The organism is Cedecea neteri NBRC 105707 = ATCC 33855, from assembly GCF_001571265.1.
Taxonomy (GTDB): domain Bacteria; phylum Pseudomonadota; class Gammaproteobacteria; order Enterobacterales; family Enterobacteriaceae; genus Cedecea; species Cedecea neteri.
This window is the reverse complement of the sequence record NZ_BCTL01000047.1, coordinates 1-48,958: the sequence shown is the minus strand read 5'-3', so window position 1 is coordinate 48,958 and position 48,958 is coordinate 1. Positions and strand designations below refer to the sequence as shown.

The following is a 48,958-nucleotide window of genomic DNA, read 5'->3' as shown; positions in this document are numbered from 1 at the left end:
AAAAAACTTTCTGACCGCTCACTTTCCAGGCTAAAAGTATAAAACTCGGCCAGTAATGGCTATTTTACAAACAAAAACGAGCCCGGATGGGCTCGTTTTTTACGTTAAGTGGCTTACTGTACTGCCACAATGCGATCGTCTTTTACTTCCAGCTTGATTGTTTTTCCAGGAATCAGCTCACCAGAAAGGATTTGCTGAGCCAATGGGTTCTCAATTTGCTGCTGGATAGCTCGTTTCAGCGGACGTGCTCCGTAAACAGGGTCATAGCCATTCTCACTTATCAATTTCAGCGCTTCATCCGAGATGCTTACGCCATAACCACGCTCTTCCAGCCGTTTGTACAGACGCTGCAACTGAATCTGCGCAATAGAAGCAATGTGGCGCTCACCGAGAGGATGGAAAACAACAACCTCATCGATACGGTTAATGAATTCCGGACGGAAGCTTTGGCTAACCACGCCCAGCACCAGATCCTTCATGTGACCGTAATCCAGTTCGCCGAAACGCTCCTGAATTAAGTCTGAGCCAAGATTCGAGGTCATAATGACAACCGTATTACGGAAATCAACGGTTCTGCCCTGACCATCGGTCAGGCGACCATCGTCCAGCACCTGCAGCAGGATGTTAAACACATCCGGATGTGCCTTCTCGACCTCATCCAGCAGAATGACTGAGTAAGGACGACGACGAACAGCCTCTGTCAGATAACCGCCTTCTTCATAACCCACATAGCCCGGAGGCGCCCCCACCAGCCGCGATACGGAGTGTTTCTCCATAAACTCGGACATATCGATACGCACCATCGCATCGTCGCTGTCGAACATAAAGTTCGCTAACGCTTTGCACAGCTCGGTCTTACCTACCCCGGTTGGCCCCAGGAACAGGAACGAACCGATTGGGCGATTCGGGTCAGATAGCCCTGCGCGGCTACGGCGAATAGCGTTTGATACCGCTTCGACGGCTTCATCCTGGCCAATCACGCGCTGATGAAGATCTTTTTCCATACGTAATAGCTTGTCGCGCTCGCCTTCTAGCATTCGGGCAACCGGGATCCCGGTCCAGCGGGCCAGAACTTCGGCGATTTCTGCATCCGTCACTTTATTACGCAGCAGGCGCATGGTTTTCCCTTCGCTTTGGGTTGCCGCAGCCAGCTGTTTCTCCAGCTCAGGGATTTTACCGTACTGCAGCTCGGACATACGCCCAAGATCGCCCACGCGGCGAGCCTGCTCGATTGCAATCTTCGCCTGCTCAAGTTCAGCCTTAATGGTCTGCGTACCTGACAACGAGGCTTTCTCCGCCTTCCACTCTTCTTCGAGCTCAGAGTACTGACGTTCTTTATCTTCCAGTTCTTCATTCAGCATGCTGAGTCGTTTCTGACTGGCTTCATCAGACTCTTTCTTCAACGCCTGCTGCTCCAGCTTGAGCTGGATAATGCGGCGATCGAGACGGTCCAGCTCTTCCGGCTTGGAGTCTATCTGCATACGAATGCTGGATGCGGCCTCATCAATGAGGTCGATGGCTTTATCCGGCAACTGACGATCGGCAATATAGCGATGAGACAGCGTGGCCGCCGCCACAATTGCCGGATCTGTGATTTGCACATGGTGGTGCAGCTCATAGCGTTCTTTTAGCCCGCGCAGAATCGCAATGGTGTCTTCTACAGTAGGCTCCGCCACGAACACTTTTTGGAAACGTCGTTCGAGCGCAGCATCCTTCTCTATATATTGGCGATATTCATCGAGCGTGGTCGCGCCAACGCAGTGGAGTTCACCACGAGCAAGCGCCGGCTTGAGCATGTTCCCGGCATCCATTGCGCCGTCGGCTTTACCTGCGCCAACCATAGTATGCAGCTCATCAATAAACAGAATGACGTTGCCTTCCTGCTTAGAGAGGTCGTTCAGCACGCCTTTCAGACGTTCTTCGAACTCACCGCGGTATTTGGCCCCTGCCACCAGCGCGCCCATATCCAGCGCGAGAACCCGACGACCTTTCAAGCCTTCTGGTACTTCACCATTAATGATGCGCTGTGCAAGCCCTTCGACGATGGCCGTTTTACCCACACCCGGTTCACCAATCAGTACCGGGTTGTTTTTGGTGCGACGCTGCAGTACCTGGATGGTACGACGAATTTCTTCATCACGGCCGATCACCGGATCCAGTTTGCCTTGTTCGGCCCGCTCGGTTAAATCAACAGTGTATTTCTTTAATGCCTGACGTTGGTCTTCGGCACCCTGATCGTTCACGCTCTCCCCTCCACGCATTTGCTCAATCGCGGCGGTTACGTTCGCTGGCGTTGCGCCCGCTGCTTTCAGCAAATCGGTCAGAGTGCCGCGTGAGTCAAGTACCGCCAGAACAAACAGCTCTGACGAAATAAAGTTATCGTTTCGTTTTTGTGCAAGCTTATCGCACAGGTTCAATACGCGTACCAGGTCCTGAGAAGGCTGGACGTCGCCGCCGGTGCCCTCTACCTGCGGCAAACGGCTTAGCGCCTGCTCGATGTCGGTACGTAATTTGCCCGCATTCACCCCCGCAGAGGTCAGTAACGGACGCACAGATCCCCCTTCCTGATTGAGCAAAGCGCTCATCAGATGCAGAGGTTCGATGAATTGATTGTCGTGCCCAAGCGCAAGAGATTGGGCATCGGCGAGAGCAAGCTGGAATTTATTGGTAAGACGATCCAGACGCATAACTCCTCCCATAAACAGGTCAAATTTGCTACTGGAGATTAAATGAGGTCATCCCTCAATTATTCAAGGTTAATGACCTGAAATATATGAAGCGTGAGCTACCCGCACTGGATCGTCTTGATTCGATAGGTTATATCAGCCAGATGAAACTTGCCATACGACCTGTGGTTCTGTCTCGGCGGTATGAGAAGAAATCGCCGCTTTCGGTCCAGGTACAGCGGTCGCCACCGTACACCTGCGTAACCCCCGCGTTCGCCAGCCGCTGCCTTGCAAGCTGGTAGATATCAGCATAGTACTTTTCACCCGCAGCGCGGAAAGCGCTTGCCGCTTTTTCGTCCTTTGCCATAAAGGCTTCACGGACTTCCGGCCCCACCTCGAATGCTAGAGGGCCAATTGCCGGCCCAAGCCAGGCGCGAATGTTCTGCGGAGCGTCCTGGAAGCAGGCAACGGTTTCTTCTAATACGCCTTCGCATAAGCCTCGCCAGCCGGCATGTGCTGCCGCGACTTCAGTCCCGGCTTCATTACAAAACAGCACCGGCAGGCAATCCGCCGTCATCACCGCACAAACCGTTCCCGGCGTATTGCTATAAGAAGCATCAGCTCGCTTTGAGGCATAAGGCTCACCCGTCAGCTTCAGCACCGTTTTGCCGTGAACCTGCTCGAGCCAGACCGGCTTCGAAGGCAGGTCTGCGGCGGCATAAAATAGCCGACGGTTTTCTTCAACATGCGCCAGATCGTCGCCGCAATGGGCACCCAGATTCATCGAGTCATACGGCGCGAGGCTAACGCCACCAACGCGGGTTGAGCTACAGGCAGCAACGCCTTCCGGAAGCGGCCAGTGCGGGACGATCGTTTTGGTCATAGCCAGTCCAGTTGGTCTTTATGGGTTTCGGTATCGGCGCGCAGGGCTTCTATCAGTTCAACCATATCCTGTGGGATCGGCGCACTCCATTCCATCAGAATACCGCTAATAGGATGGTAAAGGCGCAGCATGGTCGCGTGTAGAGCCTGGCGATCAAACTTGCGCAGTACGCTGACGAACTCTTCCGATGCGCCTTTCGGCGGACGAGGACGGCCCCCGTACAGCTGATCGCCCACCAGCGGATGACTGATATGTGCCATATGAACGCGAATTTGGTGAGTACGGCCGGTTTCCAGGCGCAGACGCAGGCGCGTATGCACGCGGAAGTGTTCCATAATGCGGTAATGAGTCACCGCAGGTTTTCCCATTGGGTGCACGGACATGTGGGTACGTTTGGTTGGATGGCGGCTGATAGGCTCTTCCACCGTACCGCCGCCGGTCATATGACCAATCGCAACGGCTTCGTACTCACGGGTAATTTCACGCAGCTGAAGTGCTTCAACCAGGCGAGTCTGTGCTGGAACGGTTTTCGCCACGACCATCAGGCCGGTGGTGTCTTTATCCAGACGGTGGACGATACCCGCACGCGGTACATCCGCAATCGCCGGATAGTAATGCAGCAGCGCATTCAGCACCGTGCCGTCCGGGTTGCCTGCACCAGGATGTACGACCAGGTCACGCGGCTTGTTGATCACCAGAATATCTTCATCTTCATAAACGATATTCAACGGGATATCCTGAGGCTCCCAGCGCGCTTCTTCTTCAATTTCCGCATTGATAGTAACGAGTTCGCCACCCAATACTTTCTCTTTCGGCTTGTCCCAGACAGCGCCGTTGACCGTGACTTTCTGGTCAAGAATCCATTCTTTTATGCGCGAACGCGAATAATCCGGGAACAATTCGGCCAATGCCTGATCTAAGCGTTGACCCAGTTGTGAATCGGACACCGTTTCGGTGAGTTGTACTAGTTGTGCCATAGACAGCTTCTTTCGTTAACGTTGGGTTTTACGGCAATGCCGTTTAATATAATGTGCTATTGTAGCTGGTCTTTATCGGGAGCCGGAACATGAACTCTCCCGGAAATAACATTACTTAGGAAAGTCAAACGTCATGACGCGCATGAAATATCTGGTGGCAGCGGCCACGTTGAGCCTGGCTTTGGCTGGTTGCTCCAGTTCCAAGGATGAGGTTCCTGATAATCCGCCTTCTGAGATCTATGCGACTGCCCAGCAAAAGCTGCAGGACGGTAACTTTAAAGCGGCGATAACGCAACTGGAAGCGCTGGATAACCGCTATCCATTCGGCCCGTACTCTCAGCAAGTGCAGCTCGACCTGATCTACGCCTACTACAAAAATGCGGACTTACCGCTGGCTCAGGCGGCGATCGATCGCTTTATGCGCCTCAATCCGACTCATCCAAACATCGACTACGTACTTTACATGCGTGGCCTGACAGACATGGCGTTGGATGACAGTGCGCTGCAAGGCTTCTTCGGTGTTGATCGTTCTGACCGCGATCCGCAACACGCTCGCGACGCATTCAACGACTTCTCGAAGCTGGTTCGCGGCTATCCAAACAGCCAATACGTCACCGATGCGACCAAACGTCTCGTGTTCCTCAAAGATCGCTTGGCGAAGTATGAGCTTTCCGTGGCGCAATATTACACGAAACGCGGCGCCTGGGTTGCAGTAGTTAATCGCGTTGAAGGTATGCTGCGTGATTATCCGGACACTCAAGCCACTCGTGACGGCCTGAAGCTGATGGAAAATGCCTACCGCGAGATGCAGATGCCGGGTCAGGCTGACAAAGTAGCGAAGATTATTGCCGCAAACAGCAGCAATACCTGATTGACTATATTGTAAGAAAAACGGCAGCCTTGGCTGCCGTTTTTTTATCTGCCGACGCAAAAACTGAAACGGTTTAGCGTCAGGTCATCCCATCAAATATGGACGCGATTTCCGATAACCACAAGCCTTAAAAACACATATCCTGTTCTGCCTCACAAAAAGCCTTCCTTGACAAAAAGCGACAAAATAATGTGATTTACATCACACATTTTGACATTAGGAACGGTATGCTGAAGTTACCAAGACGGCAAAGACAAGAGGTAACTTTATGACAATGAACATTACCAGCAAGCAAATGGAAATCACCCCAGCTATTCGCCAGCATGTCGCCGACCGTCTCAGTAAGCTGGACAAGTGGCAAACTCATCTAATTAATCCACATATTATCTTGTCCAAAGAGCCTCAGGGTTTTGTGGCCGATGCCACGATTAACACACCGAATGGGCACCTCGTAGCCAGTGCCAGGCATGAAGATATGTATACGGCTATCAACGATTTAATCAACAAACTGGAGCGGCAGTTAAATAAAGTGCAACACAAAGGTGAAGCACGTCGCGCAGCAGGTTCAGTGAAAGACGTGTCCTTCGCAGAAGCAGAAGCTGACGAAGAGTAATACATTACTCTCCTTCCACTCACCGCAACGCGCCTCCGGGCGCGTTTTTTATTGACAGAACGAAAACAGAGCAGGTACTTTACCTCTCAGATTCCTCAGGAAACCTGACATGAAACTTTTCCCGTTTTTCTTCGCATTCTTTTTTACCTTCCCCTGACTGGGAGGCAATTCGTCGTGTGATAAAGAATGCGAAGACGAACAAACAAGCCTCCCAAGCGGGAGGCTTTTTTTATGGACATCGAAAAGGTAGCGTTATGACCGAAATTAATCCGTTGCTGGCCCTGCGCGATAAAATCAGCGCGCTGGATGAAAAGCTGTTAGCCCTGCTGGCAGAGCGCCGCCTGTTGGCGGTTGAGGTTGGCAAAGCAAAGCTCGCTTCTCACCGCCCGGTACGCGATATCGATCGTGAAAGAGATTTACTGGAACGCCTGATTACCCTCGGTAAAGACCACCATCTCGATGCCCATTACATCACGCGCCTGTTCCAGCTAATTATTGAAGACTCTGTTCTTACCCAGCAAACCTTGCTGCAGCAGCACCTGAATAAAACTAACCCTCACTCTGCCCGTGTCGCTTTCCTTGGGCCTAAAGGCTCTTACTCTCACCTGGCCGCTCGCCAGTACGCCGCTCGCCACTTTGAACAGTTCATCGAAAGCGGCTGCGCCAAATTCCATGACATCTTCAGCCAGGTGGAAACCGGCCAGGCCGATTACGCCGTCGTGCCGATTGAAAACACAAGCTCGGGGGCTATCAACGACGTCTACGACCTGCTGCAGCACACCAGCCTGTCGATCGTGGCCGAAATGACGGTGCCGATTGACCACTGCGTGCTGGTTTCCGGCTCTACCGACCTAGAGCAAATCCAAACGGTTTATAGCCATCCTCAACCTTTCCAGCAGTGCAGCCAGTTCATCAATCGCTATCCTCACTGGAAAATTGAATACACGGAAAGCACCTCTGCAGCGATGGAAAAAGTCGCTCAGGCTAACTCGCCTCACGTCGCCGCGCTGGGCAGTGAAGCCGGTGGTGCTCTTTACGGCCTGCAGGTACTTGAACGCAACCTTGCAAATCAGACCCAGAACATCACTCGCTTTATCGTGCTGGCACGTAAGGCCGTTGAAGTATCCGATCAGGTACCCGCGAAAACCACATTGCTGATGGCAACTGGCCAGCAGGCCGGTGCCCTGGTAGAAGCGCTGTTGGTATTGCGCAATCACAATCTGATCATGACCAAGCTGGAATCACGCCCGATCAACGGCAACCCGTGGGAAGAGATGTTCTATCTGGATATTCAGGCAAACCTGAAAGATGAGAGTATGCGTAAGGCGCTGCGCGAGCTGGGCGAAATTACCCGCTCCCTGAAAGTGCTCGGCAGCTACCCAAGCGAAAACGTGGTGCCGGTCGACCCGGCCTGATAACAATACCAGCCCGGCTTCAGCCGGGCGGCTTAAATCATACTTCCCGAAACTTCAGCTTTTCCATTCCGGCTACCCCAACGCGGAGGGTGAAAAGTGCCCCAGAAAGCGGTAACCGAGCCACTTCTTCTTCATCCATGTTTTCTCTGGTCGTGGTGATAAATAGCGTTTTCATATCATCGCCGCCAAAGCAAACCATCGTTGGGCAGCGCACTGGCAAGCGGTGCTCTTCCACTATCTCCCCTTGTGGAGAAATACGCGCTATGCGGTAGCCATCAAACAGCGCCGTCCAGTAATACCCTTCGCAGTCCATCGCCGCGCCATCCGGAATACCCTCACCTGGAGCAAACCGCTTGAAAACTTCACGCACACCGGGTTCACCTTGTGCGTCCAACGGAGTCCGGTAAATCACGGCGTTTGGCGTATCCGAGGTATACATCCATTTTCCATCCGCGCTAAATGCCAGCCCATTAGCACCGTGGATATCATGCTGAATCACATGCGGCGTCAGATCGTTATCCACCCGGCAAAGTAATGCGCCATTATAGTCACCGGGGCCCCAAAACGTACCGGCGTAAAAGCGCCCCAGCCTGTCGGTGCCGCCGTCGTTGAAACGGGCCAAATCCGGGTTACTTGGGTTATCACAGACTTTGCCCACGATAAGCCCCGTTTTATTGGTTAGCCAGATACCGCTGCGCATCGCCACGATAAACCCGCCGGACTCACGCAGGGCAAAGCAGCCCACCTCTTCAGAAAACTGAATAACGTCATGTTTGCCGGTGGCAAGATGGTAGCGGTGGATTTCGTTCTCAAGAATGTCCGTCCAATAGAGACTGCCTTCTTCTGCGCTCCACGTAGGGCATTCGGGTAAGTGACCGGTATAGTCGAACAGCAGCTGCAGCTCAGCCATTTCAGGTATCCTTTTGGCAAACAAAAAAGCCAGCGGGTAGACTCCCACTGGCTTTTGATTATAAGACCTTTTGGTACTTACTGGCGGTTATCATTTGCCTGCCGTAACAGGACGCGGCTCTCATTCTGGAAACGTTGAGCGTAATCTCCGAACCAGTGCTCCACTTTCCGGAAGCTGTCGATAAACGCCTGCTTGTCGCCGTGTTCCAGCAGGCCAATCGCCTCGCCGAAGCGTTTGTAATAACGCTTAATCAGCGCCAGATTACTTTCCGACGACATAATAATGTCGGCATAAAGCTGTGGATCCTGGGCGAACAGTCGGCCCACCATCGCCAGCTCGAGACGGTAAATCGGTGATGACAGCGCCAGCAACTGCTCAAGCTGTACGTTTTCTTCCGCCAGATGCAGGCCATACGCGAAGGTCGCGAAGTGGCGCAGTGCCTGAATAAACGCCATATTCTGGTCGTGCTCAACGGCGCTGGAGCGGTGCAAACGCGCGCCCCAGACCTGAATCTGCTCGAGCAGCCATTGATACGCTTCAGGCTGACGGCCGTCGCAGTAAACCACGACCTGTTTTGCCAGGCTACCGCTGTCCGGACCAAACATAGGGTGCAGGCCGAGTACCGGGCCAGAGTGCACGGCAAGCATCGCCTGCAGCGGGCCATTCTTCACCGAAGCTAAATCCACCAGGATGCAGTCCGCCGGCAGCGGAGGCAACTTAGCGATAACCTGCTCGGTGATATGAATCGGTACGCTCACAATCACCATACCCGCATCGGCCAGCAGTTCCGGCGCTTTATCCCAGTCCTCTTTTTCAAGAATACGAACCTGGTAGCCGGAAAGCGTCAGCATTTTTTCAAACAGACTCCCCATCTGGCCGCCGCCGCCCACAATCACCACCGGACGCAGTGAAGGATGCAGGGTTTTAAAGCCCTTATCGTTCTCGCTGGAGTACGACTCGCGCATTACGCGGCGCAGCACGTCTTCAATTAGATCCGGTGGAACCCCTAAGGCTTCGGCCTCTTTACGGCGAGACGCCAGCATAGAGGTTTCTCGCTCCGGCACATAAATGGGCAAGCCAAAGCGGCTTTTTACTTCACCCACTTCCTCCACCAGTTCCAGCCGCTTGGCCAGCAAATCCAGTAGCGCTTTATCCACTTCATCGATTTGATCGCGCAGCGCGGTCAATTCAGCCACCATAGTAAACCTCTTATGCCTGACGAGCTGCCAGCACACCGCTCAGATCTTTGTGGATCTCACGCAGCAGGCTGTCCGTAGTTTCCCAGTCGATGCATGCATCGGTCACGGACACGCCGTATTTCATTTCGCTGCGCGGCTGCTCTGATGATTGATTACCTTCATGGATATTACTTTCAATCATCAGGCCAATAATAGAGCGGTTACCATCTTTAATCTGGGCAATGGCAGACTCGGCCACACCCGGCTGGCGACGGAAGTCTTTATTTGAGTTGCCGTGGCTGCAATCTATCATCAAGGACGGGCGCAGGCCTGCTTTCTGCATTTCAGCTTCACACTGGGCAACATCCGCCGGGCTGTAATTAGGCGCTTTGCCACCGCGCAATATCACATGCCCATCCGGGTTACCCTGAGTCTGCAGCAGGCAAACCTGCCCTGCCTGGTTAATGCCTACGAAACGGTGCGGCATCGCGGCAGCACGCATGGCGTTAATCGCCGTCCCCAGGCTGCCATCGGTACCATTTTTAAAACCAACCGGCATAGAAAGGCCAGAAGCCATTTCGCGGTGTGTCTGGGATTCAGTGGTACGAGCACCAATTGCAGACCAGCTAAACAGGTCGCCCAGGTATTGCGGGCTATTTGGATCCAGCGCCTCGGTTGCCAGCGGCAGCCCCAGGCTTACCAGCTCAACCAGCAGGCGACGCGCAATTTTCAGCCCTGCTTCCACATCAAACGAGCCATCCATATGCGGATCGTTGATAAGCCCTTTCCAACCCACAGTCGTACGAGGCTTTTCAAAATAGACGCGCATCACGAGGTACAGACTATCGCTAACTTGTTCAGACAGAGCTTTAAAACGACGAGCGTATTCAATCGCAGCTTCCGGATCGTGGATCGAGCAAGGTCCACAAACAACCAGCAGGCGCGGATCGCGGCCAGCAATAATATTGGAGATCGTTTGGCGGGACTGCTCAATTTGCGCTTCCTGAGCCGCAGTGAGTGGAAATTCCGCTTTCAGCTGATCCGGAGTGATGAGTATTTGTTCGTCTGAGATATGAACGTTGTTAAGCGCGTCTTTTTGCATAATGGCAGTCCTGTGTTTAGCTCGTTTGCGATAGTCGTTTCCTCGTAGAGGAGGGCTTACTGTAACCGCCAACAGTAAAGATTGCAATCCATTACACGTAAATTAATCGTTACACATGCAATTATATACCGCATCAAACCCCTAAATAAGTAAACTTAAATTTACACCAGGCATAAAAATGCGTATTTTTCGGTCAAAAATGCATTACTCAACAAAAGCCCGCGTAAAAATTCATTCCGCCTTCTATGCTGATATTATCCCTTGTGTACGCGTTTTTAGTAGGGAACCGATAACGATTTACGCCATCATTCCAGGGCTATTCTCGTTATTATTTTGGATAATCAGGAATATCATCACACCTGTGAATGAATGACGGAAATACGTGGGAGTGATATGCTCGAAGGCAACATCATAAATAATAAAGGCTGGTTTTACTGGCCAGGATGCTTTTGGGCTGGTGGCGCGTGAAAACCACGTCTCAACTCCGCGGGCTGACGTTATTTTTAACGTTTATCGTCCTCCTGCTAACGATATTCAAAATGCAGGCTGCGCAGGCCACAAGTCCCGTGCTGCCCGACAAAGTCCGCACGACAGTGGCCGGAATTGTTAGCTACACGCGCTGGCCTCAGCTCCAGGGTCTTCCAAAGCTATGCATATTTTCAACGGCAGCCTACGCCGCTACGCTAAGTACGAAAAATAGTGATATCTCATATCAACCCCTGCTCGTTCAGTCATCGGAAGAGGCATTACGAGCGAACTGCGACGGGATATATTTTGGTAACGAATCACCACAACAGCAGTTGCAATTAATAGAACGTTATCAATCCCGGCCTTTATTGTTAATTGCCGAGCAGAACCCACAATGCATAATTGGCAGTGCTTTCTGCCTGAATATTCATAATGACGCAGTTTCTTTTTCGGTAAACCTCGACGCGCTCGCACGCAGCGGCGTCAGGGTTAGCCCGGATGTATTACTGCTGGCCCGGCCAGGGAATAATAGTCATGAATAAGGATTTGACTACGCCGTCACGTCCAACGTTTAAAGGAACGTTGCGTAGAATCAGCATAATCAGCGTGGTTATTGCCATGCTGGCTGTCTGGCTGCTGCTTTCCGTCGCCTCAATGCTGACGCTAAAACAGTACGCTCAAAAAAATCTCGAATTGCTGGCGGTGACAGTGAGTCACAGCCTCGAAGCTGCCGTTGTTTTCCGTGATGGTACGGCGGCCAATGAAACCCTGGCCGTGCTGGGCAAGCAAGGGCAATTTACCGCCGCAAAGGTGGTCGATGTTAATGGCCAGGAGATAACGCATTGGCAGGCTGATAAACCGTCTCAGCATGACATGGTGGGAGGGCTGGTGACCCGATGGCTATACCCTCACCCAATCAGGCAACCCATCTGGCATAACGGCAAAATCATTGGTGAAATGCGCCTGATAGGCACGGATGCGACCGTGACCTTGTTTGTCTGGCTCTCATTAGGCGTGCTGACGGCCTGTATTTTACTCGCGTCAGTTATCGCATTAGGCATTTCACGCCATTTACATCGCGATATTGATGCCGCGTTGCAGAACATTACCGACGTTGTCCACGATGTCCGCAGCAACCGTAACTTTTCTCGCCGCGTATCTCCGGAAAAAATTGAGGAGTTCCACCTCTTTGCCCAGGACTTCAACAGCCTGCTGGATGAAATGGAAGAATGGCAAAAACAGCTTCAGCTGAAAAATGCTTCGCTGCAAAAAACGGCCCTTCAGGATTCACTCACTGGCCTGGCAAACCGGGCGGCTTTCCGAACCGCGCTGGATAAACTGATTGATGATACCGCCTCACTCCACGACAGCGCGCTGTTGTTCATGGACGGCGACAACTTCAAATTTATTAACGATACCTGGGGACACGCGGCCGGGGATGCTGTGCTTATCGAAATCGCAAAACGGTTGCTGGTGTTTGCCAATACGCGTCACCTGGCGTTCCGCCTCGGCGGTGACGAATTTGCCATGCTGCTTCATTCGGTGAATAACGAAGAACAGGCCTCATTCGTGCTGACGCAGTTAAAAGAGATAGTCGAGCAGCCGATCCTTTTACCCGGCGAGCACTGGGTCACCATGACCCTAAGCATTGGCGTTGCGCTCGCGAAAGATATCACCTCAGCGGAAAGCCTGATGGAAACCGCCGATCGCAATATGTACATAGAAAAACACAAGCAACGTGAGTTGCTAATAAAACAGCCCCAAAGGGATACATTATGAAAGCTTCGCGCTTATTTGCACCAGCAATCCTCTTCTCGTTTCTGTTAACCGGCTGTCAGGCTCCGCCATCAACGTTCTCCCCTGAACAAGTTGCGGCGATGCGCTCGTACGGCTTCTCTGAGTCAAACGGCGGCTGGTCACTAGGACTGTCAGACAAGATCCTGTTTGGTAAAAACCAGTACAAACTGCAGCCCGAAAGCTACCAAACCATCCAAAGCATGGCCGCCAAACTCTCAGCAACCGGCCTGAAGCACGCCCGCATGGATGGTCATACCGATAACTATGGCGAAGACGGCTACAATGAACAGCTCTCTCTCAAGCGCGCGAACATCGTCGCGGATGCCTGGGCCGAAGGCGCTAAAATCCCGCGTAGTAACCTCACCACGCAAGGGCTGGGTAAGAAATACCCGGTTGCCAGCAACAGCACCGGCGAAGGTCGCGCCGAAAACCGCCGCGTCGCGGTCGTGATTACCGCCCCATAATTTCAGCGAATTCAGCGCATAAAAAAGGGCTGCCAGATGGCAGCCCTTTTATTTGGATGTCGCCTAAGCGAATCTTAGCTAAGACGCTCTTTGATACGAGCAGACTTACCAGTACGCTCACGCAGGTAGTACAGTTTAGCTTTACGAACGGCACCACGGCGTTTGACAGTAATGCTGTCAATTACTGGGGAGTGAGTCTGGAATACACGCTCAACACCTTCGCCGTTGGAAATTTTACGAACAGTGAATGCAGAGTGCAGACCGCGGTTACGGATAGCGATAACCACGCCCTCAAATGCCTGCAGACGTTTTTTAGAACCTTCAACGACCCATACTTTCACTTCCACGGAGTCGCCCGGACGGAAGGAAGGTACATCCTGTTTCATCTGTTCTTGTTCAAGTTGCTTAATAATATTGCTCATAATTTATCTCTTATCCTGGGTAAACTGATATATCCCCGTCATATTTGAAGCTGCATCTGCGCTGGCTGCTCTTCTTCACCCGAATCACTTACCAAAGTAAGCTCAGCGGGATTCACTCGCTTGCCATCTTGCTACAACTCCAACTATTTTGGGGTTAAGGGGGCTTACGCCTGCCCATCATGTTTATGTTGCTGTTGCGTATGTTCTTTTTTGAACTCCGCCAGCAACCTTGCTTGCTCTTCAGTCAGAGCCAGGTTTTCCAAAAGTTCAGGTCTTCTAAGCCAGGTGCGGCCCAGCGACTGTTTCAGGCGCCAACGGCGAATCTCCGCATGGTTCCCCGACAGTAACACCGCCGGTACTTCCATACCATCCAACACTTCAGGGCGGGTGTAGTGAGGGCAATCCAGCAACCCTTCAGCAAACGAATCTTCGGTTGCCGATGCTTCATGTCCCAGCACGCCCGGGATAAACCGGGAGACTGAGTCAATCAGCGTCATCGCTGGTAGCTCACCGCCGCTGAGAACGTAATCGCCGATTGACCATTCTTCGTCAATTTCGGTTTGGATTACGCGCTCATCGATCCCTTCGTAACGGCCACAAACCAGAATTAACTTCTCGTTTGCTGCCAGTTCACTGACGCCTGCTTGATCAAGCTTGCGCCCCTGAGGTGAAAGATAGATAACCTTAGCACCTTCCCCTGCCGCTGCTTTCGCTGCGTGAATGGCTTCCCGTAAAGGATTCACCATCATCAGCATTCCCGGTCCGCCGCCGTAAGGACGATCGTCCACGGTACGGTGCCGGTCATAGGTGAAGTCACGTGGACTCCAGCTTTGAATGCTCAGCAGGCCATTTTTTACTGCCCGGCCAGTTACCCCGTAATCGGTAATTGCGCGGAACATCTCAGGAAACAGGCTAACTACACCAATAAACACAAGCCAATCCCCACTATGCTAGCGACTACCGTATGATTTCGGAGTTTTAAAAACCAGGATCCCAATCTACTTCAATGGTTTGAGTAGCGAGATCGACTTTCTTGATAACCTGCCCATCGAGGAACGGAACCAGCCGCTCCTTGATGCCAAATGCATCCTTCAGGTTTGCCTTGATGACGAGAACGTCATTCGAGCCGGTTTCCATCATGTCGATGACTTTACCGAGCTGGTAGCCCTGAGTGGTTACTACCTGGCAGCCCATAAGGTCTTTCCAGTAATAGTCACCCGCGTCAAGAGCCGGCAGTTGCGTTGAATCCACGACAATTTCGCAATTGGTCAGAAGATTCGCGGCATCCCGATCGTCAATGCCTTGCAGCTTGATGATCAGATCCTGATTGTGGTGCTTCCAACTTTCCAGCTGTACTTGCTGCCACTGACCGCCACGCTGGATAAACCAGGGCTGGTAGTCAAAAATGCTTTCGGCGTCTTCGGTGGAGGAAAACACTCTGAGCCAACCACGAATACCGTAGGAGGAGCCCATTTTGCCCAACACAATTGGGTTAACAGGAACCTGTGCGGCGAGTTGCTTGCTCATCATGACCACCGTGACAGATTAAGCTGCTTTCTTAGCTTCTTTGATCAGCGCAGCAACGCGATCAGAAACGGTTGCGCCCTGGCCAACCCAATGAGCTACGCGATCCAGATCCAGGCGAACGCCTTCTTCTTTCTCGTTAGCGATAGGGTTGAAGAAACCAACGCGCTCAATGAAGCGACCGTTACGTGCATTACGGCTATCAGTAACGACAACCTGGTAGAACGGACGCTTTTTAGCGCCGTGACGTGCTAAACGAATAGTTACCATAACATCCTCTTTAGTGAATAAAACGCCGGGCCCCATCGAGGGATGGAGCCCGGTGTCATATTAAAAGCCCGAAAATTTTACTCATTTCGGCGTAAAAAGCAATCGAAAAGAGCTTAGCGGCCAGGGAAACCCGGTGGCATCATCCCTTTCATACCGCGCATCATTTTGGCCATACCGCCTTTCTTCATTTTCTTCATCATGCGCTGCATGTCGTCAAACTGCTTCAGTAAGCGGTTAACGTCCTGCACCTGCATGCCGGAACCCTGCGCGATACGGCGCTTGCGGGAGCCTTTAATGATGTCCGGCTGCGCACGTTCTTTCAGCGTCATCGAGCTGATAATCGCCTCCATGCGAACCAGAACTTTGTCGTCCATCTGGGATTTGACGTTGTCCGGCAGCTGGCCCATGCCCGGCAGCTTGCTCATCATGCTAGCCATGCCGCCCATGTTTTTCATCTGCTTAAGCTGTTCGAGGAAGTCGGTCAGGTCGAAGCCGTCGCCTTTTTTCAGCTTGGTGGCAAGTTTCTCAGCCTGCGCGCGATCAACCTTGCTTTCGATATCTTCGATCAGCGACAGCACGTCGCCCATGCCGAGGATACGGGAGGCAATACGATCCGGGTGGAACGGCTCCAGCGCTTCGGTTTTCTCGCCCACGCCGAGGAACTTGATTGGCTTGCCGGTGATATGGCGAATCGACAGTGCAGCACCACCGCGAGCGTCGCCGTCCACTTTGGTCAGTACTACGCCGGTCAGCGGCAGCGCTTCGTTAAACGCCTTCGCGGTATTCGCCGCATCCTGGCCGGTCATGGCATCAACTACAAACAGCGTTTCTACCGGCTTAATTGCAGCATGAACCTGTTTGATTTCGTCCATCATCGCTTCGTCTACGTGCAGACGACCGGCGGTATCCACCAGCAGCACGTCGTAGAACTTCAGCTTCGCTTCTTTCAGCGCGGCGTTAACGATATCGACAGGCTTTTGCTGAGCGTCAGATGGGAAGAAGTCGACCTCAACCTGCTGAGCCAGGGTTTCCAGCTGTTTGATCGCCGCAGGGCGATAAACGTCCGCCGAAACCACTAACACTTTTTTCTTCTGCTTTTCGCGCAGGAACTTACCTAACTTAGCGACGCTGGTCGTTTTACCCGCCCCCTGCAGGCCCGCCATCAGTACAACGGCCGGTGGCTGTGCCGCCAGGTTCAGGCTGCTGTTCTCTTCGCCCATCGCTGAAACCAGTTCAGCGCGAACGATTTTGACGAACTCCTGGCCCGGGGTCAGGCTTTTGTTGACTTCATGACCAACCGCTTTTTCTTTCACGCGGTTGATAAAGTCACGCACCACCGGCAGCGCAACGTCCGCCTCCAGCAGCGCCATGCGCACTTCGCGCAGCGTCTCTTTAACGTTTTCTTCGGTTAGCCGCCCACGGCCGCTAATATTGCGCAGGGTACGCGACAGACGGTCTGTTAAATTATCAAACATGGTATTTTGCCTAACGTGGTAACTGGGGCCGCAGCTCGCGACACAAAACTGAATTTGGCGGATTATATCATGAAGCCGCCTCGGGTGTGATCCAACGGTTGGAGCAGGCGACAGGTAACGTTATACTGACTTTTTTGTTCTCTGGCCAATTTGACCGACACCTTAATATGCCCGTTTTCGCCATTCTTGCGCTTGTAGCCTACTCCGTCAGCCTTGCGCTGATCATTCCCGGTCTTCTGCGGAAGAACAGCGGATGGCGCCGCTTTGCCATTTTATCCGCAGCTATCGCGTTGGTTAGCCATGCGCTGGCGCTGGAAGCACGCTTCTTCACCGTCGATGGCGGGCAAAATCTTAGCCTGCTGAACGTCGGCTCCCTCGTCAGCCTGATGATTTGTACGGTAATGACCATTGTCGCCTCACGCAATCGCGGCTGGCTACTGTTACCCATTGTTTACGCCTTTGCGCTGATAAATCTGGCGCTGGCGACCTTTATGCCCAATGAATTTATCACCCATCTCGAAGCCACGCCGGGGATGATGGTGCACATCGGCCTGTCGCTGTTTGCCTATGCGACGCTGATCATCGCCGCGCTATACGCTTTGCAACTGGCGTGGATTGACTACCAGTTGAAAAACAAAAAGCTGGCGTTCAGCGCAGAAATGCCGCCGCTGATGGTTATCGAGCGTAAAATGTTTCATATCACCCAGGTGGGCGTGGTTCTGCTGACGTTGACGCTTTGCACCGGGCTCTTTTATATGAAAAACCTGTTCAGCATGGAAAACGTCGATAAAGCCGTGCTGTCGATTCTCGCCTGGTTTGTCTACGTCGTTTTGCTGTGGGGGCACTATCATGAAGGGTGGCGCGGCCGTCGCGTTGTCTGGTTTAACGTTGCCGGCGCGGGCATTTTAACCCTCGCTTATTTTGGCAGCCGTGTCCTCCAGCAGTTCGTTAGCTAATCTCTTAAAGGAAATCTCTTTTGGAACACATCTCAACCACCACGCTGATCGTCACCCTGATCATCATGGTGGTGGTGTCCGCGTACTTCTCCGGTTCAGAAACCGGCATGATGACGCTAAACCGCTACCGCCTGCGCCACCGCGCCAAACAGGGCAACCGGGCAGCGAAGCGCGTTGAAAAATTGCTGCGCAAACCGGACCGCCTGATTAGCCTCGTGTTAATCGGGAACAATCTGGTCAATATTCTTGCTTCCGCGCTGGCAACCATCGTCGGTATTCGCCTTTACGGCAACGCAGGCGTGGCGATTGCCACCGGGGTCCTGACTTTCGTCGTGCTGGTGTTTGCCGAAGTCCTGCCTAAAACCATCGCCGCGCTGTACCCGGAAAAAGTCGCTTATCCAAGTAGCTGGCTGCTCGGCCCGCTGCAGTTCCTGATGATGCCGCTGGTCTGGCTGCTGAACACCATTACCCGCCTGCTGATGCGTATGGTCGGCATTAAGGTCGATCACATCATCAGCACCGCGCTCAGCAAAGATGAGCTGCGCACCATCGTGCATGAATCCCGCTCGCAGATTTCACGGCGTAACCAGGACATGCTGCTCTCGGTGCTGGACCTGGAAAAAGTCAGCGTCGACGACATCATGGTGCCGCGGAACGAAATCGTCGGCATCAATATTAATGACGACTGGAAGTCCATCGTCCGCCAGTTAACGCACTCCCCGCACGGACGCATCGTGCTGTACCGCGACAATCTGGATGATGCCATCGGCATGCTGCGCGTCCGTGAAGCCTATCGCCTGATGACGGAGAAAAAAGAGTTCACTAAAGAGGTGATGCTCCGCTCCGCCGATGAGATTTACTTCGTGCCTGAAGGCACGCCGCTCAGCGTGCAACTGGTGAAATTCCAGCGCAATAAAAAGAAAGTCGGCCTGGTCGTGGACGAATACGGCGATATTCAGGGGCTGGTCACGGTAGAGGATATTCTTGAAGAAATTGTGGGTGATTTCACCACCTCAATGTCCCCTACGCTTGCGGAAGAAGTGACGCCGCAAAACGACGGCTCGGTCATTATCGAAGGCAGCGCCAACGTTCGTGAACTCAACAAAGCCTTTAACTGGACGCTGCCGGAAGACGATGCGCGTACGGTTAACGGCATGATTCTGGAAGAGATTCAGGAAATCCCTGCTGCTGGTACTCGTATCCGGCTGAGCCAGTACGACATCGATATTCTCGACGTACAGGACAACATGATTAAGCAGGTGCGCGTCACGCCGGTGAAGCCGCTGCGGCAAAGCGTTGAGCAATAGACGTAAAAAAGCCAGCCGCTGGGCTGGCTTTTTACTTCGGGCAACGGATCAGGCTTTCGCTACGGAAACCATCGCGGCGCGAATAGTACGGCCGTTCAGGGTATAACCTTTCTGCATCACCATCAGCACGTTATTTGGCGCCACGTCAGCAGATTCAACCATCGCAATCGCCTGATGCACGTCCGGGTTAAACGGCACGTTAGTCTCGCCTACCACTTCCACGCCGAACTTGCGAACCACATCCAGCATCGACTTCTGAGTCAGCTCAATGCCTTCGATCATCGGGGCTAAATCCGGGTTGGACTTGTCGGCCACTTCCAGCGCACGATCCAGGCTGTCGATAACCGGCAGCAGTTCGTTCACGAATTTTTCCAGGGCGAACTTGTGCGCTTTCTCGATATCCTGTTCGGTGCGGCGACGCAGGTTAGCTAAGTCAGCCTGATGGCGAGGCTCAATCTCACGCTCGCGCTGCTTCATTTCAGCCAGTTGAGCCTGCAGATTGGCAATCTCTTCGTCGCGCGGATCCACGACATCGGCACCTTCTACGGCCTCGACTTCTTCGTGCTGATCCATGGCGATATCTTCCGGGGCTTGCTCGTTAGGTGTTTTCTGTTCTTTACTACTCATGAAATTCTCCGCGTTTTTAGCATTCATCTCGCTGCTTCGCTTATTATGGGGATCAGTTTCAGGGTTTCAAGGGAACCTGTCATATTGTCACAGGAACGTCTGCGAATAAGGACCACCAGGATAATGAACAAACATTTCAACTGCATCGGTATCGTCGGCCATCCTCGTCACCCCACCGCTCTGACCACGCATGAAATGCTCTATCGCTGGCTGTGCGCCAAAGGCTATGAAGTGATGGTGGAACAGCAAATCGCCCAGGAGCTGAACCTCAAACAGGTGAAGACCGGCACGCTGGCGGAGATAGGTCAGCAGGCTGATTTGGCCGTGGTGGTCGGCGGAGATGGTAATATGCTGGGCGCCGCTCGGGTGCTCGCTCGCTATGACATCAAAGTTATCGGCATCAACCGTGGCAACCTGGGTTTCCTGACTGACCTCGATCCGGACAATGCACAACAGCAGCTGGCGGACGTCCTCGAGGGGCACTACATTACCGAACGCCGCTTCCTGCTCGAGGCACAGGTCTGCCAGCATGATACTCCCACGCGGCTCAGTACGGCGATAAACGAAGTGGTGCTTCACCCAGGCAAAGTCGCGCATATGATTGAGTTCGAAGTCTATATCGACGAAATCTTCGCGTTCTCACAGCGCTCTGACGGGTTGATTATCTCCACGCCGACCGGCTCAACCGCCTACTCGCTTTCAGCCGGTGGCCCAATCCTGACGCCGTCGCTGGATGCAATCACTCTGGTGCCGATGTTCCCGCACACGCTTTCGGCCCGCCCGCTGGTCATCAACAGCAGCAGCACCATTCGCCTGCGTTTTTCCCACATGCGCAGCGACCTTGAAATCAGCTGCGACAGCCAGATTGCGTTGCCTATACAGGAAGGTGAGGACGTGCTCATTCGCCGCTGCGACTACCACCTCAACTTGATTCATCCAAAAGACTATAGCTATTTCAACACATTAAGCTCGAAGCTCGGCTGGTCGAAAAAATTGTTCTAAAAAGCCACATGGCCACTTTACTGTATATAAAACCAGTTTATACTGTATGAAAATACAGTAACCAAATCGAACTCTAAATAATTCGAGTTGCAGCCAGGCGGCAAGAGAGTGCATCCCCAAGAGCTTACTTGAGTAAGTGACTGGGTAAGTGAAAGCAGCCAACACCCCTGCAGCTTGAAGTATGACGAGTTCATACAGGAAGGTGGTCATGCTCGCTCAACTCACCATAAGTAACTTCGCTATCGTTCGTGAACTTGAAATAGACTTTCATCACGGGATGACGGCCATCACCGGGGAAACCGGTGCCGGCAAATCTATTGCCATAGATGCGCTGGGCCTGTGCCTGGGCGGTCGTGCGGAAGCAGATATGGTGCGTTCTGGTGCAAATCGCGCGGATCTCTGCGCCCGCTTTTCTCTGAAAGACACACCGGGGGCGCTACGCTGGCTGGAAGAAAATCAGCTGGAAGACGGCAGCGAATGCCTGCTGCGTCGCGTGATCAGCAGCGATGGGCGCTCCAGGGGGTTTATCAATGGTACCTCCGTGCCCCTTTCCCAACTGCGCGATCTCGGCCAGTTGCTCATCCAGATTCATGGCCAGCACGCCCACCAGCTGCTACTCAAACCGGAGCACCAAAAAACGCTGCTGGACGGCTATGCCGGTGAACAGGCGCTGACTCAGCAGATGGCAGAGCGCTACCGTGAATGGCACCAAAGCTGCCGCACGCTGGCCCAGCATCAGCAACTCGCACAAGAGCGTTCAGCCAAAGCTGAGTTGCTCCACTACCAGTTGAAAGAGCTGAATGAATTTTCTCCTGTTGCCGGTGAATTTGAACTGATCGACGAAGAGTACAAACGCCTCGCCAACAGCGGTCAGCTGCTTTCCACCAGCCAGCAGGCGCTGGACGTACTGGCCGACGGCGAAGAAACGAATTTGCAAAGCCAGCTGTATACCGTTCGCCACCTCGTGGATGAACTGGTAGGCATGGATAACAAGCTCTCTGGCGTGCTGGATATGCTGGAAGAGGCCGCGATTCAGATTTCCGAAGCCGGCGATGAACTGCGCCACTACTGCGATCGTCTGGATTTGGATCCGAACCGCCTGTACGAGCTGGAACAGCGTATTTCTCGCCAGATCTCCCTGGCGCGTAAGCACCACATCACGCCTGAAGAGCTACCGGCTTTCCACCAGAAATTGCTGGATGAACAGCAGTTACTGGATGAGCAAACCGGCTCGCTGGAAGAATTGCTACAGGCCGTTGCCCGGCACCACCAGCAGGCGCTTGCCGTCGCGCAGGCGCTTCACCAAAGCCGGGTCAAACACGCCAATGAGCTGTGCCAGTTAATCACCGAAAGCATGCATTCCCTGTCGATGCCGCACGGTAAACTCGCCATAGACGCCGACTTTAACGAAAACCACCTGACCGCCGAAGGCGCAGACCGCATTGATTTCCGCGTCAGCACCAACCCCGGCCAGCCGCTTCAACCGCTGGCGAAAGTCGCCTCGGGCGGTGAACTCTCCCGCATCGCACTGGCAATTCAGGTGATTACCGCCCGTAAAATGGAAACGCCAGCGCTGATCTTCGATGAAGTCGACGTGGGGATCAGCGGTCCTACCGCCGCGGTGGTGGGTAAGCTGCTACGCCAGTTGGGCGAATCTACCCAAGTGATGTGCGTCACCCACTTACCGCAGGTTGCCGGTTGCGGCCATCACCATTTCTTCGTCAGCAAAGAAACCGATGGAGAAATGACCGAAACCCATATGCAGCCTTTGGATAAACGCGCACGTCTGCAGGAGCTTGCTCGCCTTCTTGGCGGCAGTGAAGTGACCCGTAACACGCTGGCGAATGCCAAAGAGCTACTGGCCGCCTGAGGCATTACAATGCACGGTGTATTCCGCACCGTGCATTGTGCAAAAAACGCTCACTTCACTTACAAATCCGTCTTTCTGCCACCTTTTCAACCAACTTTTTTATGCTCCCACTGTCAGAGTTGAGCGCCTTTAGGTTTTAAACTGCTTAAAGGTCTATTATCATCGGCATAATACGAATGAGCCACGCACTACTCCGGCCCGAAAAGGAATCAAATCACTATGCGTTGTAAAATGCTGACTGCTGCCGCAGCGGTTCTTCTGATGTTGACCGCAGGCTGTTCCACTCTGGAGCGAGTGGTTTACCGCCCAGACATCAACCAGGGTAACTATCTGGCGCCCAATGACGTGTCCAAACTGCGTGTTGGCATGACCCAGCAGCAGGTTGCCTACACCCTCGGGACGCCAATGATGTCCGATCCGTTCGGCACCAATACCTGGTTCTATGTCTTCCGCCAGCAGCCGGGCCACGAGAACGTGACTCAGCAAACGCTGACCTTGACCTTCAACAGCAGCGGCGTGCTGACCAACATTGACAACAAACCGGCCCTGACCAAAGGGGAATAAGGTTTACTCAATGGACAAAAAAAGCCGCGAAAGCGGCTTTTTTATGCTTAAAAGCAGGATTATTTCTGGGCAGAACGTTCCGCACGCTGGCGGCGTAGCTCTTTAGGGTCAGCAATCAGCGGCCGGTAAATCTCAACCCGATCGCCATCATTCACCTTATCCCCCAGCTTTACCGGACGACTGTAAACACCGACTTTGTTTTTCGTCAGATCGATATCGTCGCGAAGCTCAAGCAAACCAGAGGCAAAAATCGCCTGCTCGACGGTGCTGCCTTCTCCAAGCTTCACCTGCCGCAGGTACTGTTTTTGCGGTAGCGCGTAAACCACCTCAACCTGAATCTCACGCGACACGGTAAACCTCTTTGGCGCGGGTGGTGAATGCCTGAACCATGCTACCGGCAAGCTCTTTAAAGATACGGCCAAAGGCCAGCTCAATCAGCTTATTGGTAAATTCGAAATCAAGCTGGAACTCAATCCGGCAGGCATCTTCGCTAAGCGGCGTGAACTTCCAGCCGCCCATCAGCTTTTTGAAGGGGCCATCCACCAGCTGCATCAGGATGCTCTGATTGTCGGTCAGGGTATTACGGGTAGTAAAAGTTTTTCTGATCCCAGCTTTTGAAACGTCGACCGCCGCCGTCATCTGATTAGCCGATGCGTCAATCACCCGGCTACCGGTGCAGCCAGGTAAAAATTCCGGGTACGAATTCACGTCGTTTACTAACTGGTACATCTGCTCGGCGCTGTAGGGCACCAAAGCAGTACGGCTAATCTGCGGCATAACAATTCCTGGGAGTCATAAATCGGACAAATAATAACATTTATCACCGCGCAAACAAAAACTCTCTGCCGCTCATGCTAAGATAAGCGCTTCCTCCTCGCGCATGCCGCGGGGTGTCTTTGAACTCCTGGATTACGTATACTGAGCAGCACTATGACTAAGAAAAAAGCACACAAACCAGGCTCAGCCACCATTGCGCTAAACAAGCGTGCCCGCCATGAATACTTTATCGAAGAAGAGATTGAAGCGGGCCTTGCGCTGCAGGGCTGGGAAGTAAAATCATTGCGCGCCGGGAAGGCAAACATCGGCGACAGCTACGTTATCTTTAAAGATGGCGAGGCGTATTTGTTTGGCGCCAACTTCACCCCGCTGAATGTGGCCTCAAGCCACGTTGTCTGCGATCCTACCCGCACCCGTAAGCTGCTGTTGAACAAGCGCGAGCTGGATAATCTGTTCGGCAGCGTCAGCCGTGACGGCTACACCGTCATCGCCCTGTCCCTGTACTGGAAGAACGCCTGGTGCAAGGTGAAAATTGGCGTGGCGAAAGGTAAGAAGCAGCACGATAAGCGTACTGATGCGAAGGATCGCGAATGGGCGGTAGATAAAGCCCGAATCATGAAAAACGCGGGTCGTTAAGGCGATTCTCGTTATTGCTCTCTCCGCTGGCTCTTCGTCTGAAGAGCCAGTAAAAAAATTACACGCATCTTTAATTATCAGCTATTATTGCGCGGTCAAATATTGAAGCATTGAAATTAATTAAGCGACGCTAAATAATATATGCTATTTCCCTTCATTATTATCTTTTTTACTGAAAACCATAAACTCAAAGATATATAATATTTCCTCCCCTGTTCGTCATCTTTATACTCCTCACAAAATAGATAATTTCTTCCAAATTTTTCTGCTTTACAAAAGAAAACTCCCCACCAGAAAAGGCACCGCATCCCCGTCAGATGCCAGCATTATCATACCTAAAGCCTCAGTTTAACCAGGGCAATGCAAAACGCTCTCTAAAACTTATCTTAAATATTTCAACATGATAAGAATAATAGTAGCCAACCGACAGCCAAAGAACCGGCTTCAGCCGTTTGGGTGAGCCCGTTACGTTCGCTGGTACTTTAGAGCTACTTACATAGTGTTAAATATGGCTTAAGTTGCGCTTTCATTTTTTCCTGTCTATATCATCAATAGTCTCTATTTAATAAACGACGAGCCTATGACCCTGAGAATTAACTAATTTCGATTCCGCACCGGAAGCGTCTTATTTATTAATAACCACTGTAATCAATTTTTTGATACAGGCCTTTTTTCGCCTATTCACCGCGAAGGGCCTCGTACACTTAAAAATTTTGCTTTCGGTAATCAACATATTACGCCGGGCAACTGACTACCACCACGTTCATCGCGAATGGAGTGATAACAATGCGTTCAATTTCAATTATCTCTAAATTAACCGGCGTAAAAAATAACGTCGAAGCCTCTGAAATCACCTTAAAAGGTCCCTCAATTGTCGAGCTAAAAATTGAACGTGAAGAGGTCGCCAGCTTCACTCGTTCAGGCCAGGACCTGGTGATCAAACTCCATTCCGGCGAAACCATTACCATCAAAAACTACTACGCCTTTGCCGATCAAGGTGGAAATCAGCTGGTACTGGAAGGCCACGACGGCGTGCTTTGGTGGGTTCAGGATCCAGAAGCTGCGGCTCACTATGAGCAAATTGCCAATATCGACGCACTTATGGCGGCCACTGGTGCACATGCCGAAGGTGGTGCGGTCTGGCCGTGGGTTCTGGGTGGGCTGGCCGTTGCCGCAGGCGGAGCCATTGCTGCCGCCTCAAGCGGCGGTGGTGGGCACTCTGATAGCGGCACCAATCCAGGCAATCCCGGCAGGCCGGACGTCACGCCGCCGCCGGCACCTACCGGCCTTGCCGTCTCCGCAGACGGCAGAACCATTACCGGTAATGCCGAAGCGGGCAGCACGGTAACCATCAAAGACGCCAACGGAAATGTCATCGGTACCGGCACCGCGGGCAGTGACGGCAGCTTTACCATCACCCTAACCACTCCGAAGTTGGACGGGGAAACGCTCACCGCCACGGCGACCGACCCATCGGGTAATACCGGGCCGGGAGCCACCGTCACCGCCCCCAATATTCCGCTGCCCGGCGAGCCAGGCATTACCGGCATCACTAACGATCATCCGAATGCGCCAAACGGCGGTAATATCGGCAATAACGCCCCCACCAACGACAACACACCAACTCTGCAGGGTACCGGTCAGGCGGGCACAACCGTTCATATCTATGACAATGGCGTGCAGATTGGCACCGTAGTGGTCGGCGCTAACGGCACCTGGAGCTTTACGCCAGGCACCGCCCTGCCGGACGGCTCTCATGCATTCACCGTTGTGGCGACTAACGAAAGAGGTGAAAGCGCCACTTCCCCAGCGTACACCGTCACCATTGATACCGCCCCACCAGAAGCGGCAACAGGCCTGGTCGTAAGCCCGGATGGGGAAACCATCGCCGCCCATGCAGAAGCGGGGAGTACGGTAACCATTAAAGATCCGAATGGCGCGATCGTGGGTACCGGTACTACCGATAGCAACGGAAACGTCACTATCCCTCTTAATCCAGCACAGGTAGACGGCGAAACGTTGACCGTCGTCGTCACCGATCCGGCAGGGAATACCAGCCCACCGGCCACGGCAACGGCGCCAAACGTTCTGCCGCCGGTAGAGCCTGTGATTACCGCCATCATTGACGATACGGCACCCAACACCGGCAACGTAGGGAATAACCAGACCACCAACGACACTACCCCAACGCTGCAGGGGACAGGCCAGCCCGGCGACACCATCCATATTCTGTCTAACGGCGGTGAGATTGGTACCGCCAAAGTTGGGCTGGACGGTACCTGGAGCTTTACGCCACAAAACCCGCTAGGCGAAGGCACCTACACCTTCACCGCTTCGGCCTCCAACGTCCGGGGCGATAGCAGCGTTTCCGGCAGCTACACCGTTACCGTGGATACTTCCGCGCCTGGCGAACCAACCGACCTGGTGGTCAGCGCGACTGGCGATACGGTGACGGGGCTTGCCGAACCTGGCAGCACCGTCACCATCAAAGATGTAGACGGGAACGTGATTGGCACCGGCACCGCCGCGCCTGTGACCGGTGCATTCAGCATCACTCTGACCACGCCGCAGCTTGACGGCAGCCATCTCCAGGTTACAGCCACCGATGCGGCAGGCAACGTTAGCCCGGCTGCCGAAGCAACCGCGCCATTCTTCCCGCTGCCGACGGTGCCGACGATCACCGCCATCATTGATAACGCGCCGCCAATCGTTGGCACAGTACCAAACAATCAGCCAACCAATGACCAAACCCCGACGCTACAGGGTACGGGCGCGGCCGGCGAGACCATTCATATCTTTGATAATGGGATTGAGATTGGCACCGCTCTTGTCCTTCCGAACGGCAACTGGAGCTTCACGCCGGGTTCCATCTTACCTGACGGGCCACATAACTTTACCGCCACCGCCTCTAACATTCGCGGCGACAGCGGTAACTCAGCAACCTATACCGTGGTCGTGGATACCGTTGTGAATCCACCGGTGCTCGATCAAATTCTTGATAACACCGGCTCTATTACCGGCCCTATCGGCAACAACGGCATCACCGATGACAGCAAACCGATTTTCAGCGGTACCGGTGAAGCGGGCAGTACGTTAACCATCTTTGATAATGGCCTTCCAATTGGTCAGGTCACCGTCGGCAATGACGGGAACTGGACCTTTACCCCAACCAACGCAATGGGTGAAGGCCTGCACACGATTACGCTGCAGCAGACCGACCCTGCAGGCAACGTCAGTACGATTACCGTTGGCCCAACCTTCACCGTCGATACCATCCCACCGGATCCCGTCACCATTGACACCGTGAGCCAGGACGGGACGACCGTGACCGGGACCGGTGAAGCCGGTGATACCGTAAAAGTTGTTGGTCCGAATGGCGTGGTGCTCGGTACGGCGCAAATTGACCAAACCGGACACTTCACGCTGACGCTTTCTCCGGCTCAGACCCACGGCGGAACATTAACCGCTCAGGTGCAGGATGCCGCGGGGAACGTCGGGCCGGATACAACATTCGATGCTTCGGACTCAGGCTTCCCGCCCGTTCCGGTTCTGGTTTCCGTCATTGATGATGTCGGCACCCTCCAGGGCCCGCTGACAAATGGCCAGGCCACGGATGATAACCGCCCAACGTTGAGCGGCACCGCCGAAATTGGGGCGCTGAACGTCACTATCTATGATAATGGCGTGCTGATTGGTGTTGCCCCTGTCAACCCTGACGGCAGCTGGACATTTACGCCATTGCTGCCTCTGACAGAAGGCTCACATTCCTTCACTGTCACCGCAACGAATGACAACGGTACCGGCGGCGCATCCGCTCCGTTTAGCGTTGTGGTTGATACTGTTCCTCCGGGTCTGCCAACCGCGCTGACGGTCTCCGACGACGGGACAACACTCAGCGGGACAGCCGAAGCCAACAGCAAAGTGACCATCACTGACGCTAACGGCAACACGCTGGGTAGCGCCACGGTGGACGGGACGGGCCATTTCACCGTCACGCTCACCCCGCCTCAGCTTAATGGGCAAATTCTGACGGCTAAAGCTACTGACGCCGCAGGCAATACCGGGCTGGGCACGAACGTTCCTGCCCCGGACCACACGGCACCTAATGCGCCGGGGAATCTGGCGGTCTCTGCCGATGGCCTGCAGTTAACCGGTACCGCCGAAATTGGCAGCACCGTCACCGTCAAAGACGGCAACGGCAACATCATTGGCGTCGGCACCGCCGACCCAACCGGACATTTCGATATCCTGCTGGTGCCGCCGCAGCTTAACGGCCAGACGCTGCTGGTAACCGCGACGGACGCCGCCACCAATACCAGCCTGCCTGCAACCGTGGTTGCTCAGGATCATACGCCGCCGGTGGCGCCAACCAACCTGCTGGTTAATGAAGATGGCACAGTCCTGACCGGTAAAGCAGAAGCTGGCAGCACGGTGAAAGTCACCGATGCGCTGGGGAATCCACTGGGCCAGGCCATTGCCGGGCCGGACGGCAGCTTTACTATCACCCTGACCACGCCGCAGGCTAACGGCCAGCATCTGGAAGTGAACGCCACGGATGCGGCAGGGAATATTGGCCCGAATGCCCCGGTCACTGCGCCAGATATCACGCCACCGAATATCCCGCTCATTGGCTCCGTGGTCGACAACGTGCCTGAGCATACCGGCAACCTGAACAACGGTGACCTGACTAACGACGACAAACCGACGATCTCCGGCACGGCTGAGGCTAACTCAACCGTGAAGATCTACGACAACGGCACGCTGATTGGCACAGTCAGTGCAGACGGAACCGGCGCATGGACCTTTACGCCGACCACCTCTATCGGCCAGGGCTTGCATAGCCTGACGGTCACCGCCACCGATGCCGCAGGCAACGTCAGCCAGCCAAGCGCCGCCTTTAACATCAACGTTGACTCCATCGCCCCGACTGCCCCGACGATCACCCAGGTCTACGACGATGTGGGCACCGTAACGGGCCCGGTCAGCAATAACGGCGCGACCAACGACCCAACGCCAACCCTAAGCGGCAGCGGGGAACCCGGTTCCACCATCACGGTTTACGACGGCCTGAACGTTCTGGGGACCACCACCGTGAACGGCAACGGGACCTGGACATTTACGCCAACCACTCCACTGCTGGACGGGCCGCATTCCTTTACGGTCACGGCGTCTGATGCCGCCGGAAACGTCACCGCACCTTCCGCGCCGTGGAACGTTGAGCTGCTCACTGTCCTGCCAAACGCACCGACGATCGGCGAGATAATAGATAATGTTTCTCCGGATCTTGGCCCGGTGCTGCCGGGTGGCTCAACCAACGATCCTCAGCCGGTGATCAACGGGACAGCAGGTGCTAATGCGGTCGTCCAGATATACGATGGCACAACGCTTATCGGTACCGTCACGGCAGACGGCAGCGGCGCGTGGACATTCAGACCAACTCAGCCGCTGAGTGAAGGCTCACACACCCTGAATGTTTACGTAACGGATGCGGCCGGAAACACCAGCTCTGCCACCACGCAGATTGTGGTTATCGACACCGCGCCTCCGGGGGCACCTTCCATCGACAGCGCGCTGGGTAACGTCTCCAACGCGCCGAGCACGCTGACTAACGGCTGCAGCACACAAAGTACCGAACCGGTGTTCTCTGGTAAGGGCGAAGCGGGTGCCACGATCAAACTTTACGTTGATGGCGGGACATCACCGATTGGCACAGCCACCGTCGATTCGAACGGCAACTGGAGCATCACCCCGGACGCTCCGCTGCTTAGCGGGACACATGTATTCACAACAACGGCAACGGATGCAGCGGGTAACACGGGGATGCCTTCCTCTGGCTTCACGCTGTCCGTTTACGCGACGCCTCCGGCTCAGCCTGTCGCCCCAATTGTGACCGATGATGTGCCGCCTGTAGTCGGTAACGTCGCCCCTGGCGGCAGCACCAACGACACGACACCAACCTTCAGCGGCACCGGCGTTGCGGGTTCGACCATCGATATTTACAACAACGGAAACATATTAATCGGCAGCACAACCGTGCGCTCCGATGGCACCTGGAGCTTTACCCCATCGACGCCATTGGGTGAAGCAACCTACAACATTACCGTTCTGGTGACCGACCCGGCGGGGAATATCAGCGTACCATCAATACCGATCGCGATTACCGTAGATACCACCGCGCCAGCGGCACCGACCATTGACGCGGCCGATGATAGCGTGGGCGCCGTCACCGGCCCTCTGGGCAGCGGCTCAGTCACCGATGATGTTTCCCCGGTATTCCGCGGGACAGGCGTCACGGGTGAGACAGTGACGCTGTATAACGGCACCACCGTTATCGGGACCGCGACAGTCGACGGCAGCGGCAACTGGGCTATCACCCCAACCACTCCGCTGGTCAATGGCGTTTACAACCTGACGGCAGTTCAGACGGATGCCGCCGGTAACGCCAGTGGGCCGTCCTCAACCTTCGTATTGACCGTGGACGCTACCCCGCTGACGCTGCCGGTGGTTACCGAGATCATTGATAATGTCGGGCCAATCCAGACGCCGCTCATAAACGGCAGCCTGACAGATGACAACACACCGACCTTTACCGGGACCGGCAGCATCGGCAGCACCGTCACGCTATACGACACTAACGGCACGACCGTGCTTGGCAGCGCGGTAGTTGGAGCCAACGGCACCTGGAATATCACGACCTCGACGCTGGGCGATGGGCCGCACAGCATTACGATCAAAGCGACCGATCCTGCGGGCAATTCCGTTGGGCCATCCACGCCGATCGTGATCACCGTCGATACCGTTCCACCAGGAGCACCAGTGGTGAACCCGATTACCGATATCACCGGGGCTCTGGTTACCGGGACAGCGGAGCCGGGGAGCACGGTAGTTATCAAAGATAGCCACGGGAATGTTCTGGGCACCGGCACGGCGTTGCCTGTAACCGGGATCTGGGCCGTCACCCTGGTGCCGCCGCAATATAACGGTGAAGCGCTCACGGCTATCGCTCAGGATGCCGCCGGGAACCAAAGCACGGCCACAGACTTTAACGCTGGCATCAATCTGGGTATCCCTGCCGCCCCGACCATTGATACCGTGATGGACGATGTCGGCACCATTACCGGCAACATCGGAAACGGTAAGTCGACCGATGACACTCAGCCAATCCTGAATGGTACAGCGGCGGCTAACGCCATCGTGCATATCTTCATAGATGGCATAAATGTCGCCACGGTGTCAGCCAACGGCTCTGGCCAGTGGACATGGCCCGTGACAACGCTGCTGATTCAGGGGCCGCATACCTTCACGGCAACCCAGACCGTTGGCCTGGAAACCAGCGTCCCGTCACTGGCGTACACCATTATAGTGGACACTATTCCGCCAGCGCAGCCGGTGATCCTCACCGTGGTTGATGCCGTATTGCCAAACGTCGGCGGGCTGACCAACGGCCAGGCCACCAACGATCCAAAACCAACCCTGAGCGGTACCGCAGAAGCCGGCTCGACGGTAAACATCCTTGATAACGGTGTCCTTATCGGCACCACCACCGCCAACGCCCTCGGCATCTGGACCTTCACGCCGGGAACTAACCTTGGTGAGGGGTCACACAACCTGACCGTGACCGCGACCGATGCCGCCGGTAACGTCAGCGTGCCTTCCACCGGCTTTGTGGTCAATGTGGATACTATCGCCCCATCCGCTCCGGTGATATTCGCCGTCACCAACGACATTACTTCGCAGCCAGTCACTGCCGGCCAGCCGACTAACGACAATACGCCTACCTTCAGCGGCACCGCCGAAGCGGGGACTACGCTGACCTTCAAGGACGGGAACGTCGTTATCGGGACTGTCATAGTACCGGTGGGCGGCAACTGGACATTCACCCCAACGGCTCCGCTGCTGGACGGCAGCCATAACATCACCGTCACCGCGACGGATGCCGCTGGTAACGCCAGTGGCCCAAGTGCTGGCTTCAACGTGGTGGTGGACACCGTGCCACCGATAGTGCCGATTATTCTGTCCGTGACCGACGACCAGACGCTGCCTGGCAGCAGCCTGCCGCTGATCAACGGCCAGTTGACGAAGGACACGCAGCCAACCCTGAGCGGCACGGCGGAAGCCAATGCCATCATCACGGTGAAAGACGGTAATAACGTGCTGGGTACGACCCAGGCGGACGGGCTGGGCATCTGGACCTTCACCCCGACAACGCCTCTTGGCCAGGGGACGCATACCCTGAACGTCACGGCGACCGATGCGGCAGGCAACGTCAGTAACGCGGCTTCGTTTGGCGTGAATATTGACTCTGTCGCACCGAATCCACCGGTGATCGTCACCGTGCTGGACAACACCGCGCCGGTGCTGGGACCAATCACCAACGGCCAGGCCACCAACGAAACCCGCCCTTCCCTGAGCGGGACGGCGGAAGCCGGTGCCACCATTAAGGTTTACAGCGACGGCAACCTGATCGGCACCACCATTGCCAACGGGTCTGGCGCATGGAGCCTGACGCCGGTAGCGGGACTTGGCAACGGGACTCATACCTTAACCGTGACCGCGACCGATGCGGCGGGCAACGTCAGTAATCCGTCGAACGGCTTCTCGTTGACCGTCGACACTATCGCGCCGAACGCGCCGGCCATCAGTAACGTGGCGGATGCCGTCGGCCCAATCACCGGCAACCTGTCGAACGGCCAGGTCACCGACGATACTCGTCCAGTGCTGACAGGTACCGCCGAGGGCAACGCCACCGTCAGCGTGTACGACAACGGCGTTCTGCTCGGCACCGTCCAGGCAGATGCGGGCGGAGCCTGGACCTTCCGACCATCCACACCGCTGATTAACGGCGGCCATGCGCTGACCGTGACCGCGACGGACGCTGCGGGCAACGTCAGCCTGCCGTCAACACCGTTTAACGTGGTGGTCGATACCATTGCGCCAACTCAGCCGATTGTGGTTCAGGCCTTTGATGACGTTGGCCCGGTTCAGGGGCCGCTGGTGAGCGGCCAGACGACGGACGACACTCAGCCGGCGCTCAGCGGGACGGCGGAAGCTAACTCCACCATCAGCATTTATGATAATGGCATCCTGATTGGCACCGCGACCACTAACGCGCTGGGTGCCTGGAGCTTCACGCCGGGCACGGCGCTGTCTCTCGGCCAGCACGTATTCACCGTGACCGCGACCGATGCGGCCGGGAATACTAGCGTCCCTTCAGCGGGCTTTACCCTGACCGTCGCCAGCGGCGTGTCGAATACCCCGGTACTGACTTCTGTGGTGGATGATGTCGTCGGCGGTACGGTCGGCCCGTTGACTAACGGCCAGGCCACTAATGACGCACGTCCAACCCTGAACGGGACGGCAGATGCCAACAGCACCATCAAGATTTACGATGGCGGCAACCTGATTGGCACCGTGTCGGCTAACGCCCTAGGCGTTTGGGTCTTTACCCCGCCGACCGCGCTGGCAAACGGCTCGCATACCTTTACCATCACCGCGACCAACGGTGCGGGCGTAGTCAGTAGCCCAACAGCAGGCTTCACCGTCGTAGTGGATACCGTGGCGCCTGGCCAGCCTGCGATTACCTCTGTGGTAGATGATGTCGGCCCGATCACCGGCCCGGTAGGCAACAACAAGCCAACGGACGATACTCGCCCAACCCTGAACGGGACCGCCGAAGCCAACGCCACGGTCAATATCTTTGATAACGGCGTGCTGCTGGGTACCACGACGGCGAACGGCAGCGGAGTCTGGACGTTCACGCCAACGCTGCCTCTGCTTCAGGGCAACCACTCGTTTACCGTCACCGCAACGGATGCGGCGGGTAACGCCAGCGTTCCATCCTTACCGGCCGGCATTATCGTCGATACCGTCCCACCGCTGGCGCCAACCGGCATTGCGGTCAACGCCACCGGCACCGTGGTGACCGGCGTTGCGGAAGCCAACAGTACCGTGACCGTTACCTCGGCGACGGGTACCGTTCTGGGTACGGCTCAGGCTGACGGCAACGGGAACTTCAGCATTACGCTCTCCCCTGCGCAAACCAGCGCGCAGCCGCTGCTGGCCTTCGCTCAGGATGCCGCCGGGAACATCGGTGTTTCCGCCAGCTTCACCGCACCGTTTACCGGTGTGCCGGGGCTGCCGGTGATTACCAGCATCGTGGACGATGTCCTGCCGAAAACCGGCGTCGTGGGCAACGGCCAGAGCACCAACGACACCCGCCCAACGATCAACGGCACCGCCGAAGCCAACGCCACCGTCAAGATTTACGACAACGGTGCGTTGCTGGGCACGGCCACCGCAAATGCGAGCGGCATCTGGACGTTCACCCCAACCGGCGCGCTGGGTGATGGCGTACACGCCTTTACCGCCACGGCAACCAACGCCAACGGGACAGGCGGGACTTCTCTGCCAACCTCGGTGATTGTCGATACCGTTCCACCGCTGATCCCGACCGGGGTTATCAGCGCCGACGGGTCAACGATCACTGGCGTAGCGGAAGCGAACAGCACCGTAACAGTGACGCTGCCGGGTGGGATCACCGTCACCGGCACGGCAAATGCTTCCGGCGCGTTCAGCATTACTCTGCCAACTCGCCAGATTGAAGGGCAGTCGCTGTCGATATCAGCCGCCGATGCGGCCGGGAACGTCTCACCGTCGCTCTCGATCACTGCACCAGTATTGCCACTAGCCGCCAGCAGCAACGTGGTCGATCTGGCGCTGACCAGCAATGCGGAAATCACCACCGAGCACTACAGCGGCTATGGCACGCTGCTGGTGGGCGCGCTGGGGAGCGTGGGTTCGGTACTGGGCAGCAATACCGCCCAGGTTGGCTTCACCATCGGCAGCGGGGCAACCGGGCACATCACGATTAACGCCGCCGCCACCGGGGTGGTGCTGTCATTGCTGAATACGCTGGAAATCGCCATTCAGAAATATGACTCGGCCACCAACTCGTGGACCACGGTTGTCGATTCTTCCCTGCCGCAGTTCCTGAACCTGCTGACCCTGGGCGCGACCGGCGTCACCCTGAACCTTGACGGACTGGGCGAAGGGCAATACCGCGTGCTCGGCTACAACACCAGCCTGCTGGCCGTCGGGGCGACAACGAACCTTGCGGTAACCGTTGAGGAAACCGGCCCAGGCGTCGTGAGCGGCACCACCAGTTCGACCGGGAACGTGATTACCGATCCAGGCCCTGGCGGCGCAGTCGATAACGCCCCTACCGGCACCGTGGTAACGGCGGTCACCGATGCCAACGGCGTCAGTCATGCCGTGGGCGCTGGCGGGCTGGATATTCAGGGCAAATACGGCACCCTGCATATCAACCAGGACGGCAGCTACACCTATACATTAACCAACACCTCGGCAGCGGTACTGGGCCGCACCGAGAACTTCACCTACACCATCACGCATCTGGGCGTCAGCGACTCCGCGCAGCTGATTGTCTCCCTCGGCAACGGCGCACCAGCCAGCACGGTCACCGCCACGGATAACACCGGTTCGCTGACCTTCGGCACCGATGTTGCCGCCGTTGACCACGGGGCTTCACAGCAAACGGGGCTGTCGGTGCTGAGCGTGGGCCTGGGTAACGTGGTCAACCTCAACCTGCTGGCTAACATGAGCAACCCGATCCTGTTTGATGTTGCAGACGGATCGACACGCACCATGACGCTGCAGGCGAGCGTTGGCGGCGTAGCCCTGCTCTCTACCTTTGACCTGTACATCTACAAGTTCAACGCGGCCACTCAGCAGTACGAGCAGTTCCAGGTGCAGAAAACCTGGCTGACGGCGCCGCTGCTGGGCGGTTCGTCTGGCCAGTTGACCGTCACCCTCGGCGGCGGGGACTACCTGTTCCTGCTGATGAACGCGAGTGGCGTCTCGCTGCTGACCAGCTACACGCTGAATATCCTGCAGGATCACACCTACGCGGTCGACAGCCTTGCGGCCACAACCACCGGGAACGTGATGCAGGATGATATCGCTCCGGCAGGCAGTCTGCTGACGGCGGTGAACGGCGTGTCTGTCTCGGCAACCGGCACCACCACCATCGTCGGCAAGTTCGGGACGCTGACCATTGATGCCCACGGCAACTACACCTATACGCTGAAAGCAGGCCAGGGTGCCGACGGTATTAATACGCCAGACAGCTTCGTTTACACCGTCACCGCGCCAAACGGCGATACCGGTACCGCGTCGCTGAACATCACCGCCACGCCGCACACCGTGGATGCGGTGAATGACATCAGCTCGATTATGGCCATCACGTCGACGCAGAACACCGCGGCTTACGCAAGCGCCACGGTCGGTCAAACCTCCTGGAACACGGCGCTGCTGGCCTCTACTCATGGCAACGGCAGCGGCACCTTTACCATTGCGGATAACACCGTGCTGAGCGGGGCTGCCATCGTGTTCAAAGTGGCTTCCGGGCTGGTGCTGGGTGGGCTGTCAGTAAGCTGGACGTTGAGCGACGGGCTGGGCCATACCTACACCGGTACTTTTAGCGGCAGCGCCCTGCTGGGCGGCACGGCCACTATTCCGGTCACGGACCTGCATTCAGGCACCTGGACGCTGAGCTATGTCGGGAACATGGGGCCGCTGGGGCTGGGTACCATCACCATCACGCCGAACATCACCGGGACCTCGAACCTGCTGGATAGCTTCACGGCTCAAAGCACCATTGTCCACGGCAACCTGTACGACGGTACCGACTCCGCAGGCGCGGCTGACCAGCTTGGCAGCGTTCATACCCTGTTGACGATCAACGGCGCCAACGGCAGTACGGCGACCCTTAACCCGCTGACCAACAGCGACGCGGTGGCCACGATTCAGGGCCAGTACGGCACCCTGACCATCGGCATCGGGGGGAACTATACCTACACCCTGAACGCCGGGGTGGCGCCGGGGTCAATCACCAACAAAGAGGTCTTTACCTACACCCTGAACGATCAGAACGGGCATTCGGATACCGCCACGCTGACCATCAACATGAACCCGCAGATCGTCAGTACCGCCTATGGGGACATCATCAACGGTTCTTCGGCCTACGCCGATACGCTGGTGTACCACGTCCTTGCCGGCGGGGCGAACGACGGCACGGGCGGCAACGGGTCGGACGTCTGGAAGAACTTCTCGCTCACTCAGGGCGACCAGATCAACGTCCACGACCTGCTTGTCGGCTGGAACGGGCAGACCTCAACGCTGGGTAACTACCTGAGCGTGGCTACCGTCGGCAACAACACGGTCATTTCTATCGACCGTGACGGCAGCGCCGGCACGTTCCACTCAACCACTCTCGTCACTTTGGAGAACGTACACACCACACTCGATGAGCTGATCCAGAACAACCACATTGTTGCCTGATAGTTGTAGCGAAAAATCCCCGGGCGCGCAGACGCCCGGGGAATAAGACAAAAACGCAGTGCCATTTATTAGGGAAAAAACATGGGAAAATTACAGCCTGTTGCGTTATGGCTGGCTTGCGGTCTGTTTTCACTCCAGGCCTCGGCCGACGACACGCCCGTTTCTATTACGACACAGGGTCTGGCTCAACAACAAGAGCTGCCCTCACTCGATGGCTCCACCGCCCTCCCGCTCAATGCCCCTGCGCCCGGAATCTTAACGCTTAACGACGCGGTCAACCGCTCTGTCACCTGGCACCCCAGCATTCGTGAAGCTATCGGCAAACTGTCCAGCCAGTCCGAACAGATCAACGTCGCTAAATCTAAGTACTACCCGCAGATCAGCGCCGGGATGAACAACGGCTACACCAACACCTACAGCAACAGCGGCTACAGCCCGTCGCTGGTACTTTCTCTGTCCCAGATGCTCTACGACTTCGGCAAAGTGGCAAGCCAGGTGCGCGCCGAAACCGCCGGGGAAGCTCAGGCCCAGGCCAACGTGCTGGTGAGCATTGATACCGTCGGGCACGACACCGCCTCGGCGATGGTGCAGGTGCAGCTCTGGCAGCAAATGGTCGACATCGCCAAAGAGCAGTTGGACGCGCTGACCGCCATTGGCCGCCTGACCCAGGAGCGTAACGACCAGGGCGCAACCTCGATGTCCGACGTGGTGCAAACCGATGCGCGTATCGAATCCGCCCGCTCGCAGCTCATTCAGTACGAGTCGAATCTCGACAGCACCCAGGCGACGCTGATGAGCCAGCTCGGCTGGACCAGCCTCAACAAAGTCAGCCCTGATTTTCCGAAAAAGCTGAACAACAGCTGCGACGTGGCGAAACCGGACGATCGTCTGGTGCCTGCCGTCCTCGCGGCCTGGTCGCAGGCCAACGTTGCCCAGGCCAACCTGGATTACGCCAATGCCCAGATGACGCCGACCATCTCGCTGGAGCCGTCCGTCCAGCATTACCTGAACAACAACTACTCCGGCAGCGAAGTGCTTAACCGGACGCAATACTCGGCGTATATCCGCGTCGAAATGCCGATTTATCAGGGCGGTGGCCTGACCGCACGCCGCAACGCCGCCAGCCATGCGGTGGAAGCCGCGCAGTCCGGCATTGACCGGGTTCGCCTCGACGTTCGCCAGAAGCTACTGGAATCCCGCAGCCAGGCGCTGAGCCTTGCCACCGCGCTTCAGGTTCTGCAGCGCCAGGAACAGCTGAGCGCCCGCACCCGCGAACTGTACCAACAACAGTATCTCGACCTGGGTTCCCGCCCGCTGCTGGACGTGCTCAACGCCGAACAGGAAGTCTTCCAGGCGCGCTTCGCCCAACAACAAACGCTGAGCCAGCTCCATCAACTGCAGCTTAACTGCCTGTACAACACCGGCAAATTACGCAACGCATTTGGTCTGGAACACCGCAACATCCAGTCCCTGGAGATTCAGCCATGAGCCAGACAGCCTCTCCCGCCGGGGAGTTTTTAAGCGAACAGGCCCTGACTCAATGGGCTCACGCCATCAGTCACGTCGCCGGGCACTACCGCGTGGTTTGCTCGCCCGGCACCATTCAGGCCAACGCCCCGTGGTTCAAGGACAAAACCAAAGTCGCCGCGCTGACCCAACTTTCACGCCAGGCCGGGCTTTCCTTCCACCTGCTCGGCAACACCGAAAAAGCGATATCCCAGTGGCGGCTGCCGGTGGTCGTGGACTTAGCCAACGGCCAGATTGCGGTGATCGAACAGTTTGACGGCGAAGACACCGTGGATATTTGCTACTTCGACGAAGAACGCCACACCAACCGCCAGTCGCTCAGCAAGCTGCTGCCGGAGATCCGCTTTGTGGCCGCCCTGCGCCCGCTCTCGGCGCTGAAAGACAGCCGCGTCGACGCCTATATCTCGCGTTTTAGCCCGGACTGGATGAAAGAGCTGATCATGCTCGACGTTCGCCCTTATGGCCCGGTGATGCTGGCGGCTTTTTGGGTGAACGTGCTGTCGCTGGCCGGGATCCTGTTCTCGATGCAGGTCTACGACCGGGTGATCCCCGCCCAGTCATACCCGACGCTGTACGTGCTGGCGACCGGCGTGCTGATCGCCGTGGTGTTCGGCTTCATCCTTAAAGTCACGCGCAGCAATATTATGGACGTGCTGGGCAAGCGGGCCGACATGCGTATTTCCGATCGCGTCTTCAGCCACGCCCTGCGGCTGCGCAACAGCGCCGTGCCCCGCTCCACCGGCAGCTTTATTTCTCAGCTGCGCGAGCTGGAGCAGATCCGCGAGATGATCACTTCCTCGACCATCTCCACGATCGTCGATCTGCCGTTCTTCCTGCTGTTTGTTGGCGTGCTGGCGATCATCGCCCCGCAGCTGGCGTGGATCGCCCCGGTCGCCGCCATTGTGATGGTGCTGCCCGGCCTGCTGCTGCAGAAAAAGCTCGCCACGCTGGCCAACCAGGCCGCCCACGAATCCACCCTGCGCAACGCCGTGCTGGTGGAAAGCGTGCAGGGGCTAGAGGACATCAAGCTGATGCAGGCGGAAAACCGCTTCCTCCAGCAATGGAACAGCTACATCCGCATTACCGCCGAATCCGGCCTGAAAACCCGTGAACTGACCCAGGGCTTAATCAGCTGGGGGATCACCATTCAGAGCCTGGTTTTTGTGGTGGTGGTGCTGTTCGGCGCCCCACTGGTGATTGAAGGCGAGATGACCACCGGGGCAATGGTCGCCGCCTCGATGCTGGCCTCAAGGATGATTGCCCCGATGGCAAACCTGTGCGGCGTGCTTGCGCGCTGGCAGCAGGTAAAAGCCGCCAAACAGGGGCTGGACAGCATCATGCAGCTGCCGGTGGAAACCCAGCGCGATGAAAACCTCATTCATAAGGACATCCTCCACGGCCACTACCTGTTTGAAAGCGCCCAGTTCAAATACCACAGCGAAGATCCGCGCATTCCGCTGCGTATTGCCCGCCTTGAGATCCAGCGCGGCGAGCGCATTGCCGTGCTCGGACGTAACGGCGCGGGTAAATCCACGCTGCTGCAGGCGCTTGCCGGCGGGGTCGATCTCGCCAGCGGCGAAGCCCGGCTCGACGATCTGGCGATGACCCAAATCGACATGGCGGATCTGCGCCGTAACATCGGTTTCCTGAGCCAGAACGCGCGGCTGTTCTACGGCACGCTACGGGAAAACCTCGCCCTTGGCGCACCGCACGCCAGCGATGAAGCGATCTTCGAGGCGCTGGACGTGAGCGGCGCGAGCAACTTTGTGAAGCACCTGCCCAAAGGCCTGGATCACCCAATCATGGAAGGCGGCAGCGGGCTTTCCGGCGGGCAGCGGCAGTCGATCCTGCTGGCGCGTATGCTGCTGCGCTCGCCCAACATCGTGCTGCTCGACGAGCCCACCGCCTCGCTGGACGACCACACCGAACGCGAATTTATTCAGCGGCTTAACCAGTGGCTCGGCCACCGCACGCTGGTCGTCGCCACCCACCGCGTGCCGGTGCTCGAACTGGTCGAACGCGTGCTGGTGCTGAAAGACGGCCAGCTGGTAATGGATGCACCGAAGGCGCAGGCGCTCGGCGCCGCAAGACCGGCACAGGCTCAGGCCCCGGCCGCCGCCCAGACACCACCGCGGGAGTGGAACAATGAAAACCAGTCAGCATGACGTCACCATGGATGACCCGGACATCCAGCGCGAAAGCGAATTTTCCGGGGCGAGCCGCATCATCCTGCTCATCACGCTGCTGTTTATTCTGTTTGGCGTCTGGGCGTGGTTCGGCACGCTGGACGAAGTCTCCACCGGCACCGGGAAAGTGGTGCCGAGTTCCCGCGAGCAGATTTTGCAGTCGCTGGACGGCGGAATAGTCACCGAGCTGCTGGTCCACGAGGGCGATAAAGTGCAGGCCGGGCAAATCGTCGCCCGCCTCGACCCGACCCGCTCCGAGTCCAACGTCGGCGAAAGCACCGCTCGCTACCGCGCCTCTCTGGCCTCCAGCGCGCGGCTTTACGCGGAAGTGAACGACCAGCCGCTGAAGTTCCCGGACTCGCTCAAAGCGTTCCCGGACCTGATCGCCTCTGAAACCCGGCTCTATAAAACCCGCCGGGCGCAGCTGAACGACTCCGAATCCGAGCTGCGGGATGCGCTGACGTCGGTCAACAAAGAGCTGGATATCACCCAGCGGCTGGTGAAAAGCGGCGCAGCGAGCCACGTAGAAGTGCTGCGCCTGCAGCGGCAGAAAAGCGACCTCGGCCTGAGGATCACCGACCTGCGCTCGCAGTATTACGTGCAGGCGCGCGAGGCGCTGTCGAAGGCCAATGCCGAAGTGGATATGCTGGAATCCATCATTAAAGGCCGTGAGGATTCGGTGACCCGCATGACCGTGCGCTCGCCGGTGCGCGGCATCGTGAAGAACATTCAGGTGACCACTATCGGCGGCGTTATTCCGCCGAACGGCGAGATGATGGAGATTGTGCCGGTGGACGATCACCTGCTGATTGAGGCACGGCTCTCCCCGCGCGACATTGCCTTTATTCACCCCGGCCAGCGCGCGCTGGTTAAAATCACCGCCTACGATTACGCCATTTACGGCGGGCTGGAAGGCACGGTGGAAACCATCTCCCCGGACACCATTCAGGACAAGGTGAAGCCGGAAATCGTCTACTACCGGGTGTTTATCCGCACCAACCAGGATTACCTGGTGAACAAAGTCGGCCATCACTTCTCGATTTCTCCAGGGATGGTGGCGACCGTGGACATTAAAACCGGACAGAAAACGATTGTTGAGTACCTGATTAAGCCGTTCAACCGCGCCCGCGAGGCGCTGCGCGAACGTTAATTGACCATCTATCCCGCTGGTGCTGAAGGAATTTTGTACGCCTGGCACCTGGCGGGATTTCTCTTTAGACGGCTGGTCACGCGCGTAATAAATCTGTTATACTCGCCGGTACACATTGGGGCTGATTCTGGATTCGACGGGATTTGCGAAACCCAAGGTGCATGCCGAGGGGCGGTTGGCCTCGTAAAAAGCCGCAAAAAAATAGTCGCAAACGACGAAAACTACGCTTTAGCAGCTTAATAACCTGCTCTGAGCCCTCTCTCCCTAGCTTCCGCTCTTAAGACGGGGATCAAAGAGAGGTCAAACCCAAAAGAGATCGTGTGGATGCCTTGCCTGGGGTTGAAGCATTAAAACTAATCAGGATAGTTTGGTAATGGCGTGTCTGTCCGCAGTTGCCCGGCGAATGTAAAGACTGACTAAGCATGTAGTACCGAGGACGTAGAAATTTCGGACGCGGGTTCAACTCCCGCCAGCTCCACCAAAATTCTCCATCGGTGATTACCAGAGTCATCCGATGAAGTCCTAAGAGCCCGCACGGCGCAAGCCTTGCGGGCTTTTTTGTGCCCTCAATTTGTCCCGCGAAGTCTGATGCCAACTAATTAAATCCGAACCTTTTAGGCCCATTGATAGGCCCAACAAAACTATCTATTGTCTTTGTTGGGCCCAAAAGAGTGGAAGCTAATAATGGCAAGAAAAACCAAGCCTCTAACCGATACCGAAATCAAAGCAGCTAAATCCAAAGATGCCGATTACCTTCTTTACGATGGTGATGGCCTTACGTTATTGGTTAAGCACAGCGGCAGCAAACTTTGGCAGTTTCGCTATTACCGCCCTTTTACCAAACAACGGACAAAACAGAGCTTTGGCTCCTATCCGTCAGTCACACTTTCTGATGCTCGTAAGCTCAGGGCTGAGTCACGGGCATTACTAGCCAAGGATATTGATCCTCAAGAGCACCAAGAGGAAAAAGTACGAAATTCCCTAGAAGCTAAAACGAATACCTTCATGATGGTTGCAGAACGTTGGTTAGGTGTGAAAAAGAACAGCGTGACAGAAGACTATGCGAAAGATATCTGGCGCTCTCTTGAGAGGGATATTTTCCCGGTAATTGGAGATGTCAGTGTTACAGATATAAAAGCTCATACTCTGGTTAAGGCAGTTCAACCAGTTCAGGCAAGAGGGGCACTGGAAACCGTCCGCCGCCTATGTCAGCGTATCAATGAAGTCATGATTTTTGCCCAGAATACGGGCCTAATAGATGCTGTACCCAGCATCAACATTGGCAAAGCGTTCGAGAAGCCTCAGAAAAAGAACATGCCCAGCATTCGACCAGATCAGTTACCTCAGCTGATGCAGACGATGCGCACCGCCAGCATTAGCCTTCCAACAAGGTGTCTGTTCATGTGGCAACTGCTCACCATAACCCGCCCTGCCGAAGCGGCTGAAGCCCGTTGGGAAGAGGTAGACATGGAAGCGCGAGAGTGGAAAATCCCTGCGTCACGGATGAAAATGAACCGTGACCATACCGTCCCACTGTCAGATGAAGCAATTGCTGTTTTAGAGATGATGAAACCGATAAGTGGCAATCGAGAATTCATTTTTCCAAGTCGTTTGAAGCCCACTCAGTCAATGAATAGCCAAACGGTAAATGCTTCGCTTAAAAGAGCGGGATTTGGCGGTATCCTTGTATCACATGGATTGCGATCAATTGCCAGCACCGCACTCAATGAGCAAGGTTTCCCTCCTGATGTTATTGAGGCAGCACTTGCTCATGTGGACAAAAATGAGGTGCGTCGAGCCTATAACCGCAGCGATTACCTTGAGCAACGACGCCCGATGATGCAGTGGTGGGCAAATTTTGTTAATTCAGCCGACAAAGGAACTATAACCACTTTGAAATCAGCAGCTTTTAGACTTGTTGGATAAAAAAATCTAACACATCCAATCCCAAATTAGCGTAAAATTTACGCTAATTTTTTTCCAACTTTTACTCTAACAGTGGCTTCGTATGCTGCCCTAACTTCACTATCCTCGCGCCCCCAGCGAACTACAGTTTGAATAAGCTCGTCTACATTGAGATCCAATCCTGAATTTTGGTGTTTCATTTCCGTCACAAATTTCATCAATTCCTGCTCGATGGCTCGAGCTGCGACAATTCTTTTTTGCCATCCACCATCAGAAGGAACATTTTTTAGGAGCAGCCTAATGACCTCCTTCTTAACTGGAATGTAGTGCTCAGCTTTTGCCTCCCCTCCTTTCCTGGCTGATTGCCGCCTCCCCTCACTAATGATTTTTTCATCATCAATCAGCTGGTTAAAGTTCACACTCCCTCGGCATTCATTTAATATTCGATTTGCATGTAGAAATGACTCAACAGCCATTACTGGATCTGCACCCCATATTTCTCTTCCCCAGCGCTGAAACAAACCCGCAGCAAACAGGGCATCTTTAAAGAACTGTTTTAACCCTAAAGCCGAGTTCATCATAGGTACACAGGTCCATTTCAGCTCTAGTTTCTGCCAGCATACATCATGCTCAATGTAGCGAGATCTATGTTGTAAGACCTCATCTCTTACCTCATCGTTATCCTTCTCAAGGAATGCTAACCCCTCAATTAAGGCATTCTTAAACGGCCACTCTGAAGACTCAAGGAGCTTCTGCAAGTCCTCGCTCTGAAATTCAAACTCACTACAAAAAATTTTTAACATTCTTACTTAATCCTTTATTTTCAATAGATTATCAAATAATCAGTATTGTAAAAAAAAACTTTTTGGCAAGTTAATTTTTTTCAGAACGCAGAGAAGCTATCTTCGTTTCATCCCAAAGCACACAACCCAAGAGAAACGTTAATGAACACATCCAATGCAAAAATGATACGGATTGCATCTGTAATGAAAAAAATTGGCGTAGGTCGATCAACCATCTACGATTGGATCAACCCAAAATCTCCACGTTACGATGCTACATTTCCAAAGCGCCGCCGTCTTGGTAAACAATCTATTGGCTGGCTTGAATCAGAAATTGATGAATGGATTTTACTTCGAGAACCAGTTTCTTGTTGATCATCCAACACAAATAACAACATTAATTAGCCATAATCAACGCACACAGATCATTAACCAAAATAAAAATTAACAGTGATATTTTCATCCAAAAATACACTCATGCATTATAAACAGAATGCAGCAATTAAAAAATATATTTAAAAAACATTTGCAAAATCGCCACTTAAATAGGAATTAATCATGCCAATGAGAGTTACTTTTTCAACCAATTACATATCGACTATTGATTATTATAAAAATGTAAGCAAGGCTTCGGGACAGTCTTTATCTTCACTTTTATCAGATGAGTTATATAGAGCCTCCCTATCACATGCAGCAAAGCGAATCCCGATGATTAAGGATAACCCCTCCAAAAAAAAGATGACATAGAGTTTTACGAGGAAGTTTGGAAAAAGGAAATTTTGATACCTCAACACACCCTTGATGCAATGGAATTTAAACATAACGTTAAAAACAACGACATGAGTAAACTTGAAAAGAAAGAAATAAAAAACAAGCTTGAAGACTTAATTAACACTATAGACATCAATAATGCAATTTACATTTATACAGATAGAAAAGTAAATAACGCAAGGAGGCTAGCAGCCGGCATTGGAAAAATTCTACTCCTAAGAAAAACAGCTCATGACGATGTTTTTTTTGATATTAAAAAAGCCATCTTGCTCCCTGTGATTGAATTGATTTCATACAGGATGGATACCGTTCTGGATAATCATGGAGTTAATACTTCTTTTCCACATATTTGTTGGATTCCGATCTGCTACTTAAATAACAAAGCAGTGATGATACCTGTGATTAGAAAAAGAGATGTTTCATTAATGACTAAACCAGAAGGAGAAGTTGTTATAATCAATCCATTTAATAACTAAATAACATAAAGCATTATTTGTAAACAGCCTACATGCTGGGTCAGTGATGTTATACAGAGGAGTAGTTTAAGTGTGGTTTAACGTTGAAAGAATAGTTTTCCGTCTTGAAAAGGTAGCAATAATTAATAACTGACACTGGAGTTATGCAGCATGACCTGTTTTTTATATCATAAATGCACTGATGCTAAAGAAGCAGAGGGATTAGAAAGCAACGCTGAGGTGCTGAAAATCCGCAAAGCTTTGTTGATAAGTTCAGGAAAGACAATTATCGACAGGCAGCTATCCTCAGATACCCCAAATGTTCTAAAGCAACTGATCAATCGAGACATGAGTAAAGGGGATGACCTAGTTATACTTGATCTTAACAGTTTGGGAAATAGCGCAGAAATGATTCAGGAGAACATAATACGTTGTGCCAATAAATCCATACGCATTCACTGCTACTTTGCTCAAAAGAAGCTAACGCCAACAGCTGATGGATACATTTTCACGTTATTACTTACTAAAATTCAAAATGAATGCAGAAGGATGAGTCTAGCTTCTTTGAAGACAAGAAATATCATTAAACCATTAGGGAGGAGAGAAGGAAGCCAACATCGTGAACGCATCGAGTTGGCTAAACGCCGAGGGCTTACTCAATCACAAACTGCCAAATTATTGAAAGTTAGCATATCGACAGTTAAACGCAATTGGAATAGCGGAATTATCGGTTAATATTCAACGCCTAGGTAAAACTTGCAATCGTTATTATCTAATATGCGTTATAAGCCACCAATAATTATGATAACTTCAGAGTAATTTAATTCATTATTAATGAGTTAAATGCAACTTTAAAGCGAGATATATCGAGCCTTCCGTCTACATTATCAACTCACGGAATCCAACTCATTATGCTTGGTATATGTAATATATATTTAGTAAGGCATACTGAATCCCGATACATCATCTCATATGTGTGGCGCAATAGCCACACATTGCCTGATAACAAAGATACAGTTAATGGTATATTATGAAATCATCTTATGAATTAACCGAGAATGAATTTGAACTACTATTAAAAAAAGCAGAGAAGAAATACCATTCACCAATGGAGCGTTACATTCTCCGTAAATCTCTTACTGTAGTATATAACTCTTTTGAGCACCATAATCGTATATTTGCCTGCCGTGCAGACCTAAGGTTTGCTGAGGATCGCGTATCGGATGATCCTGATTCACTTGTTTGTTATCAGCGGGTAGATCCGCAGGCAATAACCCGTTGCATTGAGTCGCTGAAAAGCCAGCTACGAGAGGATCACAGACGTTCAGGCAGACATGGGAAACCTACGTTACCAGCTTATGTCTGGGCCAGAGAGCGTGATACAAGCGAACATCCCCACTATCACTTGATGCTGTTATTCAACCGGAACGTTTATGGATATCTTGGAAATTATACTAACCGAAATGCAGATAATATGGCTACGAGGATTCAGAAGGCTTGGTGTAGCGCCGTAGGCCTTAATTATCCTTATCAAGCGACCTTAGCACATTTCCCAAAGAATCAGTCCTTTAAATTAAACAGAGGCGATGCTCTAACTCGCTCCGCTGTTTATGAGGACTTCCTGTTACGTTTGGCTTATCTGGCTAAAGAAAATACAAAAGATGTCCACGACGGCTACCGTAACTTTGGCACGAGCCTTTTAAAGCAGGCTGTGGTAACGACGGAGTAGGTTGTTCCATACAACTTGACTGTGGCCTTCTCTACGCGGGAAGGCTCAGCCAGAACATATTTACTAACTTTCTCAAGAGTGCTTAACAAATAAAATTTGGTAGCGATTAATTATTTTATCTGAATATTTAATGACTACACAATGTTCTAAAATTATCAATAAGCTGGGCTCTAACATCCATCGGGCTCATACCCCATAATGTGGCTAACTGGGCCTCAGCAATCTCACTATCCCATGGCATTAGTGGATCATTACGAAACTTACCAAATGGACCGTCGGTTTCTGTAAGAATGCGTGATTTAGGAATTTTCAAAGCTAAT

38 protein-coding genes, 1 other RNA gene, 2 pseudogenes and 1 other annotated feature are annotated in these 48,958 nt (G+C 54.2%); of the genes and pseudogenes, 25 read left to right on the top strand and 16 right to left on the bottom strand.

All coding sequences use genetic code 11. The features are described from left to right. Positions 1 to 113: 113 nt before the first annotated feature. The 3 genes from clpB to rluD all read right to left on the bottom strand — a co-directional run bounded on the left by clpB (position 114) and on the right by rluD (position 4,526). The gene (clpB, locus tag CNE01S_RS18905) at positions 114 to 2,687 is read right to left on the bottom strand and encodes an ATP-dependent chaperone ClpB (protein WP_061277776.1); all 2,574 of its coding nucleotides are present in this window, start codon (positions 2,685 to 2,687) and stop codon (positions 114 to 116) included. Between the two features lie 130 nt (positions 2,688 to 2,817). Then, positions 2,818 to 3,549, bottom strand: a complete 732-nt coding sequence (gene yfiH, locus CNE01S_RS18900; RefSeq protein ID WP_061277775.1) for a purine nucleoside phosphorylase YfiH — start codon at positions 3,547 to 3,549, stop codon at positions 2,818 to 2,820. Continuing rightward, a complete protein-coding gene (gene rluD, locus CNE01S_RS18895) occupies positions 3,546 to 4,526 on the bottom strand; it encodes a 23S rRNA pseudouridine(1911/1915/1917) synthase RluD (protein WP_061277774.1) in 981 nt (326 codons plus the stop codon). The genes yfiH and rluD overlap by 4 nt, the downstream gene beginning before the upstream one ends. Before the next feature lie 133 nt (positions 4,527 to 4,659). Here rluD and bamD point away from each other — a divergent pair, with 133 nt between their 5' ends. From bamD to pheA, 4 genes are all read left to right on the top strand, one after another. Continuing rightward, a complete protein-coding gene (bamD, locus tag CNE01S_RS18890; RefSeq protein WP_038479735.1) occupies positions 4,660 to 5,397 on the top strand; it encodes an outer membrane protein assembly factor BamD in 738 nt (245 codons plus the stop codon). A 268-nt stretch (positions 5,398 to 5,665) separates the two neighbouring features. Beyond that, positions 5,666 to 6,010, top strand: a complete 345-nt coding sequence (gene raiA / locus CNE01S_RS18885; RefSeq protein WP_008458158.1) for a ribosome-associated translation inhibitor RaiA — start codon at positions 5,666 to 5,668, stop codon at positions 6,008 to 6,010. 108 nt (positions 6,011 to 6,118) lie between these two features. Next, positions 6,119 to 6,243: a sequence feature (Phe leader region), on the top strand. Continuing rightward, positions 6,120 to 6,167, top strand: a complete 48-nt coding sequence (pheL, locus tag CNE01S_RS25640; protein WP_193216298.1) for a pheA operon leader peptide PheL — start codon at positions 6,120 to 6,122, stop codon at positions 6,165 to 6,167. Its footprint overlaps the feature before it by 48 nt. Before the next feature lie 21 nt (positions 6,244 to 6,264). Then, complete coding sequence (gene pheA / locus CNE01S_RS18880; RefSeq protein WP_061277773.1) at positions 6,265 to 7,425, top strand: bifunctional chorismate mutase/prephenate dehydratase; 1,161 nt, start codon at positions 6,265 to 6,267, stop codon at positions 7,423 to 7,425. A 37-nt stretch (positions 7,426 to 7,462) separates the two neighbouring features. On the opposite strand, the gene CNE01S_RS18875 is transcribed toward pheA, so the two are convergent. The 3 genes from CNE01S_RS18875 to aroF form a co-directional block, all read right to left on the bottom strand. Beyond that, a complete protein-coding gene (locus CNE01S_RS18875; RefSeq protein ID WP_061277772.1) occupies positions 7,463 to 8,335 on the bottom strand; it encodes an SMP-30/gluconolactonase/LRE family protein in 873 nt (290 codons plus the stop codon). Positions 8,336 to 8,412: 77 nt separating this feature from the next. Then, positions 8,413 to 9,534, bottom strand: coding sequence for a bifunctional chorismate mutase/prephenate dehydrogenase (gene tyrA, locus CNE01S_RS18870; protein ID WP_061277771.1), 1,122 nt, complete (start codon positions 9,532 to 9,534; stop codon positions 8,413 to 8,415). A gap of 10 nt (positions 9,535 to 9,544) precedes the next feature. Continuing rightward, positions 9,545 to 10,615, bottom strand: coding sequence for a 3-deoxy-7-phosphoheptulonate synthase AroF (aroF, locus tag CNE01S_RS18865; RefSeq protein WP_038479723.1), 1,071 nt, complete (start codon positions 10,613 to 10,615; stop codon positions 9,545 to 9,547). A gap of 539 nt (positions 10,616 to 11,154) precedes the next feature. Here aroF and yfiR point away from each other — a divergent pair. From yfiR to CNE01S_RS18850, 3 genes are read left to right on the top strand one after another with little or no spacing between them, the layout of a single operon-like run. Then, entirely contained in the window at positions 11,155 to 11,625 is a 471-nt protein-coding gene (gene yfiR, locus CNE01S_RS18860) for a regulatory sequestration protein YfiR (RefSeq protein WP_245874448.1), read from the top strand. Then, the gene (gene dgcN / locus CNE01S_RS18855; protein ID WP_061277769.1) at positions 11,618 to 12,862 is read left to right on the top strand and encodes a diguanylate cyclase DgcN/YfiN; all 1,245 of its coding nucleotides are present in this window, start codon (positions 11,618 to 11,620) and stop codon (positions 12,860 to 12,862) included. The genes yfiR and dgcN overlap by 8 nt, the downstream gene beginning before the upstream one ends. Next, a complete protein-coding gene (locus tag CNE01S_RS18850) occupies positions 12,859 to 13,344 on the top strand; it encodes an OmpA family protein (RefSeq protein ID WP_061277768.1) in 486 nt (161 codons plus the stop codon). The genes dgcN and CNE01S_RS18850 overlap by 4 nt, the downstream gene beginning before the upstream one ends. A gap of 74 nt (positions 13,345 to 13,418) precedes the next feature. Here CNE01S_RS18850 and rplS read toward each other — a convergent pair whose 3' ends face one another. The 5 genes from rplS to ffh form a co-directional block, all read right to left on the bottom strand. Further along, on the bottom strand, positions 13,419 to 13,766 hold the full coding sequence (rplS, locus tag CNE01S_RS18845) for a 50S ribosomal protein L19 (protein ID WP_038479713.1): 348 nt from the start codon (positions 13,764 to 13,766) through the stop codon (positions 13,419 to 13,421). Between the two features lie 164 nt (positions 13,767 to 13,930). Continuing rightward, entirely contained in the window at positions 13,931 to 14,698 is a 768-nt protein-coding gene (gene trmD, locus CNE01S_RS18840) for a tRNA (guanosine(37)-N1)-methyltransferase TrmD (RefSeq protein ID WP_008458169.1), read from the bottom strand. Between the two features lie 46 nt (positions 14,699 to 14,744). Next, the gene (gene rimM / locus CNE01S_RS18835; RefSeq protein ID WP_061277767.1) at positions 14,745 to 15,293 is read right to left on the bottom strand and encodes a ribosome maturation factor RimM; all 549 of its coding nucleotides are present in this window, start codon (positions 15,291 to 15,293) and stop codon (positions 14,745 to 14,747) included. An 18-nt stretch (positions 15,294 to 15,311) separates the two neighbouring features. Further along, positions 15,312 to 15,560, bottom strand: coding sequence for a 30S ribosomal protein S16 (gene rpsP / locus CNE01S_RS18830; RefSeq protein WP_038479704.1), 249 nt, complete (start codon positions 15,558 to 15,560; stop codon positions 15,312 to 15,314). Positions 15,561 to 15,673: 113 nt separating this feature from the next. Further along, positions 15,674 to 17,035 (bottom strand): signal recognition particle protein, encoded by a 1,362-nt coding sequence (gene ffh, locus CNE01S_RS18825; RefSeq protein ID WP_061277766.1) that lies wholly within the window; start codon positions 17,033 to 17,035, stop codon positions 15,674 to 15,676. A 167-nt stretch (positions 17,036 to 17,202) separates the two neighbouring features. On the opposite strand from ffh, the gene CNE01S_RS18820 reads away from it, so the two are divergent. Next, on the top strand, positions 17,203 to 17,991 hold the full coding sequence (locus CNE01S_RS18820) for a cytochrome C assembly family protein (protein WP_008458173.1): 789 nt from the start codon (positions 17,203 to 17,205) through the stop codon (positions 17,989 to 17,991). A 20-nt stretch (positions 17,992 to 18,011) separates the two neighbouring features. After that, a complete protein-coding gene (locus CNE01S_RS18815; RefSeq protein ID WP_061277765.1) occupies positions 18,012 to 19,298 on the top strand; it encodes an HlyC/CorC family transporter in 1,287 nt (428 codons plus the stop codon). A gap of 48 nt (positions 19,299 to 19,346) precedes the next feature. Here CNE01S_RS18815 and grpE read toward each other — a convergent pair whose 3' ends face one another. After that, positions 19,347 to 19,925 (bottom strand): nucleotide exchange factor GrpE, encoded by a 579-nt coding sequence (grpE, locus tag CNE01S_RS18810; protein WP_138089243.1) that lies wholly within the window; start codon positions 19,923 to 19,925, stop codon positions 19,347 to 19,349. A 123-nt stretch (positions 19,926 to 20,048) separates the two neighbouring features. On the opposite strand from grpE, the gene nadK reads away from it, so the two are divergent. From nadK to bamE, 3 genes are all read left to right on the top strand, one after another. Continuing rightward, positions 20,049 to 20,927, top strand: coding sequence for an NAD(+) kinase (gene nadK / locus CNE01S_RS18805; protein WP_008458177.1), 879 nt, complete (start codon positions 20,049 to 20,051; stop codon positions 20,925 to 20,927). A gap of 208 nt (positions 20,928 to 21,135) precedes the next feature. Beyond that, the gene (recN, locus tag CNE01S_RS18800) at positions 21,136 to 22,797 is read left to right on the top strand and encodes a DNA repair protein RecN (RefSeq protein WP_061277764.1); all 1,662 of its coding nucleotides are present in this window, start codon (positions 21,136 to 21,138) and stop codon (positions 22,795 to 22,797) included. Between the two features lie 219 nt (positions 22,798 to 23,016). Further along, positions 23,017 to 23,361, top strand: a complete 345-nt coding sequence (gene bamE / locus CNE01S_RS18795; protein WP_008458182.1) for an outer membrane protein assembly factor BamE — start codon at positions 23,017 to 23,019, stop codon at positions 23,359 to 23,361. A gap of 59 nt (positions 23,362 to 23,420) precedes the next feature. On the opposite strand, the gene CNE01S_RS18790 is transcribed toward bamE, so the two are convergent. Together CNE01S_RS18790 and CNE01S_RS18785 are read right to left on the bottom strand one after the other, a co-directional pair. Next, on the bottom strand, positions 23,421 to 23,711 hold the full coding sequence (locus CNE01S_RS18790) for an RnfH family protein (RefSeq protein ID WP_061277763.1): 291 nt from the start codon (positions 23,709 to 23,711) through the stop codon (positions 23,421 to 23,423). Further along, complete coding sequence (locus CNE01S_RS18785) at positions 23,701 to 24,138, bottom strand: type II toxin-antitoxin system RatA family toxin (RefSeq protein WP_061277762.1); 438 nt, start codon at positions 24,136 to 24,138, stop codon at positions 23,701 to 23,703. The genes CNE01S_RS18790 and CNE01S_RS18785 overlap by 11 nt, the downstream gene beginning before the upstream one ends. Positions 24,139 to 24,291: 153 nt before the next feature. Between CNE01S_RS18785 and smpB the strand changes: the two genes are divergently transcribed. The 9 genes and pseudogenes from smpB (at position 24,292) to CNE01S_RS18750 (ending at position 44,922) form a co-directional block, all read left to right on the top strand. Beyond that, the gene (smpB, locus tag CNE01S_RS18780) at positions 24,292 to 24,774 is read left to right on the top strand and encodes an SsrA-binding protein SmpB (RefSeq protein ID WP_061277761.1); all 483 of its coding nucleotides are present in this window, start codon (positions 24,292 to 24,294) and stop codon (positions 24,772 to 24,774) included. A 786-nt stretch (positions 24,775 to 25,560) separates the two neighbouring features. Beyond that, positions 25,561 to 30,300: pseudogene (locus CNE01S_RS26090) on the top strand (Ig-like domain-containing protein); the annotation flags it as partial. After that, a pseudogene (locus tag CNE01S_RS26085) lies at positions 30,298 to 31,812 on the top strand (Ig-like domain-containing protein); the annotation flags it as partial. The pseudogenes CNE01S_RS26090 and CNE01S_RS26085, both read left to right, overlap by 3 nt. Before the next feature lie 57 nt (positions 31,813 to 31,869). Next, positions 31,870 to 38,133, top strand: a complete 6,264-nt coding sequence (locus CNE01S_RS26080; protein WP_439645714.1) for a BapA/Bap/LapF family large adhesin — start codon at positions 31,870 to 31,872, stop codon at positions 38,131 to 38,133. 81 nt (positions 38,134 to 38,214) lie between these two features. After that, a complete protein-coding gene (locus tag CNE01S_RS18770; RefSeq protein WP_061277759.1) occupies positions 38,215 to 39,621 on the top strand; it encodes a TolC family outer membrane protein in 1,407 nt (468 codons plus the stop codon). Continuing rightward, on the top strand, positions 39,618 to 41,825 hold the full coding sequence (locus tag CNE01S_RS18765) for a type I secretion system permease/ATPase (RefSeq protein ID WP_061277758.1): 2,208 nt from the start codon (positions 39,618 to 39,620) through the stop codon (positions 41,823 to 41,825). The genes CNE01S_RS18770 and CNE01S_RS18765 overlap by 4 nt, the downstream gene beginning before the upstream one ends. 7 nt (positions 41,826 to 41,832) lie before the next feature. Next, positions 41,833 to 42,996 carry an HlyD family type I secretion periplasmic adaptor subunit gene (locus CNE01S_RS18760; RefSeq protein ID WP_096754172.1) on the top strand — a complete coding sequence of 388 codons (1,164 nt, stop codon included), beginning with the start codon at positions 41,833 to 41,835 and terminating at the stop codon, positions 42,994 to 42,996. Positions 42,997 to 43,113: 117 nt separating this feature from the next. After that, positions 43,114 to 43,477: a transfer-messenger RNA gene (gene ssrA / locus CNE01S_RS18755) on the top strand. A 203-nt stretch (positions 43,478 to 43,680) separates the two neighbouring features. Beyond that, positions 43,681 to 44,922: an integrase domain-containing protein gene (locus CNE01S_RS18750; RefSeq protein ID WP_061277756.1), complete on the top strand. Its 1,242-nt coding sequence runs from the start codon at positions 43,681 to 43,683 to the stop codon at positions 44,920 to 44,922. Between the two features lie 38 nt (positions 44,923 to 44,960). Here CNE01S_RS18750 and CNE01S_RS18745 read toward each other — a convergent pair whose 3' ends face one another. After that, the gene (locus CNE01S_RS18745) at positions 44,961 to 45,704 is read right to left on the bottom strand and encodes a hypothetical protein (RefSeq protein ID WP_061277755.1); all 744 of its coding nucleotides are present in this window, start codon (positions 45,702 to 45,704) and stop codon (positions 44,961 to 44,963) included. 141 nt (positions 45,705 to 45,845) lie between these two features. Here CNE01S_RS18745 and CNE01S_RS24660 point away from each other — a divergent pair, with 141 nt between their 5' ends. The 4 genes from CNE01S_RS24660 (at position 45,846) to CNE01S_RS18730 (ending at position 48,638) form a co-directional block, all read left to right on the top strand. Beyond that, entirely contained in the window at positions 45,846 to 46,058 is a 213-nt protein-coding gene (locus CNE01S_RS24660; RefSeq protein WP_072009167.1) for a helix-turn-helix transcriptional regulator, read from the top strand. Positions 46,059 to 46,462: 404 nt separating this feature from the next. After that, positions 46,463 to 46,930 (top strand): YagM family protein, encoded by a 468-nt coding sequence (locus tag CNE01S_RS18740; RefSeq protein ID WP_138089242.1) that lies wholly within the window; start codon positions 46,463 to 46,465, stop codon positions 46,928 to 46,930. 150 nt (positions 46,931 to 47,080) lie between these two features. Continuing rightward, a complete protein-coding gene (locus tag CNE01S_RS25850) occupies positions 47,081 to 47,644 on the top strand; it encodes an ECF-type sigma factor (RefSeq protein WP_245874376.1) in 564 nt (187 codons plus the stop codon). Between the two features lie 295 nt (positions 47,645 to 47,939). Beyond that, positions 47,940 to 48,638 carry an inovirus Gp2 family protein gene (locus CNE01S_RS18730; RefSeq protein WP_061277753.1) on the top strand — a complete coding sequence of 233 codons (699 nt, stop codon included), beginning with the start codon at positions 47,940 to 47,942 and terminating at the stop codon, positions 48,636 to 48,638. Positions 48,639 to 48,765: 127 nt separating this feature from the next. Here CNE01S_RS18730 and CNE01S_RS18725 read toward each other — a convergent pair. Next, positions 48,766 to 48,958 (bottom strand): TatD family hydrolase (locus tag CNE01S_RS18725; protein ID WP_174522188.1); only part of this gene is annotated, 193 nt, incomplete at its 5' end.

Coding starts and splice junctions, on each gene's coding strand:
- CNE01S_RS18760 (WP_096754172.1), top strand. CDS start 41,833: ATGGATGACCCGGACATCCAGCGCGAAAGCGAATTTTCCGGGGCGAGC.
- ffh (WP_061277766.1), bottom strand. CDS start 17,035: ATGTTTGATAATTTAACAGACCGTCTGTCGCGTACCCTGCGCAATATT.
- rluD (WP_061277774.1), bottom strand. CDS start 4,526: ATGGCACAACTAGTACAACTCACCGAAACGGTGTCCGATTCACAACTG.
- CNE01S_RS24660 (WP_072009167.1), top strand. CDS start 45,846: ATGAACACATCCAATGCAAAAATGATACGGATTGCATCTGTAATGAAA.
- yfiH (WP_061277775.1), bottom strand. CDS start 3,549: ATGACCAAAACGATCGTCCCGCACTGGCCGCTTCCGGAAGGCGTTGCT.
- CNE01S_RS18820 (WP_008458173.1), top strand. CDS start 17,203: ATGCCCGTTTTCGCCATTCTTGCGCTTGTAGCCTACTCCGTCAGCCTT.
- aroF (WP_038479723.1), bottom strand. CDS start 10,615: ATGCAAAAAGACGCGCTTAACAACGTTCATATCTCAGACGAACAAATA.
- CNE01S_RS18750 (WP_061277756.1), top strand. CDS start 43,681: ATGGCAAGAAAAACCAAGCCTCTAACCGATACCGAAATCAAAGCAGCT.
- CNE01S_RS18745 (WP_061277755.1), bottom strand. CDS start 45,704: ATGTTAAAAATTTTTTGTAGTGAGTTTGAATTTCAGAGCGAGGACTTG.
- CNE01S_RS18850 (WP_061277768.1), top strand. CDS start 12,859: ATGAAAGCTTCGCGCTTATTTGCACCAGCAATCCTCTTCTCGTTTCTG.
- CNE01S_RS18730 (WP_061277753.1), top strand. CDS start 47,940: ATGAAATCATCTTATGAATTAACCGAGAATGAATTTGAACTACTATTA.
- rplS (WP_038479713.1), bottom strand. CDS start 13,766: ATGAGCAATATTATTAAGCAACTTGAACAAGAACAGATGAAACAGGAT.
- CNE01S_RS25850 (WP_245874376.1), top strand. CDS start 47,081: ATGACCTGTTTTTTATATCATAAATGCACTGATGCTAAAGAAGCAGAG.
- nadK (WP_008458177.1), top strand. CDS start 20,049: ATGAACAAACATTTCAACTGCATCGGTATCGTCGGCCATCCTCGTCAC.
- rpsP (WP_038479704.1), bottom strand. CDS start 15,560: ATGGTAACTATTCGTTTAGCACGTCACGGCGCTAAAAAGCGTCCGTTC.
- dgcN (WP_061277769.1), top strand. CDS start 11,618: ATGAATAAGGATTTGACTACGCCGTCACGTCCAACGTTTAAAGGAACG.
- CNE01S_RS18785 (WP_061277762.1), bottom strand. CDS start 24,138: ATGCCGCAGATTAGCCGTACTGCTTTGGTGCCCTACAGCGCCGAGCAG.
- grpE (WP_138089243.1), bottom strand. CDS start 19,925: ATGAGTAGTAAAGAACAGAAAACACCTAACGAGCAAGCCCCGGAAGAT.
- CNE01S_RS18875 (WP_061277772.1), bottom strand. CDS start 8,335: ATGGCTGAGCTGCAGCTGCTGTTCGACTATACCGGTCACTTACCCGAA.
- recN (WP_061277764.1), top strand. CDS start 21,136: ATGCTCGCTCAACTCACCATAAGTAACTTCGCTATCGTTCGTGAACTT.
- clpB (WP_061277776.1), bottom strand. CDS start 2,687: ATGCGTCTGGATCGTCTTACCAATAAATTCCAGCTTGCTCTCGCCGAT.
- pheA (WP_061277773.1), top strand. CDS start 6,265: ATGACCGAAATTAATCCGTTGCTGGCCCTGCGCGATAAAATCAGCGCG.
- yfiR (WP_245874448.1), top strand. CDS start 11,155: ATGCAGGCTGCGCAGGCCACAAGTCCCGTGCTGCCCGACAAAGTCCGC.
- CNE01S_RS18765 (WP_061277758.1), top strand. CDS start 39,618: ATGAGCCAGACAGCCTCTCCCGCCGGGGAGTTTTTAAGCGAACAGGCC.
- smpB (WP_061277761.1), top strand. CDS start 24,292: ATGACTAAGAAAAAAGCACACAAACCAGGCTCAGCCACCATTGCGCTA.
- CNE01S_RS26080 (WP_439645714.1), top strand. CDS start 31,870: ATGGACGATGTCGGCACCATTACCGGCAACATCGGAAACGGTAAGTCG.
- rimM (WP_061277767.1), bottom strand. CDS start 15,293: ATGAGCAAGCAACTCGCCGCACAGGTTCCTGTTAACCCAATTGTGTTG.
- tyrA (WP_061277771.1), bottom strand. CDS start 9,534: ATGGTGGCTGAATTGACCGCGCTGCGCGATCAAATCGATGAAGTGGAT.
- raiA (WP_008458158.1), top strand. CDS start 5,666: ATGACAATGAACATTACCAGCAAGCAAATGGAAATCACCCCAGCTATT.
- CNE01S_RS18770 (WP_061277759.1), top strand. CDS start 38,215: ATGGGAAAATTACAGCCTGTTGCGTTATGGCTGGCTTGCGGTCTGTTT.
- bamE (WP_008458182.1), top strand. CDS start 23,017: ATGCGTTGTAAAATGCTGACTGCTGCCGCAGCGGTTCTTCTGATGTTG.
- bamD (WP_038479735.1), top strand. CDS start 4,660: ATGACGCGCATGAAATATCTGGTGGCAGCGGCCACGTTGAGCCTGGCT.